Below are 55,446 nucleotides of genomic sequence, written 5' to 3'. Positions count from 1 at the left end.
CTCAGCTGCGTGCTCAGGGCTGGGAAGTGGAGCTGACCTGTGCGACGGCGCCGGTCCAGTTGGAGGGCCGTGTGCCCACCGGTGAGACGTTCTACTACCGCTGCCGTTGGCAGACATGTTCCCTGGACATGTGCGTCTCCGGCGACAGCCCTGACTGGGAGGGTGAGGTGGATGTCGACGGAGGCGAGTTCGCCGCTAGCTGGCTCGAACCCGACGAGGCAGTTCGAATCCTCCTGCAGCTGCACGCACAGTGGCGCTCTGAGACCAGCTAGCTCTCATTCGGTTCCCCGCTGCAGTCCCTGGCTGGTCGCGGACACGCTCGACCAACAGTCCGTGCGGGACAGGCTAGCCAGGCGCAGTGAAGGAGTCCCTCGCGCCTGCCGGTGACCTTCCACAGGGTCGCGGCAACGGTCTACAGTTCTGGCGACACGCGGTTTAGGAGCCCATCGTCACTTGTCCAGATCAGTCCAGGCTTGCCCGTTCGTGCTGTAGCAGAGCCGCTGACGACTCCCGATTGCCCAGGCCAGTCCGGAGCCGTCCAGCTGCCTATTGCACGCAGGTTGCACGCAGGCCCAACGCTCGCCAGCCGACTTAGTGGTGGAATCCTTGCCCTCGTGACGCACTACTTCCGTCGCCGATGGGAAGAGCCGCGCGGTGACGAACACGACGACTGGGGGCACTCGGACTGGTACTTCGAAGTTGGCGATGACGGCTGGGTGAGCCGCCAGGTCGAGTCCTACGATCGTGGACCGATTCTTCGGTACGACCTCGAGCACCAGGAGGATGAGTACGGCGGCCTGTCCGTAGTGCCCTTGGACATAGACGAGTTCGAGCCGTTCGAGATACCACGCGAGGCATTCGAAGCCGTCTGGCGGAAGATGGGTGTCGGTTGACTGTCAGGCGTGGTCGTCCAGCCAGCGACTGATGGAGGGTGCCTGCTGCATGCGTCGAACGGCGTCGGTCTTCTGGGCGAGGGTGAGGGTCTCAGGCTGTTGGGCGAATGTGGTTGGTAGGACGTCCAAGAGGCTGAGGACATGCATGTCATCGTTCATGGTGAGGAGCGCCTCACAACGCCACTGCGGGGAGACGTCGGGTCGGTGCTTAAGGATGTGTACCAAGGCCGGCGACAGGTAGTGGATTGCGTCGGGAGCCAGGTGCCGACGCAATTGTTCGGGCGGCAAGCATTGGCTGAACCCGAGGTCTACGGCCTTGCCCTCCAATTCGAGCAGGCATGCGCTGTTTACGCCAAGGACTGTGCGCGGCAGATCCATGACTGTTGATCAACTCCCTCCGGTCGGTTCGGCTACACCACGACCATCAGATCCGTAGAGGCAGGCAACCCGAACGCGACCTGCTCGTCCGCGCTCCGGCGGTCTTCGACCAGGTGCTCACCGTCGTCCGGCGTTGCAGGTCGTTGGGGTCACGCTGGGGTCAGGCCTGTCCGCAGCGCACCGGGCCCACGAGCGGGTGGGCTTCGGTCCTATGCTCGCCCGCATGCTGGTCGAACCGGTCACGCTTGATTGGGGTCCGGAAACATGGGATGCGTGGGACCCTCCGACGATCGCGAAGCTGCTCGAGGGGTTGTCGGCGCGATGGTTCGTCGTGGGCGGCTGGGCTCTCGATCTGTTCCGGGGCCGGCAGACCCGCGACCACGAGGACCTGGAGATCGCGACACCGATGTGGGACTTCGACCTCATCCGCGAGCGGCTGTCGGCCTACGAATTCTTCGTAGCCGGTCAGGAGGGCTTCTGGCCGGTCGAGGGTGCCGGTGGTGCGTTCTTCCAGTACCAGCAGACCATGGTCCGCGATCCATCGACCGGCAAGTGGCGCGTCGACGTGATGCGGATCCCCGATGACAGAACGCACTGGTACTGCTCGAAGGACCGCAACATTCGCCTGCCCTACGCCGAGGCCATCGCCCGCACCCCCCGACGGCATCCCGTACCTACGTCCGGAGCTGGTGCTGCTGTACAAGGGCCTGGAGACTCGACCAAAGGACGAGGCGGACTTCGAGGCGACGGTGCCCTTCCTTACTGACGACGGTCGGAGCTGGCTGGCACAGGCCTTCACCGACGCCCGCGGCGACAGCCATCCATGGATCACCGCTCTCGCCTGACCTGGCCCCCTCGCCGTCCCCACAAACAGCCCCAGCTTGGAAGATGTCGAAACGGCCTGGCTCTGACCGCCATCTCGCGGAGATCGGTGGCCTTGAGCGGCCTGCAGTACCCCTGCTTCGCCCGCCGTAATGGCACGTGGATGGCACGTCGGCGGCCGGACGACACACGGGTTAGGAATGGGTTTGCTCAGTAGCTGGCGAGCGGGTTCTGACCTGCGGGAACGTGGTGCTTGTCGGATGGTTGTCGCGCTTCATCCCACGCATATCCCACGTACTCAGCTTGGGAGCTGTCGCGGGTCCCACTCGACTGACCAGACCCAGCGGGGCCCGTTGCCCGCGAGTGTCCCTGTACGGTCGAGGCGGGTAGCAGCAGTTAGCACGCCGATTTCCTGGTTCGTAGGCCCGCGCGCGTGGCCGCGTATCGTGCTTGGCAGCTCAGGCAATGCCCCTTGACGACGGCCCTTCTAGAGTGTGCATGGCTACGGTGAACGTCGACGATCTGTAAGAATGCGGCATGGTCGTGCATGCGGTGATCTTTGACATCGGTGGCGTTCTGGAACGCACCGAAGAAGTGCACGTCTTTCTCGACCCGTGGCGGGAACGGCTGGGCATGACCGACGACGCGTTCACCGCGGCCCTTACCGCGGCCGACCCTGACAACGGCATGGGTACCGGTGGCATGAGCCTCGACCAGTGGCGCAACAGGTGCACCGAAGAGCTGGGACTCTCGTCTGAGCAGGCCGATGCGTTCGTGGCTGACATGTGGGACTGGTACTGCGGCGAGCTGGACGAGGAGTTGCTGGCATACGCCGCGAGCCTTCGGCCGCGATACCAGACCGCGATCATCAGCAACTCAGGCAGCGGTGCTCGCGAAGTGGAAGAGGCCCGTTACGGGTTCTCGACGTACTTTGACCCGATCATCTACTCGCACGAGGTCGGCCTGCTCAAGCCTGATCCGCGAATCTACGCCCTGGCCTGTGACCGGCTCGGCCTTGTGCCAGAGGAGATGGTGTTCCTCGACGACTCACAGGTCTGCGTCGATGGGGCACGGGCGTTCGGGATGCACGGCGTACTCCACGAGTCCACTGCGACGTCCATCCGGGCGATCGACGCCCTGCTTGCGGGTTGAGGCGAACCTGTCTCCGGTTCGACGAGCACTAGCTCGGAAGATGTGCGCGCACGGTGTGCAGCCGCGCGGGCGATGCCGACGATATGACCGCTGTTGAGCCCTGATCGCCGAGAAGTGGCCGCGACGTGGCACGCATGTCGCATGCCCGCTGACCTCCTTCGGTGAACGATCCCGAACGGGTAGCGGATTAGACGCCCGATGCGGCACCGCACTCGGCCGACGGTCCGGGGAAGGCAACCACTCTCCCCGTCGTCCTCGCAACTAGCCAGATTGAAGGCCGGAGCGGAGGCGGTCAATGGTCGGCGAAGCCGATCACGACGTGACGCCGGAGGCGCCATTGAGGGCTGGAGCGGAGGCCGGAGACTGGTATGCGAGGAAGACGGGCCGGTCACCTCACAGCGATGTCCAGCCAGCGGCTACGAGATGCTCCCGTCTGTCCGCCCGGCGAGCCCGAGGACGGCGCCCGGCGCCGCCCGCAAGGGCGGTAGCCGGGTGGTGCGCCGCGTCAGCGGCGCCTTGACCCTTCAAGAGCCCGAATCAGCAGGGCGGGATTCGTCCGTCTGTCCCGGCGGTACCGGATGCACCTACGGGTGACAGGGGGATGCCGTCACTGTCACACCTGTCACTCTGTCACTCGAACGGCTGTGACCTGCGGAAATGCGAGTGACAGGGGAGTGACAGGCCTCAGGTTCATGTCCTTCCCACACTCTCTCTGAGTCACTGCGTCACTCTGAGCCGCCGTGGAGATGGCTGAAACATTTGGTTGTTGGCGTACGAAGGTGGGCGGAGGCAAGCAAGCGCCCCCAATGTTTCAGCCGGGTTGTCTCAGCCGCCGTCGCGCGAGAGATTGCGTCTGACAAGTCGTCCGCGAGCGGCCCAACGAGCTGCCAAACGCGTGCAGGAGCGTGGACTGTGGTGGACGATGACGGACGCCCGCCGGGCGTTGTGAGCGCCCCGCCCGCAGGCTCGCCGCCGACTCGTAGTGCGTGGGTCGTGGGAGCGAAAGTGGGAGCCGCTTGGGAGCGGCAGGCGTCGTCATGTGTGGTTAGGAGTGGTCCAGCCATGTGCCTGACCAGCAGCGATGGTTGCGAGCTGGTCGATGACCGGAGCGCGAGCTTTGTTCGCATCGAGGGGGTCAGGGGTTCAAATCCCCTCAGCTCCACTTTTGTGGCCTGGAAGCGGCAAGCCGCTCGTCTGCGAAAGTTGCAGGTGAGCGGCTGTTTTGCTGTTCGCCGGATGTCCGGATGGATACGGCAGCGACCGGACTTGAACGCCTACCTGTTTCCCCATGCGTTCCGACGGCGAGCCGGATGTCGTGGCTCTGCTATTTCCGGCTCTACAAGGGTCATGGCGCCGCTGACGGGGCGCACCGCCCGGCTACCGCCCTTGCGGGCGGCCGTCCTCGGGTCTCCGGGCGGCACCTGAAGGAGCCGAATCTTCTCGATAGGCTCAGCCGATGCCCGAGCTGCCAGGCGAGCTGGTCTCGCTGCGCACCCTTGAGGTGGCCGATGTCCCGCGGCTCCGCGAACTTCGCCCACGCGGCTGGTCGCCCGGTGACGACTGGCCCCTCGAAGGGTCAGCGGCGACTCGCTACACGATCTTGCTCGACAGATCCATCGTCGGCTTCATCCAGTCCAATGAGGACTCAGATCCGGAGTACCGGCACGCCAGCATCGACATCTTCGTCGGTTCGCCCTATCACGGTCAGGGCATTGGTACCGATGCCGTTCGCACGCTTGCCGTCCATCTCGTCCGTGACCTGGGACATCATCGAGTTGTCATCGACCCACGCGCGGACAATGCAGCAGCCATCCGGTGCTACCGCAAGGTCGGCTTCAAGCCGGTCGGCGTGATGCGTCGCTATGAACGCAACCTCGAAACGGGCGAGTGGAACGATGCGCTCCTCATGGACTTGCTCGCCGAAGAACTCGACACCTCTCGAGCCGCTCGGCGGGATTGAACGCTGAGCTGAACCCTTGGCGCGGTCGACCTTATGGTCGAGCCCTGACCTCAACCCTTACTGGGGCCTTGCCAAAATCCCGCCGGGAAAGCCGGTCAATGGCCGGACGTGCACAGGAAGAGCGGGTGACCGCCCTGCGGGCACGCCGAAGGAGACATCCTCGACTGCGGTGAGTTCGCGCCAAAGGTCTTGGCGGCGGCACGGAAGCTCACAACCGCCGTCTTCATGAGCGGTCAGTGCGCCGGTTGTTGACGTTGATGTTGTACGCGCAGAGGAACAGCATGACGACGGACCCGGCAATCACGACCCACCGCGTGGCGCCGCCGACAATAGCGGCGACGGGCATCAGCAGCAGGGCGATTCCGAGCAGGATGAGCGCGGTCCTCTTGTTGGAGAGTGACTGGGGCATGAGAGGGAGCTCCGACGGGCGTGCAACTGGCGTTATGTAAGCAGCTCAATCTGGCTGGCCCACGCTTTCCGGGTCGCGGCCGGCGTCCACCACCCCGGGATGGTGGGGTGGCGGTGGCTCAGGTTGGAGCTTGGCCGTAGCTTTGCAAGATGGGTTCAGCCTGGACTCATCGTGATCAGCTAAGTGCTGGTGGGGTGATCGGGCTGCGGATCCTCGGGGTCGCACTCGCGTACTACCTCGCGGCCGTGGTCGGGCTGCTGCTGAGCGCACCATTCGGTGATCCTGTCCGCTCGCTGTGGATTCCGGCGGGTGTCGCGTTGGTGTGCCTTTTGACACTTGGTCTCCGCACCTGGACATGGCCCGGAATCGCTATTGGTTCCCTGGCGGCCACTCTGCCTCTTCTGCCGCCAGCTGCTGCCCTGCTGATCACTTTGGGGAACACACTCGCGCCGGTCTGCGCCTACGTCCTGCTCCGATCGGTTGATTTCAGGAAGGAACTCGATCGACTCCGAGACACACTCGCCCTCGTTCTTATCGCCGCATTCGGTGCGATGACGATCAGCGCGACACTCGGCGCGGTTGCGATAACGTTCCTGACCGTGGGGGAACCAGCCGGCTTCCTGGCCGTCTGGGCCGTCTGGTGGTCCAGCGACGTATTGGGCGTGTTGGTCGTAACTCCCTTCCTGCTCGTCCTGCTTCGAGTTCGGGGGGCGTTCGGCGCTGGCTGGGTGAGGTGGCTGGAGATGGCGCTTCTCCTTCTCGTGACGTTCACCGTCAGCATGGCTGCGACGAGAAGCTTCGGCCTGCTCTTCCTGGCGTTTCCCCTCGTGATCTGGGCAGCATGGCGCTTCCAGTTGCCGGGCGTCGCGCCATGCAACCTCATCGTTTCCGGCATAGCGATCGACGCAGCCGGACATGGATACGGCCTCTTCGCCGGACGTCCGCTGCTGGCCAACATCATGATCCTGCAGGTGTTCGACGGGACTGTCGTCCTGTCCGGCCTCTTCCTCGCTGTTGTCATCACCGCGTGGCGGAAGTCCCGCGCGGAGATCGAACAGGCGGTGGCCACGCTGACCGACGCCCTTGCCCGTCTGCAGGACAGCATGCTCCCCGGACAGAAGTACCTGTCGATGATGCGGGACATTCCCCACGAACCTGAGGTGAGAAAGCAGAACCCGGACGACGACTAGCCTCCGCCTTGCGCCGCCTGGCGGTGGTCACTGTTGTCGGCGAGCCACGTCCGAGGCCGGTGTCGCGACGGTGGTCCGGTCGATGGGGGCGCGGTGCTCTCAACCGCTAGTTTCTGGATCGTGTTCGGCGGGTCGTGGCTCGAAAGGTTGGGATGGTATCGGAGCAGTGCCGCTCACCTGAGCAATGAGCTCTGCTGCGACGTCGCGGAGAGGGAGTTTAGTGCTTTGGGAACGCTTTCGCAGCACATTGAACGCCTCGTCGGCATCGCAGCTTCGCTTGGCCATCAAAATTCCCAGAGCCTGATCGATAAAGGTCCGTGACGTCAGTGTCTGCTCTAGTTGTGCCGTCACATCAGCCTCCCCGGTGCGACGCATCGCTAGTCCGAGCGCTGTGGAGGCTTGGACTACATACATTTCCGCAAGTCGGCGTTCAATGCCGTCGAAGGCGTGTGGACGGTCGTACCCGTACATGTTCAGGGCGCCGACCGTCTGGCCGTCCACGTTCTTCAACGGGAAGCTCAATGAGCATCTGACGCCTAGTCGGAGAGCCTGCTCGCGGTACCGTGTCCAGCGATCGTCGACCTGCAGGTCGGGCACATCGACGACGTTTCCGGTCCGCAATGTCTGCAGGCACGGCCCTTGGTCTACCGCGAACTGCTTCTCGTCCAGCAAGGGTGCGCGTTGATCGCTTGCGGCGACGGTGCCGGGCCGCCCGTCGTAATGTGTCGTGATACCGCACGAGGCTGGCGGTTGGACGACATTTGCGGCGAGCCATGCCACCTTATTGAGATAAGTCTCGAGGTGGGGTCCTGTCACCAAGAGCGTTTGCACAGAGCCGAGCAACGTCGACGAACTCTCGTCGCGTTGGTCTCTATGATCCTTCCACTCGATTACCATCTGATCCACCCATTTACCTATTACCCATATGAGGAGTTTGCCTGGAACGCCGCTAACGGATGAGCCTCGCCAGTCAAAACATTACGCCCGCGTTCATAGTGAGCCAATGCCGCGTTCGAGGCGACCAGCGCGGGCCGGATACGTCGGCTGTTCGGACATGCTCGAAGTACTCCTGGGTGGTATCGGCTACGAGCTGGCGAGGGTGTCGCGACTCTTCTACCGCGGACCGTTACCTCTCAGGCCGTCGACCACTTCGCGCACCACGTCTGCGTGCCCGGTGTGCATCAGGTTCTGCTCCAGACGTCGAGGAGCATGCGTCGGCGGCTCACAATGTAGGGCTCGCCCTCCCACCCCCCGCGGTGGATGCCCACGTCGAGCCCGCCGTCCGTGCCCATCTCCCGTCCACGCGGACACGGTGCGCCCGACGACGCCGCACCAGAGCGCATACACGCGTCAGGTGGAAGCCGTATCCAGGCCATCGCACAGGTGGTCGCCGGCCGCACGGTAAGCGGGCACTGGCTGGCGTCCGCGACGGTCGAGCTGTTCGAGCAGTACGGATTCCAGCGTGTACGCCAGGTCGGCAAGCACGCGTGGATCGTGAGCCGCGTACTCGACCCCGCGTGAAGCGACACTCGACGTGCCATCGCGCTCCGGTTGACCCCCGTACGCTGCGTCGCGTGAGCTACCCGGCCGCGCTGCCCGCTTGCCCACGCCGTGCGCAGACGGCGCCGCGCGGAGTGGCCCGAGGAAGCTATGCCGGACGTTCTGCTCGAAACGCGAGCAGCAGCGGCAGTGTGCGTTCCGGTGACTCGACAACCTTGTTGATACGCAGCCCGGCTGTGAGAACAGGATTGAGCAGGTCGGGAAGTGGGAGGTGCCGGACGCCGACCCGGCTGCGGATACCGTCGCCTACTCCCGGTCCGGTGAAGCGGAGCTGCGTGTCGCGATAGCCCTCGTGCAGGACGCGTGTGCCGTCATCGCGTAGCTCGGAGAATGGGCCGATGAAACACGGATGGACGCCTGCGTAGACGAAAGTGCCTCCAGGTCGGAGGACGCGCTGGACCTCCCGTACGGCGGAGGCCCAGTCGTCGAAGTCCGTATGCGTGGCCAGGCTCACGACAGCGTCCAGGCTCTCCGATACCACGGGTAGGTGGGCTGCGTCCGCGCACGCGACAGCGCCAAGCCGACGTGAGGCACGCGAGATCCGAAGCTCTTCGCGGGACAGGTCGATGCCGACGGTGTGCCAACCGAGATTCTGGATTCCGGGGGCCCGCGCACCTGTTCCACACCCGAGGTCCAGGCATCGGCCGGTTCCTGGCCCAAGCAGGTCCCAGAACATGGTCTGGTCGGGTGTCGGTCCACCGCCCGACATGACAGTGTCGAACCACTCGGCTACGGCATCGTATCGGGCCACCGGTGCCATGGAATCGCTCCCATCGCAGCATCACACACAGGCTGGAGACCAGTCTGGCATGCGTTCTCGCGCAGTGCCCGATCGTCACCGCAGGACTCGCTGCACAGCGGTCCTAGCGGCGCGCAACCCTCAGCGAATGCGAGAGGGCCGGGCATCGTTGCCCGGCCCTCTGCGTCGATACCTGCCTCGACTACCCAGCGCTGGTCGCGCTCGTTTGGATCTTCACCGTGTAGTCAGCGCCTTCGCAGGAATCCGGAGAGGTGTTGGAGATCGACACCGCGTCCTCGATGACGAAGTTCTTGGCCTCACCAGCCTCGAACCGCTCGTCGACGTACGCATGGCTCGACGTGGTACCAGCCGCGACCACGAGGTGGGTCTCACAGCCAGGCACGGAGGACGTCACGATGGCCGGAGTGTTGGCCTTCGCAACTCCACGAACGGCCACCGGGTTGAGGTTCTTGATTCGGAACTTGAGGTCCGCGTTCTGGGTCGGCAGCAGGCCGTCCGTGGTCACCGAGACGTTGGTCACCTCCAGGTCGGTCATCTCGCCGCCCGGAACGTCGAAGCTGAAGTTGCCGTTCGCAATCCCGCTGCCGAAGCGACTGAACCCGCGAGCAGGGCGGCAGCCATACCGCTAATCGCGGCACCCTTGATGATGTTGCGTCGAATCTGCATACGGATTCCCCGTACCTTTCCTCTCTGGAGACCTGCCCTACGTGGGCAGCGTGGGACGGGCAGGGTTCGAACCTGCCAGATTTCGCCATTCGCCCCGACCTGCTGAGTCACTCGTCGCGAGAACAAGCGGGTGCAGGCGGCGATCTTCACTGTTCTCGGTACGCAGCTGATCCGCGCCGGCCACCCAGTCGGGTCGAGTCCCCGACCAGCCCGCGACAGCCGCACACCAACGAGGCGCAGCTGTTCCCCCTGAGCGACGACCTGCGCGGCGGCAGGACCGGCAACCCGGTCCTGCCGCCCCCTCCGTACATGCACCACTGAAACGGCCCCAGTGGCGCATCCCCCTGCCGCGGACCCCCTTACGTGCCCACGCAATCCCCCCACCGCCGCCCCGCGCCGGGCGGTGTTGCGTGCGCGGCATCAGTATTGCGCAAGCGCAATGAATGTGCAAGCCCATCCCTCGAGCGACTCACCTGGCTTCCACGAGGCCGTGGCCGCAAGGTTGCGCGGACCGGGGGTATTGCGCATACGCTACGGAGTATGAGCTGGTGGAACTACGTACAGCGGATCACCCGGCGGTCGAGTCAGCATGAGATCGCCCGGCGGCTCGGGATATCGCCGTCGAGCGTCAACCGGTGGAAGACGTCCGACCCGAAGCCGGAGAGCGTCCGCGCGTTGGCGGTGGAGTACGGACGACCGGTGCCCGAGGCGTTCGTCGCGGCGGGGTACATGGAACCGGGTGACGTGGAAGGTCTGGAGAACGTCGAGGCGGCCGCGGGTCAGACCGGCCCGCTGTCGGTCAAGGAGGCCGCGGAAAAGATCTGGGCGCTCGAGGCGCTGCCCGAGGAGACCAGGCGACTGCTCATCCTGGAGCTGCTGGAGCGGGCGGGTCGCGATGATGCGGCCCAGGCCGGTTGAGCGCGCGTCGCCCGGAGGTTGGCCGTACCCGCACGGAGGTTGTGGCGCACCGCTCGGCTTGTGACGCACCGTGCACCGGACTGTGCAGCGCGATGACGAGGTGATAAAACGTCCGTTGTGTCCTTGGGGGTTTATATCGGCGTGGCGATCGCGGCGCTGGGGATCGTCGGTGCCTGGGTTGTCGCGCGCACGGTGAGCCGGCGTGCTCACCGGCAGATGCGCGCTGAGGTGACGGCGCTGCGGACCGAGCTGAGTGGAGCGCTGGCGCGGATCTCCTCCAGAGAAGAAGCCGCCGCCATCATGGCCCGCGTCGATGCGGCCATGGCTGACGAGCCGGAACCCAGACGCCGGGCGGGGCTGCTGCTCATCAAGGGCGGACTCATGGTCGGCGCCGCGGCCGGAGCGGCGGCAACCGCGCTCGCCCGCCGCGTACGTGAACACCCCGTACTGGCGGGAGTGGCCCTGGCGGCCGCGGCGGGTGCCGTGAGTTTCGCCGCGATGGGGCCACCCACCGGTGATCCCGAGGCGCGGGAGCAGGCGCCGGGACGACAGGCCTCGCTGCCGACCAGGGCACCTACCGCGCAGCCGACGCCGACGCCGACCAAGGCTCGCACCGCGGAAACCGAGGATCCTGAGTCAGCTGGCGAGCCGGCCTCGCCCAGGCCCGAGGCGTCGACCGGCGATGACCGACAGACACCCGCGACGCCTGATCCGGCCGCGACCGGTGGTGACGTGCCGCCAACATCGGAACCGCGTAATCCCCCGGCAGATCCGGAGCCGCCCACAGATCCGGGCCCCGAGCCGCCCACAGACCCGGAACCACCGACCGACCCGGAACCACCGACCGACCCCGAGCCGCCGACTGACCCGGAACCACCCACGGACCCGGAACCACCCACGGACCCGACGCAGTCGTGCACCATCCAGCTCGGCCGGCTCCTGTGCGTGACGCTTCCCCTGTGAGTGGAGCGGCGGCTTCCACCTCAGACACCGGCGCCGGCTAGTTCACGACCCGTCGCTGCCCTCGGTTCAGTCCCAGGGTTCAGTCGTCCGTCGATCGCGTCGATGTCGTCCGCGCTGGCCCGACCGGGCGAAGATCGGGAAGGTTGACCACGATCGCTTCCTGCGTACTCCGAGCGATGACCACTACTGCCTCGACCTCCGGATCGGGGTTTTCCTCGCGATGGGGTACGAAGGGCGGAACGAAGACGTAGTCGCCCGCCTGGGTACGGATGCGGACTTCATGCGCATCGTCGCCGTCGCCTTCGAGGAAGACGAACTCGGGGGTTCCACTGACCACGTAGATCGCGGTCTCGGAGTCGCCGTGATGGTGGTTGGCAGAGGCCAGGCGCGGCGCGACGTGGGTCTGGCCCATCCAGAGCTTCTGCGAGCCCACCGACGCTCCGCTGATCGCGGCCAGCCTGTGCATGCCGGCGGACTGCGCGGTCTCCGGTGAGAGCACCGCCGGCGTGACGTGGTGCAGCCGGTGGAACGGATCATCCTGCACGGCGGAGTCCTGGTTCGGTCTGCCCTGTGAGTGGCTGGACATGGCCCTCCTCGCTCGTTCCGCAGTTCCGGGCCGTGGGGCCCGTATCCCGAATGCCAGGGCGTCCATCTTCCAGGGTCCGGCAGCAGCGATGCGAATCGCCCGCGATGACGCGCCTGCCGCCCGCCATGACGCTGCCGCCCGCCACGGCGCGCCAGTCCCTTGCGGTCAGGACCTTGGTCCCTATGCAGGGTGTTTGGTCGTCGAGAAACATGAGGGGTAGGCCTGTGGAGCAAGCGGGAAAGCCTGATAAGGGCTGAGTAACCAGAGGATCGAGAGATCCAGACGGTGAACCCGACCACCAAATCCGGGTAGTACCGGAGATGGAAAACTTGTTCTGCAGGTCCTTAATCGTGCCCGAACTTCACTCATCGGCTGAGCTGACGCGAGTCAGCCGTGGCTCGAGCCGGATGCGGCGTGTAGGTCTGCCGGTACGCGAGTGGCGTCGTACCGACAGTCCTGCGGAAGTGTTGACGCAGCGTGATGGCGCTGCTGAATCCGCACCACGAGGCGACCTCCTCCACTGACAGGTCGGTGGTCTCGAGTAGTTCCCTGGCTCGTTGCAGCCGTCGACCGATCAGCCATTGCAGGGGCGTCGTGCCGGTTTGTGCGCGGAACCGGCGGTTGAGCGTCCGTACGCTGGTCCCCGCCCGGCGGGCGACCGCCTCTAGGGTCAGGTCAGTGGCGAGGTTGTCCTCCAGCCATCGCATCATCGGCTCCAGGCTGCGGCCAGTCTCCGGGCGTACGTAGTCGACGACCTGCGCCTGACCGCCATCTCGCTGGAGTGGCATCACCGTGTGGCGAGCGGTCTCGGCAGCCACAGCCGAGCCGTGGTCGCGCCGGACGAGGTGCAGGCAGAGATCGAGTCCGGCCGCCCCGCCCGCGGTGGTGAGGATGTCCCCGTCGTCGACGAACAGCACCGCGTCGTCGATGCGTACGTCCGGATAGAGCGAGGACAACGTGGCTGCGTGCGTCCAGTGGGTCGCGGCCCTCCGGCCGTCCAGGAGTCCTGTCGCGGCCAGCACGAAGACACCGTTGCAGATCGCGACCAGCCGCACGCCTCGCCCGTGCGCGTCGCGAAGCAGCCGGATCACCTCCTCCGGAGGAGGCTCGGTGTACCGAGACAGTCCGGGAATCCAGATCGTGTCAGCGGCGGCAGCGTCGGCCCAGGAGTACGGAGGGAGGATCCGGAACGCGACGTCCCCATACGGCACGGTCGTGGTGACCATGGGCCCACACACCCGCACGTTGTACAGCGGCCGAGCGGGCGGACCGTGGTGACCCAGCGGGTATGCCTGCGCGAAGATCATGCAGGGGATGGAGATGTCGATGCCACCTGATCGCTCCAGCGCCAGGATCGCCACGGTGTGCATGTCCAGAACCTATCGATACCCGGCAGTCCGGCCCATGGTCTGCCGGGTCCGCCGCTATGAGCATGGCGGACATGCTCATCACTTTCGGCGCTGGCCCGCTCTCGATGCTGGTGTTCGTTCTCGTCGCTGCGGTATCACTTGCCGTCTTCGTCCTTGCCGGCTGGTTCACCGACAGACTTCTCGGTGGGTACGCCCAACACTGGGCACGGCAACTCCAGCAACGAGCGGAGCGCTAGGGGTGCGTGAACCATCAGACACCCCCTAGGACACGCAGAACCACTCGAACGTCCGGACGCGCGACTGGTGCTTCTCGGGTTCAGCCGAGTTCCACCACCACGGCATCGCGGGCGGGCAACTGGACGTCGATCGAATGTTGGTCAACCAGGACGGCGCTCTCGCCGCCACCCCACAGGACCTCCAGTTCGCCGACGGCCTTCGCGGTGGCGGCGAGAGTGGCGGTGACCCGCACCGGTTCCCGGGTCGGGTTGAGCAACCAGAGATACCTACCGCCGGCACCGTCGTGGACCCGTGCGGTCACCCGCGAATCACTGACCCTGACCCGCTGCCGCTGCCCCGCCCAGTCCAGCAGCCGAGCGAAATAGCTTCGCGTTCCCTGCGCATGATGGCGGTGGTAACCCACGCTCGGGAACGTTCCCACCAGCCGCGTCCGCCCTTCGCCGACAGCGTGGTCGACGGCCGCGACCTTCCCATCGGCGTACCACCCGACCGGCGTGCCCGTCGTCGGTTCGTACGCCTGCAGGAAGACACCGCCGTGCACCGTCGAGCCGTCCACGCGGAGCGAGAGGTCGTCGAGCAGGTCGGGCGTGAACTCGACATAGGACTCGCGCGCTCCGAACAGCGCGTCGAGCCCCTGGTGCGGTTGAGCCGTACCGACTTTGCCGTGGTCGGAGAAGTACGCCGGACACCCCTCGGCGACAAGGGTCCCGCCGGCCTCGACCCAGGCGCGCAGCTTGTCCGCGGTCGCTTTCGTCAACATCACGGGGAACGGAAGGTAGAGCAAGGTCGGGTTGACAGTGCCCGGTGCGGCAGCGCCGTCCCCGGCCTCGAGATCGTCGATGTGTACGAAGGTCGCGTGGATGTTGTTCGCGAAGAATCCCTGATAGGCGCCCTGCATCGCCCGCGCATAGTGATCCGTACTTCCCTGCTGGGCATAGGTGAAGAGCTGCGTCTCCGGCACGTAGAGAATCCCGACATCGGCCGGCGCCGGCCCGGACTCCCACAGCTGTCGCTGCGCAGGCGCAGTCGCCCACTCAGCGAGGGAGGACACCATCGCCGACCGGTCTGTGCGTGAGCCGTCCATGCCGTACGCACCGAACGCACCGAACAGTGGCCCGTCCAGCAACGGCCGCCACCGCAGATAGAAGAGCCCCGACGCCCCGCCGGCGAAGCTCGCGAGATTCCAGTAGCGGATGTCCTCGACCGAGGCGATCCGGCCTTCGTCGCGTGGCTTTCCGATCACCTGGCGCTGCATCCACAGCGGTCCCGCATAGGCTTCGGCGTGCCAGAACGGTTTGCCGCGGCACGCCGACCGGACAAGATCCATCGCGTGCAGCTGCTTCCACGGTTCGTCACCGTGTCGGCTCGACCCCCAGGTGAGGCCGTACGACTCGACCTCGGCCGCCGCACGCCAGTCGTCGGTGCCGCGCGGCGCGGCATGGGTCAAGCTCCCCGCGACTCCGTGCGCGGTGAGCGCGCAGTCACCATCGATCGAGCGAACCAGTTCCGCCCGCCAGCGCATCAGGCGGTAGGCGTTGTCCTGGCGGAAGGTGAGCCAGTCGAGCACGTCGGCGTAGGGCTCGATGGTGCGCGGTGGGTCGATGTCGTCCCAGGTGGCGTAGCTGTGCCGGCCCCAGGCTTCGCCGAGGCTACGCAGATCCCCGTAGCGTTCGCGCAGCCAAGAGCGGAACTTCTCGGCTGTGGCCGGGCAGTAGCAGACGTCCTCGCCGTAACCGCATTCGTTCCAGATGTCGTAGCCGCCGAGGCCGGGGTGGCCGCGGTACCGGGTCACCAGCGCGGTCAGGAAGGCTCCGGCATGGTCCCGCGCGTCCTCGTTGTCGAGGCAGAGGCCGGGGAAGCCGCCGATCGCACAGCTCGGGCTGATGGTCGAACGCACCGGTGTGCCGTCGCGGCGTTCGAATCGCGCGTGCGCCAGCGAACGGAACGCCCACTCCGGTGCCGACGTCATCATCTCCGCGACGATGGTCCTGATGCCGTTGTCGGCCGCGAGGTCGAGTTGGCGGTCGTAGTCGGCCCAGTCGAACTCTCCGGGCGCGATCTCGACGGCCGACCACAGGAACCAGTGCCGGAAGGCGTTGTGGCCGTCCTCGGCCGCTGTCTGGTAGTCCCGTGTCCAGTCCTCGCGAGGTGGGTTCGACTTGCGGAAATACACCGCACCATAAGGAAATGCAGGCAGGTTGCCGGCTGGCACTACGACCGCCCCTCCATCGTGACGTCGGGTCGTCCGGGCCGAGGAGCGCTGGACGGACGACGGACCGAACGTCTCAACCAACTCGAAAGTTTCGCTATTCGGAATTACTACTCTGCTGTACGAGAAGATAACGAGCGGCCTTCCAGCGCCGCAAGGCGTTGGGCGGAACAGGCCGAGCGAACCTGGACACGGTGACCGGTTGGATAGGCTGCTCGCCATGTCTCGGCCCGAGCGTGCCGACGCCGCGCGCAACCGCCAGCGGGTACTCGACGCGGCAGCCGAACTCTTCGCCGCTAGGGGAGCCCGCAACGTCACCATGGGAGATGTCGCGTCCGCGGCAGGTGTGGGTCGCGGCACCCTCTACCGCCGCTATCCCGACATCGCCTCGATCGCACGCGCCCTCCTCGACGAACACGAACGCAGTCTGCAGGAGCAGCTGCTCCGCGGTGATCCACCACTCGGCCCGGGGGCGCCGCCGGCCGAGCGGCTCGCCGCCTTCTATGCCGCGATGGTCGAGCTGCTCGAGAGCCACATCCATCTCGCGCTCGGTGCAGAGGTCGGGGAGGCGCGGTTCGCGACAGGTGCCTACGGCTTCTGGCGGGTTCATGTGCGGACCCTGCTCAAGGACGCGCAGGTACCCGATCCCGCCCCGCTCGTCGACAGTCTGCTTGCCCCGCTCGCTCCCGACGTCTACTCCTACCAACGTCATGAACGCCGGATTTCGGCGAGGCGGATCCGTACTGGTCTCGAACGTCTTGCCCACCAGATGCTCGGCGCGGACCGAGCCTAAGGGCGCGCCCAAGCCATCCTTGGGCGCGCCCCAGCCGCAGGCCTGACGCTGGTCAGTGCGCGGCAGCAGCCTCGCGCCGCCGTCCTTTCGCGCCGCGCCCGGCCGATCTCGCCATGACGGCCATGGCGAGTGTGAGCGCCCCGAACACCAGCAGCCAGATCCCCAGAATCGCCGTGAGAACGCCCAGCGAGGTTCCGCCGATCGCAAGGGTGATGATGCCCACGACGACGGCCAGGCACCCTGCGAGCATCGGAAGGCCCATGGACCGAGGCCCACGGTCCGGACCGAAGAGCGTCGCCAGCACGGCGAGTGCTCCAGCGGCGAACCAGAACACCCCGAACAACGTGGCCAGGGTGGCGACCGAAGCCCCGCCATCGCGCAACGCGAGAACGCCGACGATGAGCGCGAAGGTCCCGAGGAATCCCATCACGACCGGTCCGGCACGGTCCGATTCCCCGGCTGCCGCCCGTGCGAAGCAGAAGACGCCGTACACCAGGACCTGGATCGCGAAGAGGACAGCCGCGGCGGTGAGGGAGATGCCCGGCCATGCCAGCGCGATGATGCCCACGATCAGACTGACGCACCCGAGTGCGAAGAGCGGCATCCACGAGCGCATCTTCGCGAGAGCGCCGGCCTTCCCTTCTCCGCGCTCGCCCGCCGGCCGTTCGGTCCTCCGCTCGGTGCGCTCGGCCGGCCGTTCGGTCGTCCGGCCATACGAACGCTCCGACGTCTCCTCCGAAGGCTTTGCCTGGGCTGGTACTCCCGGAGCCTGGGCAGTTTCGGTCTCCCGTGTCCCAGGTGCTTGATCCCTTCTGGGATCATGCGGATCCGTTGTCATTGCTCTCGCCCCTTCGCCCCCTTTGTGCGGAGTCGAAATCGGCGGTGAGGGGTCTGGCTGAGTTTCCTGTCCGGTGGTCAGCGAGATCTCCCGCCAGCACCATCCACAAAGGGGATCTCTCGGGTCGCCACGCCCTTGTGGAAGTCGAGCGTCTGCGACGCAATTGTCCTTGCTGCGTTGGACTTCTGGTGTTGTCGGTGACGACGAACGGGCGGGCGCCGACGTCAACGGAGAATCTCACGTGAAGTCTTCGCCGGAAACCTGCGCCTCCGTCATTCCAAGCGCCACGTTACGCAGCAGTTCGGCAAGTTTCGAGTGCCGTCTGGCAGAAATTCGTGGTCTGATGACCCGAGCGACACCGACATAAGGCCTCATGCGGAATTCCTCCCCCGTGAGGCGAATTGCCACGGGGGAGGAACTCCTCGACTCAGGGGCGCAGGCCCTTGCTCTCGAGCCAGGCGTACGGGTCGATCGCGGTGTTCAGACCGCCCCCGTTGGGCCGGACCTCGAGGTGCAGGTGCGGACCAGTCGCGTTGCCGGTGGCGCCGACGTAACCGATCACGGTCCCGGCGCCGACCTCGCCCGAGGTCCGTGCCAGGCGGGACATGTGCGCGTACAGGGTGACGGTGCCGTCGGCGTGCCGGACCTTGATCCGGTTGCCGTAGGCGCCGTCCCATCCCGCGCTGACGATCCGACCTGCTCCGACGGCGCGGATCGGCGAACCACTGCTGGCGCCGAAGTCGAGCCCGTGGTGCGATGACGACCAGTTGCTCCCGCTCTGCCCGAACCGCGCGGTCAGGCGGTACGACGTGAGTGGCAGGACCCAACCCTTGGCTGCCGGCTTTGCGGCCTGCTGGTCCGACGACCGGTCAGAGGACCGCGACGACCGTTGGGCGCCCGCGTCACGCGCCGAGCTCTTCTTGCTGGGAGCGCGATCGTTCGCCGGGCTGGCCTTGCCCACGAGACGCAGCCGGGCGTCGGGGAGGATCAGGTCCGGGTTCGATCCGATCACACCACGGTTGATCTTCCACAGCGCACTCCAGCCGCCCGGCACCCGGTTCGCCCGGGCGATGCCGGAGAGGGTGTCGCCCGGCCGGACCACATAAGTGCCCGCTGCCGGCTTGCGCGCCGGTGCCGACTTCGGCGCCGACCGAGCGGCGCGGGCGGACCTGGCGGCGCGCGCGCTCGCGCTGTCCCGGGCTCGCTGCTGTTTGGTGGTCTTGGTGCTGGAGGGACTCCCCGCGCTCCCTGCCTTGTCGCCCTCGTCGAGGCCGAGCTTGCGGGAGCAGGCGGGCCAGGCGTTCCAGCCCTGGACGTCGAGAACCTTCTCGGCGATGGCAATCTGTTCGGCCCTGGTCGCGAGGTCTGCGCGGGACGCATATTTCGTGCCGCCGAACTCACGCCAGGTGGGACCGGCGAACTGCAGGCCGCCGTAATAGCCGTTGCCGGTGTTGATGCTCCAGTCGCCGCTACTCTCGCACTGCGCGAGGCGATTCCAGGTGTCGGCCGTGGCGGCGTGCGCAGGTGCCGCGAAACCGACCATGGGTACCGCCGCGGCGACGCCGGTGAGTGCGGCTGTCCTGGTGACTTTCTTCGCCACTTTTCGGCGCCGGGTGGTGCCGCGGTGTTTTGCCTTATAGGGCATGCAGGATCCGTTCCCTCTCGTCGCCCGCGGAGTTAGCTGTCGGGTTCGGGCGAGAGGAATGCCCGGCCTGCCTGTGACGGCGGCTTAACCCCAGAACCCCACCAGCGATGGGGTTCCACTCACGTTGGGTCCTCCGTCTCCGCCCAAACCGAGATGGGGACACGACACCACTGGGCGGAGCTCGGCGAAGCGGGTCGTCACGCGCCCGGATAGGCACGATCGATGGTGAGATAGTCCTAACAGAGGATCTTTGTTCCTATCCAGTGACCTCGTCACCATCAGCTACGATCGCGCGTCGTAGTACGCCAGAATTCCGGCCCGCGCGTGTCCGGCATCCCGTGGCGATGATGGCGACGCACGTTAGGCGCATTGCCGCGTACGTTCTGCGAGAAAGACCTTCTTGACCTCAGGCCCGTTGGGGATTGAACGAATCCCTCATAGCAAGAAATAGCCCGATTTGTGGCTCCCTACCGACGGCTGACTTCGCGGATTCCGCCGCCTACTATGATCGATAGCGGTGGAACCTGCCATGTGATGCAGATCACATTTGGGCCCGAGGTGGGAGTGGGGCGCGCTCGCCAACTTGCCGCTCGTCCTGGCGACCGCAGCCCACCGGGGTCTCTTCAAGGTGGCACCCGCATCGCCAATCGTTGTCATTTCGTGTTCTTCGGAAGATTTTCCCTCTTACCGGACATGTCACCCGTTTGAAGACCCCTCTGGAAGTCCTTCCGGTCGCGGCGCTCGAAGGATTTGCGGTTTCGGCCAAATCTCTGGTCAACGAGAGGGCAATGGGATTGCTCGCCTGACGTCCAGGCCGCTGGACGCCAGTCGGCGAGGAAGATAATTTCCTCTCGTCCAGTTGGTCGTGCAACCGGTTCACATCCAGGGGGATCTGCCGGCGGGAACGGTGCGGGACCAGCGTGCGTCGCCAGCGGGGCCCGCTTACGGGGGGCGGGCCCCTGCACGGGAGAGCAAAAGGGGGGTTGGCCGTGGCCACGTTCGACGTGTCGGCCGAGTACATGCCGGACGCCAGCGCCTGGGTGATCCGTGTCGACGGTGTGGGAGCGGCGGCCGCGAAGTCATGGGACGAGGTGACCTCCGTCGCCGCCCGCCTGATCGCTGAAGCATCCGGGGGGGATGCTTCAGCGGTCGACATGCGGGTCGACTGGTTGCTCCCGGATGAGGTGGCCGACGCCCTGGACGCCGCGGACACGCACGCCCGCGAGGAGCAGGAAGCGCATCACGCGCGCATGCTGTCGCTGCGTCGGGCCGCCAGGCTCCTGCGTGGCGTCGGTATGCCGGGACGCGACGCCGCTCGCATCCTGGGGATCTCCAAGTCCCGGGTGTTCCAGCTCACGGCCGAAGACGCCGAAGTGGCTGAAGTGGCCGAAGTGGCCGAAGCCGTCGACACGGCGAAGGGCGCCTGACTTCCGGCGTCGCCGGGGTCCTGATCGCAGCGGCACCTGTCGCAGCGGCACGTGTCGCAGCGGCGCCCATGCCGTGGTCGAACCGGGTGATGGATCGCGTCGTGCGTACCGTCAGGTGCTGTTCCGGCGGAACTCGCTGACGGAGATCCCGCCGACGCCCCAGTTGTCCGTGTCCACCTCGTCGATCACGACGAAGGTCCGCGCCGGATCCTTGTCGAGGACCCGCACGAGCAGGTCGGTCACGCCCTTGATCAACTCGGCCTTCTGCTCGGCGGTGGCGCCGTCGCGGGTGATCCGGACATTGACGTACGGCATGGGGCCTCCTCGAATCGGACCTTCGGTCGGGTTCTCGCCGATGACGCAACCAACCGGGCAGCCGGGACATTCCTGGTCGCGGGACCGGCGTAGGACTGGCAGCATGGTGGACGGGACACCCACGCGGCGGGTTGCGGAGCAGTCGTAGCCTGCAAGTGGTCGAGGACCATGCTGAGGGCGACGGTCACACTCGATCACCTGGGGGCCACCCCAGCCGCCGACGACGCAAGGGGGTGGACATGCGCTTCCTCCATGACCGGGTTCCTGAGCAGGATCTCACGTACTCGGATGTGTTCCTCGTACCCAACCGCTCGGCGGTCGCGTCCCGGCTCGACGTCGACCTGGCGACCGCCGACGGCAGCGGCACGACCCTCCCCATCATCGCCGCGAACATGACCGCCGTTTCCGGCCGCCGGATGGCCGAGACCGTGGCCCGCTGCGGCGGGTTGGCCATCATCCCCCAGGACATCCCGGTCGACGTGGTCGCCGACGTCGTGTCCTGGACCAAGCGACGGCACACCGTCTACGACACGCCCATCACGATGGTCCGCACAGGAACGGTGGGCGAGGCGATCAACCTGCTCCCCAAGCGCGGACACGGCGCGGTCATCGTCGTCGAGGACGGCCGGGCGATCGGTGTCGTGACCGAGGCCGACTGCGAAGGAGTCGACCGGTTCACCCAGCTCGGCGGCATCATGTCGACCGAACTGCTCACCCTGCCCGCCGGCATCGACGCCGAGGACGCGTTCAACCAGCTGCACGATGGCCGGCACCGGCTCGCGCCGGTCGTCGACGCGGACGGACGGATCGTCGGCATCCTCACCCGCCTCCGGGCACTTCGCGCGAGCCTGTACGAACCCGCCACGGATGCGGGCGGCAAGCTCCGGATCGGTGCCGCGCTCGGCATCAACGGCGACGTCGAGACCAAGGCCAAGGCGCTCCTCGACGCCGGTGTGGACGTCCTGGTCGTCGACACCGCGCACGGACATCAGGAACGCACTCTCGACGTCCTCCGGCTCCTTCGCGCCCTCCAGCCGTCCGTGCCGATCGTGGCGGGCAACGTCGCCACCGCCGAAGGTGTCAGCGACCTGGTGGCCGCGGGCGCCGACATCGTGAAGGTCGGCGTCGGCCCCGGCGCCATGTGCACCACCCGGATGAAGACGGCGGTGGGCCGGCCGCAGTTCTCCGCGGTGTACGAATGCGCCACGCGGGCACGTGCGCTCGGCAAGCATGTGTGGGCCGACGGCGGCGTACGCCATCCACGCGACGTGGCGCTCGCACTCGCCGCAGGGGCGGCCAACGTGATGATCGGTTCGTGGTTCGCCGGTACGTACGAGTCGCCGGGCGACGCGCAACGCGACCACGAGGGCCGGCTCTACAAGGAGAGCTTCGGGATGGCGTCGGCCCGCGCGGTGCGGTTCCGTACCGCCGAGGACACGCCGTTCGAACGCGCCCGCAAGGGGTTGTTCGGCGAGGGCATCTCCAGTGCGCGGATGTATCTGGACCCGGAGCATCCGAGCGTGGAGGACCTCCTCGACGCCATCGTGGCCGGGGTCCGCAGCTCATGCACCTACGTCGGGGCGACGAACCTCGAGGAGTTCCACGAACGCGCGGTTGTTGGTGTCCAGAGTGCGGCCGGCTACACCGAGGGGATGCCGCTCGACTCCAGCTGGTGACAGCGACTGGCGACGTCGACTGGCGACGTCGCCGCGCCTGCGCCGAGCGGCGACGCGCCCCGTGTACGCCCGAGTGGAGACGAGGCGAGCGGCGACGCGTTCTCCCGCGATGGCCAATGTCCCGACCGCCTCGGGACCAACGGCCCGTCCGGCACACCCCGTGGTGATGGTGAGGTATTCGGACAGGGAAGCCCTTTGGTGGAAGCGGTTCGGGGAAACGGGGGGCGCAAGGTGACTCGAACCGCGGGCGCCGAAGGGCTCCCCTCTTTCTTTGCGCATGCACCCCGAGAATTGCTTTGGCGGTCGACGGTTACGAGCCGATCAGGATCCTGAGGACGTCGCGGATCGAGACCATCCCGACGCAGTTCTCGCCGGATCGGATCGGCATGTGCCGGACCTCGGCGTCGCGCATCAGCCTCGCCACATCGAACGTGGAGTCGGTGGGATTCGCCCACACCGTGTCGAGGCCCACCACGTCCGCCGCCCAGACCTCGTCGGGGTCGCCACCGGCGGCGAGTGCGCGTACGACGTCGCGTTCGGAAATGAGGCCGAGCGGTCTGTCGTCCTCGTCGCTCGTCACGATCAGCGCCCCGATCTGGGCGGCGGTCAGGGTCTCGGCGGCGACCCGCAGCGAGTCGTGGCCGTCGATCGTGGCGACCGGGCTGCTCATGATGCGTTCGACCGGGTCATGCGGGCCGGCGGGCCGGGTCCTCGCCGCCGGTGCCGCCTGCTGCCGTGGGACTCCGCCCCTGGCGGGTAGCACGCGGGTGTCCGGACCCGGAGACAGCACGGACTCGTGACCGTCGTCCCAGGCCACGCGGTAGTGCTCGGCGTCCGGTCCGCCGAGGACCTCCTGGACAGTTCCCTCCCGTGGCGGCAGGCCGAGGCTCTCGGTCCGAACCACGATGCGATCACCGACAGACGCGTGCATGTCAGGCCTTCTTCCGCACGAATCGTCGCGAGGCATCCTGCCCCACGATGACGGTCGCCCGCGCGGGTGCGGAACTGGTCCGGCCTGCGGACGGCTGTCAGTCCAGGACGAACGTGACGAGCAGATTGACCTGGTATTCGGTGATCTGCCCGTCTTGGACCTTCACCTGTTGTTCCTTTACCCAGGCGCCGGTGACGTTGCGGAGGGTCAGCGTCGCCCGCGAGATCCCTACCCGGATCGCGTCGTCGAAGCTCTGTGCGGACCGGGCCGAGATCTCGGTGATCCGCGCGACGTCACCCATGAGTGAGCCTCCCGTTTCCCACTCGACGACCGCTCCGGCGATGACGACCGTTTCTGGGTATCAGAATGCGTTCTGGCTCCAGTCGCTTTCTGATGTACGAGGTATTCCCCCGTGTGTGCCGAGTCTTTCCCAGGTGTGACCATTTTTCTCGCGGATGCGAAAGTGGTCATCTCTCACTTTCGTCGCCGCATTCTCCGCACCCCAGGGTCGAAGGTCCCGTTGCACGACCTGCCAAGGACGCGTCAGCAGGCGGCGGACTCTTCTTCGTACGACGCGGCCGCGTGCAGCTTGCGCAGGAGCCCAAGCTCCGCCGCGTTCTTCATCAGCTCGGTGTTGACCCAGGCCACGACATGGCCGAACGGCTTTGTGCCGCGGAGGAACCAGCCACTGCGCGCGTGGGAGTCCAGCTCCGCTTCGTCGAGTGCGTCCACCGCCGCGCTCCAGCGTTCCTTGCAGTCCAGGATCCAGTGCACTGCCGCGTCGGCGCTTCCGGGCCATTCGAAGTCGGTACGCAAGAGGCGGCCGTGCGTACCGAAACAGCTGTCATAGGTTTGTGTCCACCAGAAACCGATGTGCCACAGCAGCCAGGCGATCGAGGGCGCCGGTGCCGGTTGTGGTGCGGGAACCTCCCAGTCCGCGCACCATCGACCACCACCCTGACGACGTACGGTCCAACAGTGGACGGTGGGTTCCCACAGGCATTCCTCGTCGTTGAGATCGCCCAGATGTAACTCGAGCAACGACCACGCGACGTCGAGCTGCCAACGCAACAAGGTGATCCGACTGCCACCCGACATGTGCCCGCCTCCCTCGTCGCAACCTGATGTGCGGCCCATTTTCTTGGCCAGCACGGGCGGGAGGATCATGTCATCAATTCGCGGCCGTACCCATCGAATTATCGGGCGCCACCAAACGCGGCGGCGACGGGCATCCGGCTAAACCCAGGAGCGGAACCACATCCGGTTCAGCCATTCGTCGTACGGAATGACCTGATCGGTGAGGATCGGGTAGAGATAGGCGAAGTTCAGCAGTACGAGAAGGGTGAATCCACCGACGGCGGCCGCGCCCCACATCCGGCGGGTCGGCGAAGCGTCGGCGGGCCCGAGGATCTTGCCCAGGACGAGCACCACCCCGATGACGAGCCAGGGCAGGATCACGATCGCGTAGAAGTAGAAGATCGGCCGGTCGGTGTAGGCGAACCACGGCAGCCAGGTCGCCGCGACTCCCACCAGCGGGACGCCGAAGCGCCAGTCGCGGGCCGCGACCCACCACATGCCGCAGGCGGCCAGTGCGAGGACGGCTCCCCACCACAGCACGGGAGTGCCGATGCCGAGGATCTCCTGGACGCAGCGGCTGGTGGGGCACCCCTGGTCGGGTCCGATCTTGTCTACCCAGTCGAAGGACACCGGCCGGGCGATGACCAGCCAGCCGAACGGATCAGAGGCGTACTGGTGCTTCTCGGTGAGGTGGGTGTGGAAGTACATGATCTCGGCGTGGTAGTGCCACAACGACCGCAGCGCGTCGGGCACCAGCACCGCCAGGCCGCTCGCCGGCCGGTCCTGCGCCCACGTCCGGTCGTAGCCGTCGGGCGAGGCGAACCAGCCGGCCCATGAGAGGAGGTACACGGCGATGGCCGTGCCGACGACCGTGGTGAACGCCAGTACCGCGTCGCGTGCGATCCGCCCCGCGTGGGCGAGGCCGATGCTGACTCCGATCGCCCGCCGGGCGCCGATGTCCCACGCCCAGGTGAGCAGGCCGAACGCCGCCAGCGCGAACGCTGCGTTCCACTTCGTCGCGGCCGCGACGCCGAAGCACACGCCGGCGACGAGCCGCCACGGTCGCCACCAGAGGTCAGGGCCCCAGGCACCGGTGGCGACGCGGCCGATGGGTTCCACGGCGTCGACGAACCGGCGCCGGGCCCAGTCGCGGTCGATCAGCAGGGCACCGAACGCCAGCAGCAGCCACACCATCGCCGGCATGTCGAGCAGAGCGATCCGGCTCTCGACCAGGTGCAGGCCGTCGAGGGCGAACAGGAAGCCGGCCAGGCAGCCGAGCAGCGTCGAGCGGGTGAGTCGGCGTACGACGCGGGCCATCACCAAAATCGACAGGGTGGCGAACAGCGCGATCGCGACCCGCCAGCCGAACGGGTCCATCCCGACCGCCCACTCGCCCAGGGCGATCAGCCACTTGCCCGCCGGTGGATGGACGACGAATGCCGGACCGTCGAGGACGTCGAGGTCGCCGGCGAGGATGCGTTCGTTCGCCTTGTCGACGAACTGGTGCTCCACGCCGTAGCGCAGCAGGCTGAACGCGTCCTTGGGGTAGTAGGTCTCGTCGAAGACGAACTTCGCCGGCCGGCCGAGGTCGATCAGCCGCAGGACCGCCGCGAACACCGTGATCAGCAGCGGGCCGACCCACCCCCAGATACCGTCGTCGGGCATCGGCGGGCAGAGGCGCTCGCGCAGGGACGGGAGGGGCCGGCCCTCACTGTCGCGACCGACCACCACGGCGGTCGACTGCGCGAAGCTGGCCTGGCCGGATGCCGGCTCTGGGCCGCCGGCACGGTCGGACGTCGTGGTCATCCCGGTCATCGTACGGATAGCGTCCGGCCTGTCGCCGGCAACACCAGGCAGAACCTGGGTGCGAGGATGGATCGGTGACACCGCGTACGCAGCCCCCCGCCCGCGATGATCGCCACGGCGGGGTGCTCGTCCTGGCCGCCACGCCGATCGGGTCTCTCGCCGACGCGCCACCCCGGCTCGGGACCGAGCTCGCAGGCGCCGATGTGGTGGCCGCGGAGGACACCCGCCGCCTGAGCCGGTTGCTGACCGGGCTCGGTGTCGAGGTGGCCGGGCGGATCGTGTCGTACTTCGAAGGCAACGAGGCCAGGCGTACGACCGAACTCCTGGACGCGCTCGCCGCCGGCCAGCGGGTCGTGCTGGTGACCGACGCGGGCATGCCGTCGGTTTCCGACCCAGGGTTCCGGCTGGTCGCCGCCGCGGTCGATGCCGGCGTGCACGTCACCGTCGTCCCCGGCCCGTCCGCGGTGCTGGCCGCCCTCGCCGTCTCCGGACTGCCGGTCGACCGGTTCTGCTTCGAGGGGTTCCTGCCGCGGAAGGCATCCGAGCGTGGGAGGCGGCTGGCCGACCTCGCCACCGAACGCCGGACCATGGTCTTCTTCGAGGCGCCCCACCGGCTGGGCGTCACCCTCGAGGCGATGGCGACCGCCTTCGGCCCCGACCGCCGGGCCGCGGTGTGCCGTGAGCTCACCAAGATCCACGAGGAGGTACGCCGGGAACCGCTGGCCGCGCTGGCGGAGTGGGTCGAGGACAAGGGCGTACGCGGCGAGATCACGGTCGTGGTGGAGGGAGCTCCGGAAACCGTACGAGCCGCCGTCGACGTGGCCGAGCTCCGGCGTCAGGTCGACTCCCTGGTCGACGCCGGCGCCTCCCGCAAGGACGCGATCACCGAGGTCGCGCAGGTCACCGGCACACCACGCCGGACCGTCTACGCCGCCGCCGTCGCCTCGCCACCCACGCGGTGAAGGTCATCGGCTGATCGTCTGGCCGGCCTTACTAGGATCACGGACATGGACGATGCCGCACAGCACCGCCCGGACACCGGGGGCAACAAGGCGTTCTACGTCACGACGCCCATCTACTACGTCAACGACGCACCCCACATCGGGCATGCCTACACGACCATTGCCGCCGATGTCCTGGCCCGCTGGCACCGCCAGCGCGGCGAGGCCGTGTGGTTCCTGACCGGCACGGACGAACACGGCCAGAAGGTCATGCGGAGCGCGGAGGCGCACGGCGTCGGCCCCCGCACGTGGGCGGACCGCCTGGTCGAGACGGCCTGGAAGCCGGTGCTCGAGACCATCGACGCGAGCAACGACGACTTCATCCGTACGACCGAAACCCGGCACACCGAACGGGTTCGGGAGTTTTGGCAGCATCTGTACGACGCCGGCCAGGTCTACCCGGGCACCTACGAGGGCCCCTACTGCGTGAGCTGCGAGGAGTTCAAGATCCCCGCGGAGCTGGTCGACGGTGTGGGCGGCGAGAAGCTCTGCCCGGTGCACGGCCGTCCGGTCGAGATGCTCTCGGAGACCAACTACTTCTTCCGGCTCTCGGCCTACACCGACAAGCTGTTGGCCTACTACAACGAGCACCCGGAGTTCGTGCAGCCGTCGAGCGCGCGCAACGAGGTCGTGGCGTTCGTCAAGCAGGGCCTGCAGGACCTGTCGATCACCCGGTCGACGTTCGACTGGGGCATTCCGGTGCCGTGGGACGACGACCACGTGTTGTACGTCTGGATCGACGCGCTGCTCAACTACGTCACCGCCGCCGGCTACCGCACCGACCCGCTCCTGTTCAAGCGGGTGTGGCCCGCCGACGTTCACCTGGTGGGCAAGGACATTCTTCGCTTCCACGCGGTGATCTGGCCGGCGATGCTGATGGCGGCGGGCCTGCCCCTGCCGCAGACGGTCTTCGCCCACGGTTGGCTGCTGGTCGGCGGCGAGAAGATGAGCAAGACGAAGCTGACCGGCATCGCGCCGAGCCAGATCGTCGACACGTTCGGGTCGGACGCGTTCCGCTACTACCTGCTGCGGGCGATCCAGTTCGGCGCGGACGGCTCTTTCTCGTGGGAGCACCTGCGCGCGGTCTACACCTCCGAGCTGGCCAACGGGTTGGGCAACCTCGCGTCCCGGGTGGCGGCCATGGTCGGGCAGTACTTCGGCGGCACGCTGCCGCGCGCCTCTGACCACGGTCCCGCCGAGCAGGTGCTCGCCGACAAGCTCGCAGAGACGGTACGCACCGCCGACGACGCGGTGAGCGCCCTGCGGTTCCAGGACGCACTCGCCGCGATCGACGGGTTCGTGTCGGCGGTCAACGGTTACCTCACCGAACAACAGCCGTGGAAGGTCGCGAAGGACGACTCGCCCGGCGCACACTCCCGGCTGGGCACGATCCTCTACACCGCGGCCGAGTCGCTGCGGGCGATCGCCGTGCTGCTCAACCCGGTGATGCCGAAGGCCGCGGCGGCCCTGTGGGCGCAGCTGGGGGCGGCCGGTTCCCTCGGTGAACTCGACGTCCAGCCGCTCACCAACGCGGGCCGGTGGGGGATCCTTCCGGCGGGGTCCGTGGTGACCAAGGGACGCCCGTTGTTCCCGCGGATCGAGGAGGAACCGGAGTCCCTGTGACCAGCCCTTCCGGTGGCCACGAGAGTGCAGCCGGAGTCCCTGTGAGCCCCGCCGGCAGCACCGGTGGCCGGTCCGATCCACCGCCCATTCCGGCGCCTCTGGTGTCGCCGGTCGTCGACTCGCACTGCCACCTCGACGTCGTACGCCGGACGGCGGACGGCCGGCCGGACGCACCCATCGACGAACCGGAGGTCGAGGCTGCGCTCGCGCGCGCGGCCTCGGCCGGAGTGCCCCGGATCGTCCAGATCGGCTGCGACCTGCCCGGCGCGCAGTGGGCCGTGGAGGTGGCCGACCGGTTCACGGCCCTGGTTGCGGGAGTGGCGCTGCACCCTAACGAAGTCCCGGCGCTGGCGGAGGCGGGTGAGCTCGACGCCGCGCTCGCCGAGATCGACCGGCTGGCTGGGGCGAGTGCGCGGGTGCGGGCGGTCGGCGAGACGGGCCTCGACCACTTTCGTACGCCCGAGTCGGGGTGGAAGGTCCAGGAGGACGCGTTCCGCACGCACATCGGGTTGGCGAAGGCGCACGACAAGGCGCTCGTCATCCACGACCGGGACGCCCACGACGACGTGCTGCGGGTGCTCGCCGAGGAGGGTTCGCCGGACCGGGTGGTGATGCACTGCTTCTCCGGTGACGTCGCGATGGCGCGCGAGTGCGTGCGCAGGGACTACTTCCTGTCGTTCGCCGGCACGGTGACGTTCCGGAACGCCTCGTCGTTGCGGGAGGCGTTGGCTGTCGTTCCGGAGGAGCGGCTCCTCGTCGAGACCGACGCGCCGTACCTCACGCCCCATCCGTACCGCGGGCGTACCAACGCGAGCTACCTCCTCCCGCTCACGGTCCGGTGTATGGCGGAGATCCGCGGCGTGGACGAGCGGACCCTCTGCACGTCCATCAACGCCGCGACCGAGGCGGCCTTCGGGGCCTGGTAGGCACCTGGTAGCCACCTTGGTGGTCCCTGCACGGGACGGACCGGCCGGCCCGCGGGTTGGTCGGTGCCGTCGTCGTCCTTCTTGACCTTGAGCGCACTCCAGCTCCTACCGTCCAGCCCATGGACTACAGATATCTCGGCCGTACTGGGTTGAAAGTCAGTGAGTTGTGCCTCGGGACGATGTCCTTCGGCGCGCGGACCGACGAGGAGACCGCCCATCGGATGCTGGACCGGTTCGTCGAGGCGGGTGGGACGTTCATCGACACCGCCGACGTCTACAGCGCCGGTGTCTCGGAGGAGATCCTGGGACGTTGGCTGGAACGGCAGTCGCGCGATGACCTGGTGATCGCGACGAAGGCGTACGGCGACATGGGTCCCGGCCCCAATGATGGCGGCGGTGGGCGTAAGCATCTGCTCAGCGCTGTCGAGGCGAGCCTGCGTCGGCTTCGCACGGACTACATCGACCTCTACCAGACCCACGTCTTCGACGACGCCACGCCGCTCGAGGAAACGCTGTCCACGCTCGACGGTCTCGTACGCAGCGGCAAGGTCCGCTTCCTCGGTGCCAGCAACTACGCCGGCTGGCAGCTGCAGAAGGCCATCGACCTGGCCCGCCAGCACGGCTGGGAGCCGTTCTCCTGCCTCCAGCCGCTCTACAACCTGCTGGACCGCGAGGCGGAATGGGATCTGGTCCCGGTCAGCCGCAACGAGGGTGTCGGGATCATCCCGTGGAGCCCGCTGCGGGGTGGTTGGCTGACCGGCCGGTACCAGCGTGACATGGAAGCCCCGCCGGCTGGCAGCCGGGTGGATGCGGATCCTGACGCGGGCGGCTGGCCCGAAGCCTGGCAGACCTACGCCAACGCGCGTACGTGGGACGTGATCGACGCGCTTGTCGAGATCGGCGAGAAGACCGGCCGGACCCCGGCCCAGGTGGCACTGCGCTGGGTTATGCAGCGCCCCGGCGTGACCGCGCCGATCATCGGAGCGCGGACACCGGAACAACTCGAGGACAACCTGGCCACCGCCGACAGCCCACTCTCCGACGACCACATGGAACAACTCACCACCATCAGCGACCGCCCCATGCCGTACCCGTTCGGACTGCTGACCCGCTTCAGGCGGCGCTGACGCCCGTCGGATCGGGTTCTCCTGGTCGCCCGGGTCCGTGTCGATCGCGCTCGCACAGCGAACGAGGCGGGCCGGCAGTCGGGTAGAGAGGTGGCATGGAGGTCCTGACGGTCGGCCACGGCACCGCGTCGGCCGACGAGTTGGCGGCGCTCCTGCGGGCCGCCGGCGTGCGGCTTCTCGTCGACGTCCGGACGGCCCCCGGTAGCCGCCGGAACCCGCAGGTCGCCCGGTCTGCCCTGGAGGAGTGGCTGCCCGAGCACGGGATCGACTACCGGTGGGAGCGCCGGCTCGGTGGCTGGCGCAAGGCTCCCGCCGACTCGCCCGACGTGGCGCTCCGGCAGCCTGCCTTCGCGGGGTATGCGGCGCACATGCGCTCGGCCGAGTTCGCCGAGGCGGTCGACACGCTGCTGGTCGACGCCACGGGCCGGCGTACGACCGTGATGTGTGCGGAGAGCGTGTGGTGGCGCTGCCACCGGCGGATGCTCGCGGACTATCTCGTGCTCGTTCGGGATGTGACAGTGCGTCACCTGTTCCACGACGGTCGCTTGGAGGTGCACCGCCCCACCGACGTCGTACGGGTGGGGCCGGACGGGCTGCCCGTCTACGACGCCGGCCAGCAGACCCTCTGACTGTCCTGGCCAGCGAGGCTCGCGGTACCCGGGACAGGCGTCGACCCCTTGCCCGGGGCCACGCTCCTAGGGGGTGTCTGATGGATCGCGATCGGCTCGCGGCGTCCCGCATCCCGCCTGGCTGCGTTCTCGTCGATCGGCGCACAAGACCAGTGCGCCTTCCTCCTCGGCCTTGCCAGCCGGGCGCGGATACGCCGCTCACTGATCGATCGTGATCCATCAGACACCCCCTAGCTGGCCAGGTGTATGTCCCTCCAGCCAGGTGAGGCTGCCCTCCCAGCCAGGTGCGTGCCCTGCCCGACCAGGGACGCTGGCATGGTCAGCGTGGTCATCTGCGCAAGCCCCGAGGTGTCACGCGCGCCAGGTCCGTACCAATGGCCGGATGCGGGCCTCCTGCCCCTTCGGGCCGTATTGGCTACGGTGCGTAGTGTATTGGGGAGAGAATTTACACACTGGGTTGATGAGTGCGGGATCCTCCCGTATCGTCGCCAAGCGTTGGCCGGGGTCGGGAAGCCTCGGGCGGCGTACCAGGGGGGTTTCGCAAGGCGCTCCGACGACGCTGAAGAGCACGTCAGCTGTCGTGTCCTCTCAAGGGGAGGGGAGAGGGCGCCGACACTGCCGCTTGCTGGCGCCACTCGTGCCCGTGCCCGGAAAGCGCAAGCATCGGAGCACCGTGCATAAGAAGGGTTTGATCGGTGCCGTTGGCATCGCAGTCGTAGGGGCACTTGGTCTCAGCGGCGCCGCCTACGCCACACTTGACAAGGCCGTCACTGTCTCGGTCGACGGCAAGGATCGCACCGTCCACACGTTCGGCTCCTCAGTGGCCGACGTTCTTCAAGCAGCGGAGATCCCGGTCAGCGATCGCGATCTCGTGGCGCCGGGTCCGTCCACCAAGATCACGGACGGTAGCCGGATCGCGGTCCGTTACTCCCGCCCGTTGACACTCATGGTCGACGGCAGGAAGCAGACCCACTGGGTGACCGCGTTGAGCGTCGGGGAAGCGTTCAACGATCTCGGCGTCCGCTTCGCCGGAGCGAAGATGTCGGCCAGCCGTTCGGTCGGGATCGGCCGGAAGGGTCTCGGCGTCGACGTGCGTACGGTCAAACGCATCGTCGTCAAGCACGACGGCACCCGGACCGGGATCTCGGCACCCGTCCTCACCGTCGAGGAGGCGCTGGCCGCCGCCAAGGTCAAGATCGACGCCGACGACAGGATCAGACCCGCCCTGTCCACCATGGTCGACGACGGCGTCACGATCTCGATCAACCGGATCGACACCCGTACGCGCCAGATCACGGTCGCGATTCCGTACAAGACGGTCCGCAAGGAGGACTCGTCGATGTACGACGACCAGAGCAAGGTCGAACGCTCGGGCGAGCGAGGCACGAAGGCGCAGGTCGTTCGGATCGTCTACGTCGACGGCAAGAAGGCCAGCACCAAGGTCCTCTCCCAGCGGGTGGTGTCCAAGCCGGTCGACAAGGTGGTCGTCGTCGGCACCAAGGAGCGTCCCTCGGGCGGAGGCTCGGTCGGCGGCTCGGTCGACAGCCTCAACTGGGCGGCCCTCGCCGACTGCGAGTCCAGTGGCAACCCGGACGCGGTCAACCCGGCGGGTTACTACGGGCTGTACCAGTTCTCGCTGTCGACCTGGGAGTCGGTCGGCGGGTCCGGGAACCCGGTCGACAACTCCTCGGCGGAGCAGACCTACCGCGCGAAGCTCCTCTACCAGCGGTCGGGCGCCGGTCAGTGGCCCGTCTGCGGGAGCCGGCTCTTCAGCTGAGAGGCGGGACCGAAACCATCAGCTGAAGGCGAGTACGCGCAGGCGCCCGGGTGGGAGACCGATAGCGTTCCCACCGTGAGCGAGGCGTCTGGCGCGACCTCCGCCGGCCCGAGGCTCCTCGGGCCGGCGGAGGTGCGTGCGCTGGCCGGTGAGCTGGGGATTCGCCCCACCAAGCAGCGCGGCCAGAACTTCGTCACCGACCCCAACACGGTCCGGCGCGTCGTACGGGCCGCCGGCGTGGGTTCGCGTGATGTCGTCCTCGAGATCGGCCCCGGGCTCGGCTCGCTGACGCTGGCGTTGCTCGACGCGGTCACGCAGGTCGTGGCGGTGGAGATCGACGAGGCGCTGGCGGCGGCATTGCCGCGGACGGTCGCGCGGTTCGCGCCGGGGCAGGCCGACCGGCTCTCCGTCGTCCACGCCGACGCGCTCCAGCTGACCCGGCTGCCCGAGCGGGCAGGTGCCCTGACCGGTCCGGGGGATCCGACGGCGCTGGTCGCCAACCTGCCGTACAACATCGCCGTACCCGTGCTCCTCGAGGTTCTCGCTCACCTCCCGTCGATCCAGCACGGCCTCGTCATGGTCCAGTTGGAGGTCGCCGAGCGGCTCGCCGCCGCGCCAGGGTCGAAGATCTACGGCATCCCGAGCGTGAAGACCGCGTGGTACGCACAGGTCCGCAAGGTCGGCCTGGTGGGGCGTACCGTCTTCTGGCCGCAGCCCAACGTCGACTCCGGTCTGGTGGCGTTCACCCGGCGCCCACCGCCTTCGACCAGCGCGTCGCGGGACGAGGTCTTCGCGGTGGTCGACGCCGCGTTCGGGCAGCGGCGCAAGACCCTCCGCTCGGCGCTGGCCGGGCTGGCCGGTTCGCCACGGCTGGCCGAGGAGGCGCTGCGGAGCGCCGGAGTAGACCCGGCCGCCCGAGGCGAACGACTCGACGTGGCGGCGTTCGCCCGGATCGCCGAGGGACTTCGGGCGACGAGGATCGAGCACAACCAGTCTGACGATGCACGGACGAGTGAGAGGAAGCCCAGCCGGTGAGTGCGGTGAGTGCGGAACGTGCCGTGGTCGTGCGTACGCCGGCGAAGGTGAATCTGGCGCTCATGGTCGGGCCGCCCCGCTCCGACGGGTTCCACGAGCTGGCATCGGTCTACCAGGCGGTGAGCCTGTACGACGAGGTGGCGGCTGCCCCTCTCCCGGGCGGCGGGATCACGGTCACGGTCCGCGGCGCCGACGAGTCGCCGGAGACCGTGGCCGGTATCCCGCTCGACGCCGACAACCTGGCTGTCAGGGCGGCTGCCCTGCTGGCCACCCGGACCAGGATCGACGCGGGCGTGGCGCTCGAGATCCGGAAGGGGATCCCGGTCGCCGGCGGCATGGCCGGCGGGAGCAGCGACGCGGCCGCGACACTCGTGGCCTGCGATGCGTTGTGGGGAACGAAACTCGACCGGTCGCACCTCCTCGAGCTCGCAGCGGAGTTGGGCAGCGACGTGCCGTTCTGCCTGGTCGGAGGTACGGCGGTGGGTGCCGGTCACGGCGAGATCGTGACGCCGGCCCTCGCACGCGGCAGCTACCACTGGGTCTTCGCGCTCGACGGGAACGGCCTGTCGACTCCCGCCGTCTACGCCGAGCTCGACCGGCTGCGGGGGGACCTCGCCGTCCTTCCGCCGCGCGTCCCCGGGCCGTTGATGTCGGCACTGCGTACCGGCGACACCAGGGGCGTCGGCCAGGCGTTGGCCAACGATCTGCAACCGGCGGCGTTGCGCCTGCGGAGTCGGCTGGGGCAGGTGCTGGCGGCCGGTGAGGAACTCGGCACGCTCGGCGCCATCGTGTCAGGGTCGGGCCCGACCTGCGCGTTCCTCGCCCGCAGCGAGGAGCATGCCACGGATCTGGCGGCCCGGCTCGCGGGGTCGGGCGTGTGCACGACCGTACGCAGGGCTTCCGGCCCCGTCCCAGGCGCCCGGATCGTCGACGCCTGACCCGCCCGCACGGGGAACGTATACGTGATCATCCCAACCATGCGCGGTGAATTCGCCCCGCATCGTGGGGAACTGCGGCGCAAGGTGAGGTCATTCAGGGAACGCCTGGGGACTGACCGCGCGTGGGTTGGGCGAAATCGGTTGCGCCTCGTCGCCGCGTTCGGGCAAGGTTGCCCGGACGGCATCGCGGTCCGCGATGCTCGCAGCAGCGTCGGCGTCACGCCGGCAGGATCGATCCCGTGGTGATCGGGTTCGAGGGACCGAGGAGGTGCGTCATGGCCAAGTCCGTCGCCTGGGCTGGGTATCGCACCCGCCCTCACGTGCATCTCCTCCCGCGCTGACGCCGGGCACTCCCCTCGCGTCGCGGCGCGCCTGGAGGGATGCGTTCCCTCGAAGGAGCTTTCTGTGCGCAAGCGCAATCTCGATCTTGATTCTTCCGAGCGTCCCGACGATCACCTGAACGACCCCCAGAACGACCTGAACCTGACACGCGGCGGTCCGCACGACGCAGTCGTGTACGACCTCACCGACGGCGACACCGAGCACAGCGTCACCGAGCACAGCGTCACCGAGCACAGCGTCACCGAGGACAGCGCCACTGAGGACAGTCCCGCCGAGGACGGTGCCGGCCTGGCGAGTGCCCTCTGGGATGACGCCGACGACTTCGACGAGTTCGACCCGTACGACGACGATGCGCCCAGGGCGACGCGGATGCGCCGTCGACGGGACGAGAGTGGTCCCGCTCCAAGGGCGCGGGGGCGGATGACCGAGGAGGCCCGCGCCAGACTCGCCACGGAACGTGAGGCGGCCACGATCGCCGACGGGCCGCCCTCCGGATACCGGTGGACCACCTGGGACGACCTCGGAGCTCCCCGCGGCCCCGAGCCGTACCCGGACTGGCTCGTCACCGATCTCGCGGCTGTCGACACCGAGTTCGGCGTCCTCAAGACCGGCAAGGAGGCGGACGTCTTCCTGATCGAACGGGCCACGCTGCGCCAGCAGCACGGAGGAGATGGGCCCGACACCGATCGCGCGTGTCTGCTCGCCTCCAAGCGCTACCGCAGCGCCGACCACCGGTTGTTCCACCGGGACTCCGGCTACCTCGAGGGACGCCGCGCCCGCAAGTCACGTGAGGCCCGGGCGCTCTCCAACCGGACGAACTTCGGCCGCAACCTGATCGCACAGCAGTGGGCGGTCACCGAGTTCGCCGCGCTGGGCGAGCTGTGGTCCGCGGGCGCTCCGGTGCCCTACCCGGTCCAGCACATCGGGACCGAGCTGTTGATGGAGTTCGTGGGTACGAACGACGGTGCCGCCGCGCCCCGGCTGGCGCAGCTGCGACCCGAACCGGCGGAGCTCGCCTCCCTCTGGGACCAACTGCTCGACGCGCTGATGGTCCTGGCGCGGCTGGGTTACACGCATGGTGACCTGTCGGCGTACAACCTGCTCGTCCACGAGGACACCCTGGTCCTCATCGACCTGCCGCAGCTGGTGGATGTCGTGACCAACCCGCAGGGTGTCCGATTCCTCGAACGCGACGCGCAGACGATCTGCGCCTGGTTCGTGTCGCGCGGGCTCGCGCCAGACGTCGCGGACCCGGGCCAGGTGGTCGCGATGGTGCTCGCCGAGGCCGGCGTGACGTGACGGTGGGCGCCTCGGTTTTCTGATCATGTGCGCGGACCTTGGGGTTCTCCCTACGGGAGCGCGCGCATGATCCCCACATGATCATGAACCGAGGTGAGCGGGGCACCGGAGTGGTGCCGGCTTGTCGGTGGTACGAGTCAAGATGAAGCCGATGAGTCAGGATGAGCACGTGAGTGACGAGCAGTCTGGGCAGCCTGAGCAGGCCGGGCGAGCCGAGGAGGCGGGCCAGGCTGAGCAGCACATCGAGGAGTCGTTCAACGGAGTTGACTGGTACGGCCGTGAGCTCGACGGTCATCGCTACGTCCGGTGCGTGTTCTACGACGTCGACCTCACCGAGTCCCGGAGCAGGGGCGCGATCTTCGACCGGTGCGAGTTCGGCAACTGCAAGTTCAACGCCTCCGCGCACACGGATTCGGCGTTCGTCGGCTGCGAGTTTCGTCGAACGACCTTCTTCTCGGCCACGCTCGACGGCTGCAAGCTCACGGGGAGCAGCTTCGTCGACTGCGTCCTGCGGCCGATCACGGTGACGGGTGGCCTCTGGTCGAGTGTGCTGCTGCGGGGCGCAGACCTGACCGGCGTCGACCTCACCGGCGTACGTCTCGGCGACTCGGACCTGTCCGAGGCCGATCTCACCGGCGCCAAGTTGCGCGACTGCGACCTCAGCTACACGACGTTTCGTGGGGCGGTCCTGAAGGAAGCCGATCTGCGCGGTGCCACCCTGCGGGCGGTCGACCTGAGTTCGGCGAAGCTCGACGGCACGCACGTCGACCTGGCGGGCGCGGTCGCCCTGGCCGAGTCACACGGTGCGCGGGTCGACACCACACCCTGACCCCGTTTGCCGGGTGTTACGACCAGTCGAAGCCGGGTGCGTGATCGGTGGCTGTCCGCGGCGGCTCGTCACACATGATCACCTGCGTACAACCGTCGTGGCCGTGGATCGCCGTGACGTCGGCGAGTGACTCGTACACGTTGACCGACGGACGGGCGCCGCACCACGCGAGGCTGACCTTCCCGTTGGGGTAGATGGTCCCCCAGGCGACGACACCGGTTCCGGAGACGCCGCTCGCGTCGCGATGCCGGTAAAGCTGGAAGCGGCACGGCATAACTGTCGTGACGACGGGCATTGACCCTCCATCTGACGTGAAGGCGGCCCAACGATGTTGGGTCCTACGGGCCGCCGCGCAGGGAATGGGCCGGGGTCTACGACGGCCCGTAGGGACTCCCAGAGTGACAGGATCACCACGGATGGTCAAGTAACTCTTCCAATGTAAATTTTCCTGATCTGTCCTGGGAGTTCCGAATGACAATTTCCAAACTGATCGATGCGAAAGGACTTGCGACATCTATGGGCAAGGGGTCACACTTGGGCGCAGTTACTCACCGGGGAGGTTTGCATGCCCAGAGTGACCGGACCGACGATCGCTCGCTGGCGGCTTGGCAAGGAGCTCAAGCAGCTCCGGGAGTCCGCCGGGTGTTCCTACCTGGACGCCGCACACCGGCTGGACTGCTCCGAGTCCAAGATCCGCAAGATCGAAGCGTCCGAGGTCGGGGTCGTCCGGGCTGAGCTCGACTCTCTCCTCGAGCTGTACAAGCTCGAGGACGACGACCTCAGATACCTCCTGCACGAGCTGCAGAGGTTGGGCAAGCAGCGCGGTTGGTGGGCCCCGTTGGGTTCGATGCCCAAGCAGTACGCGTTCTTCCTGTCGCTGGAGTCGGACGCCAAGCGGATTCGCACCTTCGAGCCGATGGTCGTTCCCGGCCTGCTGCAGACCGAGGAGTATTCCAATGCCCTCGACGCGATGTGCACATTCGAGTCGCCGGAGGAGCTCGAGCGGTCCGTGCAGATCCGGATGGCCCGCCAGGAGGCGTTCTGGAGGGGGCGCACCGACCCGAGCCGACTCTGGGTGATCGTCGACGAGGCCGCCCTGCGTCGGCCGGCCGGACGGAAGGTTGGCGTCATGCGCGGCCAGCTGATGCGGCTGCTCGAGCTGAGCGACCAGTGCATCTTCCAGATCGTGCCGTTCGAGGTGGGCAGCTATCCCGGCACGATCGGCCCGTTCACGATCTGCGAGTTCGACGAGAACGTTCACTCTCCCGTGGTCTACACCGACGGGCAGGCCGGCATCGCCTACCTGGAGAAGGAGGAGGACGTCGAGCGCGCGGGGCGGGCGTTCAACCACATGGCGGCGATGGCTCTCAGCCCGGCGCAGTCCGGGAAGAAGATCTTGGCCATCCTCTCGGAGATGGCCAAATTACAAGGAGGCGAAAATGAAGGATGACCTGACCAAAGCGAGATGGCGGAAGGCGTCCGCGTCCATCGGCATGTCCAACTGTGTCGAAGTGGCCGACCTGGGCGCCCGGATCGCCGTTCGCGACTCGAAGGACCGGCGTGGCCCGGCGCTGGTTTTCAGCGCTGGCTCGTGGTCCAACTTCGTCGGCAGCGCCAAGAAGGGCGAGTTCAACCTGCGCTGAGCGCCGCCGTCCTGCTCGGTGCGTACTCTGTGCCGGCAAAATATCGCTACATATGATGAAAGAACGGAAACCCCCGGCTTGTCCGGGGGTTTCCGCATAGCCGCATAAGTACCGAAAAGTGCGTACGGAGGATGCCCGAATTCGCCCGAATGTCCGGGCCGCGGAATTTCGCATGCTGGTTGAGACGGCCGACGCGCACGAGGACGTCACGGCGCAATCGCGCGCGGACCTCATCGGGCGTCGTGGACCGGTGCGCGGTCCGCGCGGGCGTACAGTTCGGCGAACTCCGGTGAGCCGTCGTCGGTACGAACGTCGAAGGTCACGCCACGGTCCTGCACGGGGTAGTTGCCGGCGAGGCAGTCCTTCCACAGATCCGGCATGTGGGCGTAGTGCACGAGCCGGCCGCTTGGCCAGCCGACGGACAGGATGTGCCGCCGCTCGGGTCGCGAGTATGGCGGGTCCATCCGGTACCGCTCCAGCGCGCCCTCGTCGACGGTCACGCCGAGACCCGGCCCGGTCGGTGCCTGGACGAAGCCGTTCCGGATGAGGAGCGGGTCGACGATGAGATCGTCGGCGTAGTTGTTCATCGCCGTGACCGCCGGCCAACGGGCGTGGGAAAGGACGGCGCCGAGGTGGGCGCACAACGCCGTGGTGAGGCCGGTCCCGACCATCTGCAGCCAGAACGGCTTGCCGAACTCGGCGTTCAGCGTGTTCTGCCGGAGCATCGCGGCGATGCCCCGCTCCACGACGAAGCCATCACACGTCTCCTGCCGGAGCATCGCTTGGTACGGCTGGGCGTGCAGGTGGACCGCGACCGGGCGTGCGACCTTGGCGCGGATCTGCCGGTAACCCTCCAGGTCGGCGTGCGGGATCGGCGTCTCGTAGATCGCGACCCGCTCGTCGCGGTCGAGTTCGCGCAGCACCGGGACGGCCTCGCCGGCGTGCAGGAGCATGCCGTTCCAGTCGATGTCGAGCCGGTAGTGCGATGGCGTCGCCGAGCCGATCGCCGCGACCTGTTCGTACACGTCGAACCATGGGCGGGCCTTGAACTTGTGGTAGGCGTAACCGGCGGCCACCGCGTCGGCCGCTTCCGCCGCGAGTGCGGCGGGCGCCATCTTCGTGTTCCACCAGGCGATCGGGCACCAGTCGCGGACCCGCGGACCGAGCAGCGCCGAGACAGGAACTCCGAGCGCTTTGCCGACCACGTCGTACATCGCCATCTGCAGGCCGGGTCCCAGCGAGTCGTCAGCGAGGAAGTCGGCCGGGTTGCCGCCGCGGACGCGGGCGACCGCCTCCTCGGGCACCTTGCCCCAGCTGTAGTGGAGCAGGGTCTCGCCGAAGCCGGTGATTCCCGCGTCGGTGCTGAGCTTGATGACCTCGACGACGGACCAGTTCCAGACGTTGGGTAGCAGCGCGTTCCACTCCTGGCAGCGGTCGGTGAACGGTACGTCGACGACGATGCGTTCGACCTCGGTGATCTTCAGGCGGGCGACCATGCGTTCCATCCTGACGTGGATCGAGGGTCCTTGCCGAGGGAGTGATGGCAGCCGTCGGGGCCAGGTTCGGACCAGCCGGCGACCAGCGCCTTCGTGGCGGTACCTGGACCCCGGGATAGCCTCGAACGTCGCCCGTACGACAGGAGTACGACAGGAAGGTCGCATGGCAATCAACCCGGTCAATCTCGTCAACCTCGAACGCGTCGAGAAGGCGTACGGCGTCGAGCGGCTCCTCGATGGCGTGAGCCTCGGCGTGGCAGCGGGCGAGCGGATCGGCATCGTCGGGCGGAACGGTGCCGGCAAGACCACGTTGCTGGCATTGCTCGCCCAGGAGGAGGTACCGGACGCCGGTCGGGTCACGCTGAACCGCGGCCTGCGGGTGGGCAGGCTCGGCCAGCGCGACGACCTGGATCCTGGCGCGACGGTGGCGTCGGTCGTTCTGGGCGGGCGGGCCGAGCACGAGTGGATGGGCGACCGGAAGGCCCGCGAGGTGCTGGCGGGTCTGCTCGCCGACGTTCCGACCGACCGGGTGGTCGGCGGGCTGTCGGGCGGGGAGCGCAGGCGGGTCGCGTTGGCGGCGCTTCTCGTCGACGAGCACGACCTGCTGCTGCTCGACGAGCCGACCAACCACCTCGACCTCGAGGTCACGGACTGGCTGGCCCGGCATCTCGTGGCGCGGGGTGAAGCTGTGGTCGCGGTGACGCACGACCGGTGGTTCCTCGACGCGGTGTGTACGACGACGTGGGAGCTGGACGGCGGCTCGGTGGCCGCCTACGACGGAGGTTATGCGGCGTACGTCCTGGCCCGGGCCGAACGGGAACGGATGGCCGACGCGACCGAGACGAAGCGGCAGAACCTGCTGCGCAAGGAGCTCGCCTGGCTCCGCCGGGGCGCGCCAGCCCGGACGTCGAAGCCGAAGTTCCGCCTCGACGCGGCGTCCGCGCTGATCGCGGACGAGCCGGATCCGCGCGATTCGCTCGCGCTGGCGAAGTTCGCGTCGGCGCGGCTCGGCAAGCAGGTCATCGACCTGACAGACGTCGACGTCGTGCGCGGGTCGCGGGAGTTGTTGCGGCGGGTGACCTGGCAGCTCGGCCCCGGCGACCGGATCGGGATCGTGGGTGTCAACGGTGCCGGCAAGACGACGCTGCTGCGACTGCTGGCCGGCGAGGACGAGCCGGCGGCAGGAAAGCTGGCGTGGGGGCGTACGGTCCAGCTCGGTCATCTCGCGCAGGAGCTGGGCGGGCTCGACGACGACTCGACCGTGGTCGACGCGGCCGAAGGCGTTCGGCGGGTCGTGAAACTCCGCCCGGGCAACGTGCGACCGGGCGCGATCGGGCGCCGGCCGGTGCCCACGTCCGGGCCGGAGGTCACGGCGATGTCGCTGCTGGAAAGGTTCGGGTTCCGGGGTGACCTGCTGCGCGCCCGGGTGGGTGACCTGTCCGGTGGTGAGCGGCGGCGGTTGGAGCTGCTGTGCCTGCTGCTCGACGAACCGAACGTCCTGCTGCTCGACGAACCGACGAATGACCTCGACATCGACACGCTGCGGGTGGTGGAGGACTTCCTCGACGGGTTTGCTGGGTCGGTCGTGGTGGTGACGCACGACCGATACTTCCTCGAACGTGTCTGCGACACGGTCTGGGCGCTGCTCGGCGACGGGAGCCTCGGCATGCTGCCGGGTGGGGTGGAGGAGTACCTCGCGCGGCGGCGGGACCTGGACGAAGGGCGGCCGGGTCGTACGCCGGTTTCAGCGCATGCTGGTGAGTCTGGTCGGGCTGGTGAGTCCGGCGGTGGTTCGGGCGTACGAACGATCGACGCCTCCGAGCTTCGGGCAGCCAAGAAGGAACTCGCCCGACTCGAGCGTCAGCTCACCCGCCTGAGTGTGCGCGAAGAGGAGTTGCACGCCGCACTTGCCGCCCACGCAAGTGACTACGAACGACTGATGAAGCTCGACGAGGAGCTCCGCACTGTGCGTACAGAGAAGGACAGCGTCGAGACCCGCTGGCTGGAGCTCGCTGAAGCCGTCGACTGACCTCCCCGTGATCATGATCGTGATCATGAAAACTCTTGGGCGGTATGGCCTCTCTTAGCCTCATGGTCCGGTTTGCCTTCACACTCGCCCTCTTGAAGGACGCCACGGGACCCCGCCTGACACCTGAGTTCGTTGAACGGCTGAGAGGGCTCGGGGGTTATGGCCTCCGGCGCGGCGATCCTGGACGCGACCTTCACGGGCGCGCCTTCGCCGCCGCCTTCGCCGCCGCCTTCGCCGCCATGGGTTCCGCCGCCGCAGGCTTCGCCGCGATGGGTGCCGCCGCAGGCTTCGCCGCCGCCTTCGCCGCCGCCTTCGCCGCCATGGGTTCCGCCGCCGCAGGCTTCGCCGCGATGGGTGCCGCCGCAGGCTTCGCCGCGATGGGTGCCGCCGCAGGCTTCGCCGCGATGGGTTCCGCCGCCGGCCTCGGACTCCCACTCCTACAGTGGCGCGCCGGCCTTCCTGCCCAGCTACCAGCAATCACCGTCCGGCTACAGCGCTGGGCATGACTGGTCCCATGATCGTGAAGCGAGACCGGACCATGAAAGTAAACGGGGCCATACCGCCCTGGACTCTTCATGATCACGATCATGATCACGGGGAGGCGGCGTGCGCGCCGGATGGGGGCCCACGCGTCGGAGGGGGCCCTGCGCGACGGGATGCGGGAGGGGGCGTGCGCCACAGGCAAGAGTGGGGTCAGCGGGGTTCCCAGGCGCCGGGCGAGTTGGCGAGCTTGCGGATCTGGGCGGGGAAGTGGCCGCTCACGACGGTGGCGAGTGTGGTCTCGTCGAGGACGCCGCGCACTGCTGCCCGGGTCGCGACCCACACGACCTGCAGGTGTTCGGCCGCCCCTTCGTAGGTCGCCTCCTCCGGCCGCATCCCGCGTACGCCGGCGAGCGGCCCGTCGACCGCCCGGATGATGTCCCCGACCGTGATCCGGTCCGCCTCTGCCGCCAGCCGGTAACCACCGACCGCGCCGCGATGGCTGCGTACCAGCCCCGCCCGGCGCAGGTCACCGAGGATCGCCTCCAGGAACTTGTGCGGCAGCCCTTGGCCGTCCGCCAGTGCCTGCGCGGTCACCATGTCACCGGCCTGGGCAAGCACCAGCATGGCGCGAACCGCGTAGTCTGCGCGAGCCGAAATCTGCACGCCGACATCATGGCGTACGACCGGTTGCTTAGGGGGGAGCGGCGTGCCTGCTAACGCCGTACCTGCCGGACCCGCCGGACCCGCGGTAGTCGCCGTGACGTGTCGTACGCACGTCGCATTCACGTCTGTTCGTCGAACGGCATCACGAGCCGGCGCAGCAGTGCGGTCAGCTGGGTGCGGTCGTCGTCTGGCAGTCCTGCCAGGAGGGCGCGCTCGTGGTCGAGCAGTCCCGCGAGCGCCGCGTCGACCCGCTTCTGGCCGACGTCGGTGAGCCGGACCCTTACCCCGCGACGGTCCGCGGGCTCGGGCCGTCGCTCGACCAGGCCTTTCGCGGCCAGCCGGTCGATCCGGTTCGTCATCGTGCCGCTGGTGACGAGGGTCTGGGTGAGCAGGCGACCGGGTGAGAGTTCGTAGGGCTGCCCCGCCCGACGCAGCGCGGTCAGGACGTCGAACTCCCACGTTTCGAGATCGTGTGCGGCGAAGACCAGCCGGCGGGCGCGGTCGAGGTGGCGGGCAAGTCGGGAGATCCGGGAGAGTACTTCGAAGGGGGAGACGTCGAGGTCGGGCAGCTCCCGACGCCAGGCAGTCACCAGCCGGTCGACCTCGTCCTGGTGGTCGTCTGCCGGCTGGTTCGTCTCCATCGCCACAGCCTAGCCCGACGTCGATTCGATCAAGACTCTTGACATCAAGAGACTTGCCCTGGAAAACTATCTCGACGTCAAGCTATCTACCTCGCGGTGCGACCCGAATTCTTCGGACACCGAGTTGGAGCGCGGGCCCCATGAACCAGACCAGGGAGTACGCATGACCCCCGGCAGCACCGCCGCCGACAGTCCTGTCACGGCCGACAGCCCTGCCGATGGCACCGCCGACAGCCCGGCCGCCGACAGCCCTGCCGCCGACAGTGCCGCCGCCGACACCACCGCCGACAGCGCCGCCGCCACCACCGCCGAAAGCGCCGACGACAGTGGCGTGGCGTGGGACCCCGGCCAGTACCTCAAGTACGCCGACGAGCGCAGCCGGCCGTTCGCCGACCTGCTCGCCCGCGTCGGCGCCCGCGATCCCCGGTACGTCGTCGACATGGGCTGCGGGCCGGGGCAACTCACCGCGGGACTGTGCGCCCGCTGGCCCGACGCCGACATCGAGGGCGTCGACTCGTCCGCACCGATGATCGAGCGCGCCCAGGCCCTCCGGGACCAGGGCGAGACCGCCGCAAGCACGCCTGCCGCGGGCGAGACCGGGCGCTTGTCGTTCCGCCTCGGCGACCTCCGCGACTGGCGGCCGGAGCGTCCCGTCGACGTCCTCATCACCAACGCCACCCTGCAGTGGGTGCCCGGCCATGTCGACCTGTTGCCCACCTGGGTCAGCTACCTCGCTCGGGACGGATGGCTCGCGCTCCAGGTGCCGGGCAACTTCGACAGTCCGAGCCACCGGACGCTGTTCGCGCTCGCCGCCGAGGAACCCTGGGCGCGCCACCTCACCGTTCCCGTTCGCCAGCGGCCGAGCGCCCCTGGACCGGACGTCTACCTGGACGTACTGGCCGCCGCGGGATGCCAGGTCGATGCCTGGGAGACGACCTACCTGCACGTCCTTCAGGGCGAGGACGCCGTCTTCGAATGGGTCAAGGGCACCGGCGCGCGGCCCGTTCTGCAGGCGCTGCCCGATGACGTACGACCGGACTTCGAGGCCGCCTACAAGGCCCGGCTCCGTGAGGCGTACCCACCGCGCGACGTCGGCACAATCCTCCCGTACCGACGGGTGTTCGCTGTCGCGCGGAGGGTTGGCCGATGAGTGCGCGTACGCCGGACCGCGTGCCCCCGCTCGACGACGTGCCCCCGCTCGACGACGTGCCCCCGCTCGACGACGTGCCCCCGCTCGACGACGTGCACCCGCTCGACGACGTGCCCCCGCGGGACGACGTGCCTTCGTCGGGCGGTACTCCGAGGACCGGCCTGGTCGTGCGTGAGGCGCGGCGGGCCGACCTGGCGACGATCGTGGCGCTCATCGCCGCCGATGCGATTCGCGAGGTCAGGGAGACCGTCCCCGCTGGCGCAGCCGGCGAGCCCAGCGAACCCGCCAGGCTCCGCCACGACGACGCGGACGACGGTCTGGAGCCGGGTTACGTGGCGGCGTTCGATGAGATCACCGCTGATCCGAACACGCTGCTCCTCGTCGGTGAAGTGCCGACCGGACGCGGTGCCGAGGTGGTCGCGACCTGCCAGCTCACGTTCCTGCGGCATCTCATGTACCACGGCGGGGTTGTCGCTCAGGTCGAGGCAGTCCGTACCGCCGCACATCTGCGCGGGCACGGGATCGGCACCGCGCTCATGGACTGGGTGGTCGCCGAGTCGCGGCGACGAGGTGCGGTACGCCTGCAGCTCACCAGCAACCGCGCCAGGGTCGACGCGCACCGGTTCTACGAACGACTGGGCTTCAAGGCCAGCCATGTCGGCATGAAGCTCTACCTCGCCGACGGAGGCGGAGCGGCCGGAGCGGCCGGATGAAGCTGCACCATGTCCAGGTGTCGTGCCCACCCGGCGGTGAGGAGGCCGCGCGAGCGTTCTATGGGGGAGCGCTCGGCCTGGTCGAGGTGGACAAACCGCCTGCGCTCGCTGCCCGAGGCGGGGCGTGGTTCCGCGCCCCCGACGCGTCTGCTGCGCCCGCCGCCCCCGACGCGTCTACCGCGTCTGCCGCCCCCGCCGCCCCCGCCGCCCCCGCCGCGTCTGCCGCCCCCGCCGCGCCCGACGGTGCGGGGAGTGCGGGTGGTGCGCTCGAATTGCACGTCGGCGTCGAGCAGGATTTCCGCCCGGCCAGGAAGGCGCATCCGGCTCTCCTCGTCGCCGACATCGACGCGGTGGCGGATCGGATCGAGGCCGCAGGCTTCCCCGTGGAGTGGGACCCGCACTATCCCGGCCACCGCCGGTTCTATACCGCTGATGGTCATGGCAACCGGGTAGAGATCCTCAGCCCGGATGGTCCAGGCTAAGGCTCATGTCAGACTCGGGATCCACCTCGCGCCCGCGCGTCCTGCTCACCGGAGCGACCGGCTACATCGCCGGCCAGCTGCTGCCGGAGTTCCGCGCGCGTTACGACCTGCGCCTCGTCGACGTCCGCCCCGGCGACGATGTCGAGGTCGCCGACCTGCTGAACGCTCCGGCTGGTGAGCTCGCGCCGCTCTTCGAGGGCGTCGACACCGTGGTCCACACCGCGTACCACCGGCCGAGCGGTGACGACCCGCAGTCGAAGTACGACGGCGAACGCCTCAACATCGACCTGATGCAACGCGTCTATCAGCTGTCGCTCGACCACGGTGTCCGCCGGGTGGTCGCGGCGAGCACCAACCAGGCCGCGAAATGGTACGAACAGCCCTACTACAAAGGTCTCCGCGACCGGGTGAGCCCCGAGGACTACCCACGGCCGGACAACTTCTACGGCTGGGCGAAGGCGGCCTACGAGTCCCTCGGCTTCCTCTACGCCTGCGGCGGCGCGGGTCGGGCGCTGGAGGTCGTCCAGATCAGGATCGTCGCACCCCGCGAGATCGAGGCGGAGAAGTTCCGCGACCTGCCGGCCCAACGCTACGTCCGCGACCTCGCCGGCTACATCTCCGAGCGTGACCTGCAGCAGCTGTTCTGCAGGTCGATCGAGGCCGGGGACATCGCCGACGAGCACGGCGTACCGTTCCACATCTTCTACGGCGTCTCCGACAACGCGCGCACGCTCTGGAGCATCACCAACGCACGCAAGGTGATCGGCTACGCACCACAGGACAATTCTGAGGAGCGGTACGCCGCCGACATCGCCAAGCTCCTGCACGGCAGGTGACACCGGACCGCGCCACCCGGTCCGCCGGCAAACCCGCCGTCCTCGCCGTGCGGGCCCGATAGCGTGCGGCTCGTGCGAAACGGCGTACGTGCCTGGCTGGACCCTCGGCGGCCCGACCACCCGGAGGTCGTGAGCGACCCCCGCGAACGGCGGGCGTTGGTGCTCGAGTTGGTCCTGGTCTTCAGCATGACGCTGGGGCTGGCCGGCCTGCGTAGCCTGCTGTCCCTCCTTGATGCCCTGCTGCGTCCTCAGCCACTCAGCAAGCAGGCGGTCGCCCTGAACGCCTCGCGGGCGGCGCAACAGCTGATCGACTTCGCGTTCCAGCTGGCGGGTGTCCTGCAACTGGTGGCGTGGGGCGGGCTGGCGATCTATCTGCTGTGGCGGACCGGTGTCCTGGCGCGGATGATCGGCCTGGATCGCACCCGGATCTGGCGTGACGTCGGCCTCGGGGTGGGCCTCGCCGCGCTGATCGGGATCCCGGGGTTGGGGCTCTACCTCGTGGCGCAGGCGTTCGACCTCAACCTGACCGTGCAACCGTCGACGCTCGGCGACCACTGGTGGCGGGTGCCGTCGCTGGTGTTGTCCGCGGCCGGAAACGCCTGGGCGGAGGAGGTCCTCGTCGTCGGGTATCTGCTGACCCGGCTGCGTCAGCTCGGATGGGGCGAGAACGCGGGGCTGGTCGTGTCGGCCCTACTGCGTGGTTCGTACCACCTCTATCAGGGGTTCGGCGGCTTCGTCGGCAACGTGATCATGGGCGTGATCTTCGGTCGGCTCTGGCAACGGACCAACCGGCTGTGGCCACTCGTGCTCGCGCACACCCTGCTGGACGTGGTGGCGTTCGTGGGATACGCCCTGCTCAAGGGGCGGGTCGGTTGGCTGCCGTGAGATTCGTACGGCGCATGTCTTCAGGGGATCACAGCAGTCCGGTGCGGTCCGCGTAACAGGCGCTGAACCTGTCGGTGTCGTTGGACAGCGGGATGCACGGCTGGGCCCGGTCCGCCCAGACGAAGCCCAGAATGATCGTCGCCAGCGCAAGGGTCAGTGCGGTGTACGTCGCCGCCTTGTTGGTCGCCCGGCCGCGGTAGACGCGGACGACGCCCGTCAGCGACAGGGCCAGCGCCAGCGCGGCGAGGAGGACGGCCTGCGGCCAGGCGACGAGCAGGCTCCCGGCGAAGGCGACGCTCGCGAGGACGAGCGCGATCCAGCCTGAGAGGTTCAGCGGCTTGCGAGCCGGAGGGGGCTGAATGCCGTCCGCGCCTGGGCTTGCTGCGAGGTCATCGGCGGGTTGATCGGCGCCGGTGGAGCCGGGCGAGCGTTCATCCTGCTGATCACTGCCGTGATCCTGGGTGGTCATGGCCCGATTGTCGCGCCCTACCGGTGCCCGTGACTACGGGGACCCCTGCCGACGTACGCCCCGACGACTCTCATGCGGCCGCGTGCGATGCGTACGGCGTGGTCAGGCGGTAAGGAGCAGCCAGATGTCAGGCGGTAGGTCGGGCTTGCCCGGGATCGGGCGGCGCTCGTCCTTCCAGGCCGACCCGGCCACCGCCGTCGCGACCCGCCGCCAGAACCGGGCGGCCGCGGGATTCGCCTCCTGGAACGGGATCTCCCAGAGTCCCCGGTGCCGGCTGAGCAACTCGGTCGCGGCGGCATGCCCGACGCGCTGTCTGCGCGCCGCGCGTACGACGAAGAACTCGCCCATCACCCGAGCCTCCCCCGACAGCCCGCGGACGAGGGCGAAACCTGCCAGCCCGGAGTCGGTGTGGATCAGGTAGCCGCACCGGTCGGGATCGTCGAAGTAGAGCGGCAGCCGCCCGCTGCTGTAGAGCCCTTCGTCGGTCGGCAGCTCACCACGGAACTCCGACAGGTCGTGGCTGTACAGCTGCCAGAGTCGTTCGACCACCGGTCGATCGTCGGCGAGTATCGGAGCGAGGGTCAAGGCGGGAGGCACCCGGTCATCCTGCCATCCGGCGCCGCGCCCTCCGCGCTGTCGACCCGCCGGCTGACCGCCGTCCGCTAGGTGACGCGCAGTTGCGGCGCGTCGCCAATGCGTGACGAAACTCGTCGCCGCGTGTGTCCGGGGCTTGGGTCCGGAGGTGCCGTCGTACGGTCATAAACCGGTGGAAGGCGCCGACCCTCCCCCGCGTAGGCTGTGGAGCGCTCTGTGGGGTGTCGTCTAAGGGCAAGACCTCAGATTTTGGATCTGATGATGGGGGTTCGAGTCCTCCCACCCCAGCTCGCTCTGACCTGCATCTATGCACCCCGATGCGCTTGGGTGAACGGCTGCCTGTCAATGGGAGTGTCAATGAGTACACTCCGGGCATGCCTCCGAAGACCGGCACCAAGCGTCGCCAGCGCGGCTTCATCCGTCGCCGCGGAGGCTCGTACCAGGTGCTGGTCTACGCCGGAACAGACCCTCTGACGGGCAAGGACAGCTACCTCACGGCGTCGACGAAAGACGAACGCGAGGCCGAGCGGATCCGAACGCGGTTCCTCGCCCAAAGTCGACCAGCAGCGCCAAGCCGCGACGAAGGCGAAGCTCGGCTACGTCCTCGACGAGTGGCTCAAGGTGCACGACGTCGAGGAGACGACGCGGGACAACTACCGCTGGTACGTCGAGCGTGTCATCCGCCCGGCGCTTGGTGATGTGCCGATCAAGAAGCTGACTGCCCGATCGCTGGAGGAGCTCTACGCGCAGCTGCGACACTGCCGCGACCGATGCGATGGGAAGCCGTCCGTCGAGCATCGAAGCGAGGAGCCTCACGAGTGCCGGGCTGTGAGGCACCGTTGGGGCACTGGGCGCCCTTCGGCGCGGGCCCGCGAGATCCACGACTGCGCGAAGGCTCGGTGCGTGACCGTCGAATGCAAGCAGCATGCCTGTAAGCCGATGGCAGAGAGTGGCACCATGATTACCATGGGTGTATGACTGACTCGATGGACCCGGGCCGGGCGTGATCGGCTTTACGTTCGGGCGGCCAATGGTGCTGACCGTGGGTACGTCGACCTGCAGACCGGCCAACCTCACCCGAAGAACGGTCTGGCCTGGACCGACGACATCGGCGTCGAGGTCGGCCGCTGGCTCCGCGCCAACGGGCACGCCCGGCATGCCGGGCTCTGGCCCACCGAAGTCCGTCTGCCCGTTCCTGGCGTACCGCGCGGTCGGGGCGACGAAGCCCCCGCACAGCGCACAAGGACGCCGACCGCTGAGGCGACGTCCGCCCACGCGAGGGGAGTGCGGAACGGCAGCGGCGGGGCGCCTCGGAACCGGTCGGAGGCAGTCGTCGCGTCTGGTCCGGACGGTGCGTGGATGGACCTGGCCAGGAACAGACCCGGCCAGGCGGCGCTGCAGGCTGCGCAGGCACGCAGCACGACCTGGACCCGCCTAGCTCGCCTGCTCGGCTTCCGGACCCGTGACGCCTCTTGGCGGGTCGGGGCTCGAGGCGAACGACTCGTTGGTCGCACGCTGTGGTGGGCACGCGCCCTGGGATGGCGGAGTCTGCATGCGATCCCGGTCGGGGACCAGGGCGCCGACATCGGCCACCTACTCATCGGGCCGGGCGGGATCCTCACCATCAACACCAAGCACCACCGCGGAGCGCACGTGAAGGCCGGACGGGAAGTCATCTTCGTCCGCGGCCAGCCCACTGCCTACGCAGCCAAGGCTCTCGGCGAAGCCCGCCGCGCCGCCAAACTGCTCAGCCGTGCCCACGGCCGACCAGTCGAGGTCTCCCCGCTTGTCGTCGTCGTCGGAGCGGTCCGCATCCGCGGACGCCTTACCCGAAGCGTCCTGGTCCTCGCCCGCTCCGGGCTCCTGTGGCACCTGCACTCGCGACGAGCAGCACGCGCTGTATGAGGTGGCACGGCGGGCGAGCACCTGGATGCCTTCCGGTCGCACGCAGCCCGCACGGTAGGCCGGGTACGAGACGTCAGTCGCGGCCGCTGCGGAATCCAGCTCTGAGGTAAGTCAAGGCGCCGCTGACGCGGCGCACCGCCCGGCTACCGCCCTTGCGGGCGGCCGTGGGCGGCCGTCCTCGGGCTCGCCGGGCGGGCAGACGGAGCATGTTGTAGGCGCTGGCTGAACATCGCTGTCAGCCGCCCGATGTCCTCGCATGCCAGTCTCCGGCCTCCACTCCGGCCCTCAACGGCTCTCTGGACGGTTACCCACCCCTGTGGGTGGTCTCAGTGAGCGCAGCGCCGTCCTCCTCTCCCTCGGACGGCCATGTTGCCGGGGGTGAAACCGGTTGAGGCGTACGGCGAGGTGGGCAAGGCTTGGCGCGGTCGGAGTCGGGGTCCGGAGGCGAGGTGAGTGGCGGGTGAACCTGCAGGCACCAGAGCCAGCCGTAGGCGAGCTGTCAGCCGACGGCGCCAAGGAGCTCCTGCGCGGGTGTGAAGAGCATTTCGTATGGGTATGCAATGGAATATGACCCTCAGTGAGGGCCAATTGCTGTGCCCGGGCTACGAACAGGGCGTCGAGAAGGTGGATCTGTGAAGTTGAAGCAATGGCCTTTGGTTTACCTTGCGCCGGTACCGTCCGCGACCGTGAACCTGCTGGAGATCTCCCGGACCGAGCGAGCGACCAGCCCCGTCTTCATCGTCGGCGAGGCGCGAAGCGGCACCACGATCCTCTATCGCATGCTGCAGAAGCATCCGGCGTTCCGCCCGCGATCGGAGAACCTGTGGGAAAGCAAGATCATGGTCCACCTTGACAGCCATGCGTCGTTCGGGCCCCGGGAACCCCCCACAATGTACGGCCACATGGCCCATGACGACGATCGCTACCAGGCGTTCCTCGCCTCGATCGCACCGCTGCGGCCGGTCCTCGCCGCGGGCGCGGCCGCCCTTCGGCGCGTACCCACCCGCCACCGGAGTCGGATCTGGACGGCCAGTGGACACCCGCTCGTCGTCCGTTCCTACTTCCACCACGCGCGAGCCGCGCGTGGCGCCCGCCGCGTGCTCGAGAAAACACCGGCTCACATCAAGTACGTCCATCGGCTCCTGCGGTGCTACCCGAACGCGCGGCTCATCTACATCCACCGGCACCCGGTCGACGTCTACACCTCCTACGTACGACGCGCGAACGTCGACCCCGCTGCCGCGCGTTGGGCGCGCATGTCACCCGAGGCGTTCGCCCAGCGATGGGCACGGAACTCCACGCTGGCGCTCGCCGCCGCCGAGAGCGTGTCGAGGTCGTTTCTGATGCACTCCTACGAGACGTTCACGGCAGATCCGCAGGCGGCCGGTCGACAGATCTGCGAATTCGTCGGCGAAGCATTCGACCCCGAAATCATCCGAGAACGCAATCCGAATCCCACCAGGCGCACAGCCGATCCGCACCTGTTCGGCGAGCTCACCACCAAGACCAAAAACTGGCACGACTACATCACGCCGCCTGAAGCGGCAGCCCTCCAGGCACAGCTGCGCCCAATCATGGAGCGGCTCTCCTACCAGGCTTACCCAAGCTGAACATCGCTCTGGCGGCTCGTGGGCGTACGCCGATGGTGTTCCTGTCGAGGTGGCCGTAGAGGGTGCGTCGTTCCTTACTGGACACCCCCTATTAAGCGACGGGGAGGAGCGTCCTGACGCGGGGACGACAGCGGGTCGGCCGATGGCACGAACGACGCCCGCTCGGCTCGGGGACCGTCGACGGCGCTTCCCCGGAACTCTTCACTATGGGGCGGCGTGATGGGGCGCGGTCGGCGTGATCTCGCCGAGCTGTGTGGGCGACCCCCACGCTCGCGTGATCGTTTGGGCGGCGGCGGTTAGGTCGAGTGCCGTATCGCGAGGATAGATGCGATCCGGTCGGCGTCGTACTTTTCATCGAGCCATTCGAAAAGCTCACGCAGGACCGCCGGATCCTTGATGTAATCATCGTAATGCACGTGGTAACCGCGATCTCCGCGAAGGCCAACCGCGGCCTTTAACCGGTCCTCGATCTTGGCGAGATCGCCTCGCGCATTAGGCTCCTTATGCCACCAGCTGCTCTTCGCGACGTCATCGAGGTTGCGCGTGTTGAGTACGAAGCGAGCCTTGGGAAACAGCGACTCGATGAAGTCGATGTACTCGAAAGGCTCCTGCATCCACCAACGGATCTCCTTGAAACCCGTGACCCGAGTCCCGGGCTCCGGCCGAAGCAGCGTGTCGACAACAAGCTGGCGCATACGGAGGGTGGCGAGATCATCCGGATAGTCGTCGATGCCGTACCACGGGTGCTGCGGTGGGAGGGGGTTGTCAGTCGTCCACTTGGCGCAGAACTTCGCGGCCGTGGAGTGATACTCGAACAACTTGTAGAGCACGCCACCGTTCTCGCCACGGATGCAGTATCCCGGTATGGCGTCGAGCAGCCCCATCAACAGCGTCGAACCCGAGCGGCCGTACGTGACAATAAAGAGATAGTCGAGGTCGGTGGCACTCTCGGCATCCATGGCCGGCAGACGACGAAGAGCCGACGCGAGCTGCCCGGCCCTGGCTTCTGCGGCTTCACGCTCGTCGGTGAGCAGTTCGACCGCTGCTAGCAGCTGCTCGTTTTGCGTGACCAGGTGGTCACAATGGTCGACTAGTCTCCGCACTCGGGGAATGGCCGTGAGCGTAGCCGTGACAAATGGTAGTGATTTGGACACGATGGGTCATCGTAGCAGAGGGGGGATGCCGCGGCACGCTCTACGGCCACCTCGGCAGGAACACCATCGGCGTACGCCCACGAGCCGCCCAGCGCCCCTAACTCGCCGACGGCCCCCTTGCGGCCGACGAGAACTTCGGGGCCAAGACCCACACCTACTCGTCGGTTCCTGACGGCTCCCTTGGTGAGGACTTCCTGGAGGAGATGGGTGACGCCTTCGTCGGGGTCCTTGTAGCGGGTCTGCCAACCGGCCATCGGCCGGCCGCCGAGCACGTCGGCAAGCATGTCGGCGAGTCTGCCGAGTTCGCTGCCCAGCTTGTGGGCGAAGAGGTTCTCCCCCAGGTCTTCGACGAGGACGCCGTCGTTGGCACGGTAGGAGTCAAGGATCCTGCGGACATAGCCGGTGTTGCGACGGCCGCAGGTAACGGCAGCGAATCACATAGCTCCGCCGCATGACGGTTGTTAGCCGTCACTCCTTATGAGGACGCGGGGGTAGGTCGGCGTCATCGGGGGTGAGTGTGTGCGTGGGCAGGGCTGTTGGCCTTGCCCTTCTTCGTGTGCGACGACAACGTGATGACGTCCGGTTT

At 67.9% G+C, this 55,446-nt stretch carries 58 protein-coding genes, 1 tRNA gene and 1 riboswitch (1 of these 60 only partly in view); of the genes, 37 read left to right on the top strand and 22 right to left on the bottom strand.

The genetic code is table 11. From position 1 onward, the window contains the following. Together ABNF93_RS31470 and ABNF93_RS31465 are read left to right on the top strand one after the other, a co-directional pair. On the top strand, positions 1–272 hold the 3' portion of the coding sequence (locus tag ABNF93_RS31470; RefSeq protein WP_349331889.1) for a hypothetical protein. 409 nt of this gene lie to the left of the window's left edge; the window shows 272 of its 681 coding nt (coding positions 410–681); its start codon lies off the left edge, out of view; the stop codon is at positions 270–272. A 342-nt stretch (positions 273–614) separates the two neighbouring features. Continuing rightward, complete coding sequence (locus ABNF93_RS31465; RefSeq protein WP_349331888.1) at positions 615–893, top strand: hypothetical protein; 279 nt, start codon at positions 615–617, stop codon at positions 891–893. A gap of 3 nt (positions 894–896) precedes the next feature. On the opposite strand, the gene ABNF93_RS31460 is transcribed toward ABNF93_RS31465, so the two are convergent. Further along, positions 897–1,271: a hypothetical protein gene (locus ABNF93_RS31460; protein ID WP_349331887.1), complete on the bottom strand. Its 375-nt coding sequence runs from the start codon at positions 1,269–1,271 to the stop codon at positions 897–899. A 223-nt stretch (positions 1,272–1,494) separates the two neighbouring features. Between ABNF93_RS31460 and ABNF93_RS31455 the strand changes: the two genes are divergently transcribed. The 3 genes from ABNF93_RS31455 (at position 1,495) to ABNF93_RS31445 (ending at position 5,205) form a co-directional block, all read left to right on the top strand. Beyond that, positions 1,495–2,037, top strand: a complete 543-nt coding sequence (locus tag ABNF93_RS31455; protein ID WP_349331886.1) for a nucleotidyltransferase domain-containing protein — start codon at positions 1,495–1,497, stop codon at positions 2,035–2,037. 593 nt (positions 2,038–2,630) lie between these two features. Next, positions 2,631–3,245, top strand: a complete 615-nt coding sequence (locus ABNF93_RS31450; protein WP_349331885.1) for an HAD family hydrolase — start codon at positions 2,631–2,633, stop codon at positions 3,243–3,245. Positions 3,246–4,701: 1,456 nt separating this feature from the next. Further along, positions 4,702–5,205, top strand: coding sequence for a GNAT family N-acetyltransferase (locus ABNF93_RS31445; RefSeq protein ID WP_349331884.1), 504 nt, complete (start codon positions 4,702–4,704; stop codon positions 5,203–5,205). A 223-nt stretch (positions 5,206–5,428) separates the two neighbouring features. Here the strand turns inward: ABNF93_RS31445 and ABNF93_RS31440 are convergent, their stop codons facing one another. Beyond that, complete coding sequence (locus ABNF93_RS31440) at positions 5,429–5,614, bottom strand: hypothetical protein (protein WP_349331883.1); 186 nt, start codon at positions 5,612–5,614, stop codon at positions 5,429–5,431. Positions 5,615–5,763: 149 nt separating this feature from the next. Between ABNF93_RS31440 and ABNF93_RS31435 the strand changes: the two genes are divergently transcribed. Next, positions 5,764–6,804, top strand: a complete 1,041-nt coding sequence (locus ABNF93_RS31435; RefSeq protein WP_349331882.1) for an MASE1 domain-containing protein — start codon at positions 5,764–5,766, stop codon at positions 6,802–6,804. 99 nt (positions 6,805–6,903) lie between these two features. Here the strand turns inward: ABNF93_RS31435 and ABNF93_RS31430 are convergent, their stop codons facing one another. Beyond that, entirely contained in the window at positions 6,904–7,701 is a 798-nt protein-coding gene (locus ABNF93_RS31430) for a GAF and ANTAR domain-containing protein (RefSeq protein WP_349331881.1), read from the bottom strand. Between the two features lie 387 nt (positions 7,702–8,088). Between ABNF93_RS31430 and ABNF93_RS31425 the strand changes: the two genes are divergently transcribed. After that, positions 8,089–8,325 (top strand): hypothetical protein, encoded by a 237-nt coding sequence (locus ABNF93_RS31425; protein ID WP_349331880.1) that lies wholly within the window; start codon positions 8,089–8,091, stop codon positions 8,323–8,325. Positions 8,326–8,452: 127 nt separating this feature from the next. Here the strand turns inward: ABNF93_RS31425 and ABNF93_RS31420 are convergent, their stop codons facing one another. Together ABNF93_RS31420 and ABNF93_RS31415 are read right to left on the bottom strand one after the other, a co-directional pair. Continuing rightward, positions 8,453–9,115: a class I SAM-dependent methyltransferase gene (locus ABNF93_RS31420; protein WP_349331879.1), complete on the bottom strand. Its 663-nt coding sequence runs from the start codon at positions 9,113–9,115 to the stop codon at positions 8,453–8,455. A gap of 190 nt (positions 9,116–9,305) precedes the next feature. Continuing rightward, positions 9,306–9,659, bottom strand: coding sequence for a hypothetical protein (locus ABNF93_RS31415; protein WP_349331878.1), 354 nt, complete (start codon positions 9,657–9,659; stop codon positions 9,306–9,308). Between the two features lie 671 nt (positions 9,660–10,330). Between ABNF93_RS31415 and ABNF93_RS31410 the strand changes: the two genes are divergently transcribed. Next, positions 10,331–10,708, top strand: a complete 378-nt coding sequence (locus tag ABNF93_RS31410) for a helix-turn-helix domain-containing protein (protein WP_349331877.1) — start codon at positions 10,331–10,333, stop codon at positions 10,706–10,708. Between the two features lie 117 nt (positions 10,709–10,825). Further along, positions 10,826–11,671: a hypothetical protein gene (locus tag ABNF93_RS31405; RefSeq protein ID WP_349331876.1), complete on the top strand. Its 846-nt coding sequence runs from the start codon at positions 10,826–10,828 to the stop codon at positions 11,669–11,671. Positions 11,672–11,750: 79 nt separating this feature from the next. On the opposite strand, the gene ABNF93_RS31400 is transcribed toward ABNF93_RS31405, so the two are convergent. Both ABNF93_RS31400 and ABNF93_RS31395 read right to left on the bottom strand, forming a co-directional pair. Next, entirely contained in the window at positions 11,751–12,257 is a 507-nt protein-coding gene (locus ABNF93_RS31400; RefSeq protein WP_349331875.1) for a cupin domain-containing protein, read from the bottom strand. A 365-nt stretch (positions 12,258–12,622) separates the two neighbouring features. Then, positions 12,623–13,627, bottom strand: a complete 1,005-nt coding sequence (locus ABNF93_RS31395; RefSeq protein ID WP_349331874.1) for a GlxA family transcriptional regulator — start codon at positions 13,625–13,627, stop codon at positions 12,623–12,625. Between the two features lie 71 nt (positions 13,628–13,698). Between ABNF93_RS31395 and ABNF93_RS31390 the strand changes: the two genes are divergently transcribed. After that, positions 13,699–13,863 carry a hypothetical protein gene (locus ABNF93_RS31390; RefSeq protein ID WP_349331873.1) on the top strand — a complete coding sequence of 55 codons (165 nt, stop codon included), beginning with the start codon at positions 13,699–13,701 and terminating at the stop codon, positions 13,861–13,863. Between the two features lie 80 nt (positions 13,864–13,943). Here ABNF93_RS31390 and ABNF93_RS31385 read toward each other — a convergent pair whose 3' ends face one another. After that, positions 13,944–16,076 carry a beta-galactosidase gene (locus ABNF93_RS31385; protein WP_349331872.1) on the bottom strand — a complete coding sequence of 711 codons (2,133 nt, stop codon included), beginning with the start codon at positions 16,074–16,076 and terminating at the stop codon, positions 13,944–13,946. A gap of 217 nt (positions 16,077–16,293) precedes the next feature. On the opposite strand from ABNF93_RS31385, the gene ABNF93_RS31380 reads away from it, so the two are divergent. Then, positions 16,294–16,866, top strand: a complete 573-nt coding sequence (locus tag ABNF93_RS31380; RefSeq protein ID WP_349331871.1) for a TetR/AcrR family transcriptional regulator — start codon at positions 16,294–16,296, stop codon at positions 16,864–16,866. A 52-nt stretch (positions 16,867–16,918) separates the two neighbouring features. Here the strand turns inward: ABNF93_RS31380 and ABNF93_RS31375 are convergent, their stop codons facing one another. Both ABNF93_RS31375 and ABNF93_RS31370 read right to left on the bottom strand, forming a co-directional pair. Then, positions 16,919–17,470, bottom strand: coding sequence for an HdeD family acid-resistance protein (locus ABNF93_RS31375; protein ID WP_349331870.1), 552 nt, complete (start codon positions 17,468–17,470; stop codon positions 16,919–16,921). Between the two features lie 661 nt (positions 17,471–18,131). Further along, positions 18,132–19,349, bottom strand: a complete 1,218-nt coding sequence (locus tag ABNF93_RS31370) for a transglycosylase family protein (protein ID WP_349331869.1) — start codon at positions 19,347–19,349, stop codon at positions 18,132–18,134. Positions 19,350–19,356: 7 nt separating this feature from the next. Further along, positions 19,357–19,519, bottom strand: a riboswitch (cyclic di-AMP (ydaO/yuaA leader). 819 nt (positions 19,520–20,338) lie between these two features. Here ABNF93_RS31370 and ABNF93_RS31365 point away from each other — a divergent pair. Beyond that, positions 20,339–20,776, top strand: a complete 438-nt coding sequence (locus ABNF93_RS31365; RefSeq protein WP_349331868.1) for a hypothetical protein — start codon at positions 20,339–20,341, stop codon at positions 20,774–20,776. 111 nt (positions 20,777–20,887) lie between these two features. Here the strand turns inward: ABNF93_RS31365 and ABNF93_RS31360 are convergent, their stop codons facing one another. Continuing rightward, positions 20,888–21,091 (bottom strand): tautomerase family protein, encoded by a 204-nt coding sequence (locus tag ABNF93_RS31360; protein ID WP_349331867.1) that lies wholly within the window; start codon positions 21,089–21,091, stop codon positions 20,888–20,890. 239 nt (positions 21,092–21,330) lie between these two features. Here ABNF93_RS31360 and ABNF93_RS31355 point away from each other — a divergent pair, with 239 nt between their 5' ends. After that, positions 21,331–22,767 (top strand): GuaB1 family IMP dehydrogenase-related protein, encoded by a 1,437-nt coding sequence (locus ABNF93_RS31355; RefSeq protein WP_349331866.1) that lies wholly within the window; start codon positions 21,331–21,333, stop codon positions 22,765–22,767. Positions 22,768–23,077: 310 nt separating this feature from the next. Here the strand turns inward: ABNF93_RS31355 and ABNF93_RS31350 are convergent, their stop codons facing one another. From ABNF93_RS31350 to ABNF93_RS31335, 4 genes are all read right to left on the bottom strand, one after another. Further along, on the bottom strand, positions 23,078–23,698 hold the full coding sequence (locus tag ABNF93_RS31350) for a CBS domain-containing protein (protein ID WP_349331865.1): 621 nt from the start codon (positions 23,696–23,698) through the stop codon (positions 23,078–23,080). A 97-nt stretch (positions 23,699–23,795) separates the two neighbouring features. Further along, positions 23,796–23,999, bottom strand: coding sequence for a dodecin family protein (locus ABNF93_RS31345; RefSeq protein WP_349331864.1), 204 nt, complete (start codon positions 23,997–23,999; stop codon positions 23,796–23,798). Between the two features lie 242 nt (positions 24,000–24,241). Further along, the gene (locus ABNF93_RS31340; RefSeq protein WP_349331863.1) at positions 24,242–24,796 is read right to left on the bottom strand and encodes a DinB family protein; all 555 of its coding nucleotides are present in this window, start codon (positions 24,794–24,796) and stop codon (positions 24,242–24,244) included. Between the two features lie 138 nt (positions 24,797–24,934). Continuing rightward, positions 24,935–26,581 (bottom strand): dolichyl-phosphate-mannose--protein mannosyltransferase, encoded by a 1,647-nt coding sequence (locus ABNF93_RS31335; RefSeq protein ID WP_349331862.1) that lies wholly within the window; start codon positions 26,579–26,581, stop codon positions 24,935–24,937. A gap of 74 nt (positions 26,582–26,655) precedes the next feature. On the opposite strand from ABNF93_RS31335, the gene rsmI reads away from it, so the two are divergent. From rsmI to ABNF93_RS31285, 10 genes are all read left to right on the top strand, one after another. Then, complete coding sequence (gene rsmI / locus ABNF93_RS31330) at positions 26,656–27,543, top strand: 16S rRNA (cytidine(1402)-2'-O)-methyltransferase (RefSeq protein ID WP_349331861.1); 888 nt, start codon at positions 26,656–26,658, stop codon at positions 27,541–27,543. A 45-nt stretch (positions 27,544–27,588) separates the two neighbouring features. Continuing rightward, complete coding sequence (metG, locus tag ABNF93_RS31325; protein WP_349331860.1) at positions 27,589–29,205, top strand: methionine--tRNA ligase; 1,617 nt, start codon at positions 27,589–27,591, stop codon at positions 29,203–29,205. A 41-nt stretch (positions 29,206–29,246) separates the two neighbouring features. Next, positions 29,247–30,131: a TatD family hydrolase gene (locus ABNF93_RS31320; protein WP_349331859.1), complete on the top strand. Its 885-nt coding sequence runs from the start codon at positions 29,247–29,249 to the stop codon at positions 30,129–30,131. Positions 30,132–30,250: 119 nt separating this feature from the next. After that, positions 30,251–31,258 (top strand): aldo/keto reductase, encoded by a 1,008-nt coding sequence (locus tag ABNF93_RS31315; protein ID WP_349331858.1) that lies wholly within the window; start codon positions 30,251–30,253, stop codon positions 31,256–31,258. A gap of 95 nt (positions 31,259–31,353) precedes the next feature. Continuing rightward, a complete protein-coding gene (locus ABNF93_RS31310) occupies positions 31,354–31,887 on the top strand; it encodes a DUF488 domain-containing protein (protein WP_349331857.1) in 534 nt (177 codons plus the stop codon). Between the two features lie 673 nt (positions 31,888–32,560). Further along, complete coding sequence (locus tag ABNF93_RS31305; protein WP_349331856.1) at positions 32,561–33,664, top strand: resuscitation-promoting factor; 1,104 nt, start codon at positions 32,561–32,563, stop codon at positions 33,662–33,664. Between the two features lie 75 nt (positions 33,665–33,739). Next, the gene (gene rsmA / locus ABNF93_RS31300) at positions 33,740–34,699 is read left to right on the top strand and encodes a 16S rRNA (adenine(1518)-N(6)/adenine(1519)-N(6))-dimethyltransferase RsmA (RefSeq protein ID WP_349331855.1); all 960 of its coding nucleotides are present in this window, start codon (positions 33,740–33,742) and stop codon (positions 34,697–34,699) included. After that, complete coding sequence (locus ABNF93_RS31295) at positions 34,696–35,637, top strand: 4-(cytidine 5'-diphospho)-2-C-methyl-D-erythritol kinase (protein ID WP_502877661.1); 942 nt, start codon at positions 34,696–34,698, stop codon at positions 35,635–35,637. The genes rsmA and ABNF93_RS31295 overlap by 4 nt, the downstream gene beginning before the upstream one ends. A gap of 405 nt (positions 35,638–36,042) precedes the next feature. After that, entirely contained in the window at positions 36,043–37,278 is a 1,236-nt protein-coding gene (locus ABNF93_RS31290) for a serine protein kinase RIO (protein WP_349331854.1), read from the top strand. Positions 37,279–37,447: 169 nt separating this feature from the next. Continuing rightward, positions 37,448–38,107 carry a pentapeptide repeat-containing protein gene (locus tag ABNF93_RS31285; RefSeq protein WP_349331853.1) on the top strand — a complete coding sequence of 220 codons (660 nt, stop codon included), beginning with the start codon at positions 37,448–37,450 and terminating at the stop codon, positions 38,105–38,107. Between the two features lie 16 nt (positions 38,108–38,123). Here ABNF93_RS31285 and ABNF93_RS31280 read toward each other — a convergent pair whose 3' ends face one another. After that, positions 38,124–38,402, bottom strand: a complete 279-nt coding sequence (locus ABNF93_RS31280; protein WP_349331852.1) for a hypothetical protein — start codon at positions 38,400–38,402, stop codon at positions 38,124–38,126. A 270-nt stretch (positions 38,403–38,672) separates the two neighbouring features. Between ABNF93_RS31280 and ABNF93_RS31275 the strand changes: the two genes are divergently transcribed. After that, the gene (locus ABNF93_RS31275; protein ID WP_349331851.1) at positions 38,673–39,557 is read left to right on the top strand and encodes a helix-turn-helix domain-containing protein; all 885 of its coding nucleotides are present in this window, start codon (positions 38,673–38,675) and stop codon (positions 39,555–39,557) included. Beyond that, entirely contained in the window at positions 39,547–39,750 is a 204-nt protein-coding gene (locus tag ABNF93_RS31270; RefSeq protein WP_349331850.1) for a DUF397 domain-containing protein, read from the top strand. Before ABNF93_RS31275 ends, ABNF93_RS31270 begins: the two co-directional genes overlap by 11 nt. 230 nt (positions 39,751–39,980) lie before the next feature. On the opposite strand, the gene ABNF93_RS31265 is transcribed toward ABNF93_RS31270, so the two are convergent. After that, complete coding sequence (locus ABNF93_RS31265; RefSeq protein WP_349331849.1) at positions 39,981–41,246, bottom strand: mandelate racemase/muconate lactonizing enzyme family protein; 1,266 nt, start codon at positions 41,244–41,246, stop codon at positions 39,981–39,983. A 163-nt stretch (positions 41,247–41,409) separates the two neighbouring features. On the opposite strand from ABNF93_RS31265, the gene ABNF93_RS31260 reads away from it, so the two are divergent. Continuing rightward, complete coding sequence (locus ABNF93_RS31260; protein WP_502877660.1) at positions 41,410–43,275, top strand: ABC-F family ATP-binding cassette domain-containing protein; 1,866 nt, start codon at positions 41,410–41,412, stop codon at positions 43,273–43,275. 92 nt (positions 43,276–43,367) lie between these two features. Continuing rightward, positions 43,368–43,781 carry a hypothetical protein gene (locus ABNF93_RS31255; protein WP_349331848.1) on the top strand — a complete coding sequence of 138 codons (414 nt, stop codon included), beginning with the start codon at positions 43,368–43,370 and terminating at the stop codon, positions 43,779–43,781. Positions 43,782–43,968: 187 nt separating this feature from the next. On the opposite strand, the gene ABNF93_RS31250 is transcribed toward ABNF93_RS31255, so the two are convergent. Together ABNF93_RS31250 and ABNF93_RS31245 are read right to left on the bottom strand one after the other, a co-directional pair. Then, positions 43,969–44,421 carry an RrF2 family transcriptional regulator gene (locus ABNF93_RS31250; RefSeq protein WP_349331847.1) on the bottom strand — a complete coding sequence of 151 codons (453 nt, stop codon included), beginning with the start codon at positions 44,419–44,421 and terminating at the stop codon, positions 43,969–43,971. Between the two features lie 119 nt (positions 44,422–44,540). Beyond that, positions 44,541–45,062: a MarR family winged helix-turn-helix transcriptional regulator gene (locus ABNF93_RS31245; protein WP_349331846.1), complete on the bottom strand. Its 522-nt coding sequence runs from the start codon at positions 45,060–45,062 to the stop codon at positions 44,541–44,543. Between the two features lie 163 nt (positions 45,063–45,225). Here ABNF93_RS31245 and ABNF93_RS31240 point away from each other — a divergent pair, with 163 nt between their 5' ends. The 5 genes from ABNF93_RS31240 (at position 45,226) to ABNF93_RS31220 (ending at position 49,128) form a co-directional block, all read left to right on the top strand. Next, positions 45,226–46,212 (top strand): trans-aconitate 2-methyltransferase, encoded by a 987-nt coding sequence (locus tag ABNF93_RS31240; protein ID WP_349331845.1) that lies wholly within the window; start codon positions 45,226–45,228, stop codon positions 46,210–46,212. Beyond that, positions 46,209–46,925, top strand: a complete 717-nt coding sequence (locus ABNF93_RS31235) for a GNAT family N-acetyltransferase (RefSeq protein WP_349331844.1) — start codon at positions 46,209–46,211, stop codon at positions 46,923–46,925. The genes ABNF93_RS31240 and ABNF93_RS31235 overlap by 4 nt, the downstream gene beginning before the upstream one ends. Continuing rightward, a complete protein-coding gene (locus tag ABNF93_RS31230; RefSeq protein WP_349331843.1) occupies positions 46,922–47,407 on the top strand; it encodes a VOC family protein in 486 nt (161 codons plus the stop codon). The genes ABNF93_RS31235 and ABNF93_RS31230 overlap by 4 nt, the downstream gene beginning before the upstream one ends. A gap of 5 nt (positions 47,408–47,412) precedes the next feature. Further along, the gene (locus tag ABNF93_RS31225) at positions 47,413–48,243 is read left to right on the top strand and encodes an NAD-dependent epimerase/dehydratase family protein (RefSeq protein ID WP_349331842.1); all 831 of its coding nucleotides are present in this window, start codon (positions 47,413–47,415) and stop codon (positions 48,241–48,243) included. 72 nt (positions 48,244–48,315) lie between these two features. Further along, a complete protein-coding gene (locus ABNF93_RS31220; protein ID WP_349331841.1) occupies positions 48,316–49,128 on the top strand; it encodes a CPBP family intramembrane glutamic endopeptidase in 813 nt (270 codons plus the stop codon). A gap of 28 nt (positions 49,129–49,156) precedes the next feature. Here ABNF93_RS31220 and ABNF93_RS31215 read toward each other — a convergent pair whose 3' ends face one another. Both ABNF93_RS31215 and ABNF93_RS31210 read right to left on the bottom strand, forming a co-directional pair. After that, positions 49,157–49,597 carry a hypothetical protein gene (locus ABNF93_RS31215; RefSeq protein WP_349331840.1) on the bottom strand — a complete coding sequence of 147 codons (441 nt, stop codon included), beginning with the start codon at positions 49,595–49,597 and terminating at the stop codon, positions 49,157–49,159. 102 nt (positions 49,598–49,699) lie between these two features. Next, entirely contained in the window at positions 49,700–50,194 is a 495-nt protein-coding gene (locus ABNF93_RS31210; RefSeq protein WP_349331839.1) for a GNAT family N-acetyltransferase, read from the bottom strand. 214 nt (positions 50,195–50,408) lie between these two features. Here ABNF93_RS31210 and ABNF93_RS31205 point away from each other — a divergent pair. The 4 genes from ABNF93_RS31205 (at position 50,409) to ABNF93_RS31195 (ending at position 53,706) form a co-directional block, all read left to right on the top strand. Beyond that, positions 50,409–50,479, top strand: a tRNA-Gln gene (locus ABNF93_RS31205). Between the two features lie 333 nt (positions 50,480–50,812). Continuing rightward, positions 50,813–51,169 (top strand): tyrosine-type recombinase/integrase, encoded by a 357-nt coding sequence (locus tag ABNF93_RS35115; RefSeq protein ID WP_502877659.1) that lies wholly within the window; start codon positions 50,813–50,815, stop codon positions 51,167–51,169. Positions 51,170–51,550: 381 nt separating this feature from the next. After that, positions 51,551–52,096: a nuclease-related domain-containing protein gene (locus tag ABNF93_RS31200; RefSeq protein WP_349331838.1), complete on the top strand. Its 546-nt coding sequence runs from the start codon at positions 51,551–51,553 to the stop codon at positions 52,094–52,096. Between the two features lie 686 nt (positions 52,097–52,782). Then, positions 52,783–53,706 carry a sulfotransferase family protein gene (locus tag ABNF93_RS31195; RefSeq protein ID WP_349331837.1) on the top strand — a complete coding sequence of 308 codons (924 nt, stop codon included), beginning with the start codon at positions 52,783–52,785 and terminating at the stop codon, positions 53,704–53,706. Positions 53,707–54,002: 296 nt separating this feature from the next. On the opposite strand, the gene ABNF93_RS31190 is transcribed toward ABNF93_RS31195, so the two are convergent. Continuing rightward, entirely contained in the window at positions 54,003–54,860 is an 858-nt protein-coding gene (locus ABNF93_RS31190; RefSeq protein ID WP_349331836.1) for a sulfotransferase, read from the bottom strand. Between the two features lie 203 nt (positions 54,861–55,063). Between ABNF93_RS31190 and ABNF93_RS31185 the strand changes: the two genes are divergently transcribed. Then, on the top strand, positions 55,064–55,315 hold the full coding sequence (locus ABNF93_RS31185) for a hypothetical protein (protein WP_349331835.1): 252 nt from the start codon (positions 55,064–55,066) through the stop codon (positions 55,313–55,315). Positions 55,316–55,446 lie beyond the last annotated feature (131 nt).

The sequence above is a fragment of the Actinopolymorpha sp. B9G3 genome (genome assembly GCF_040120725.1).
Taxonomy (GTDB): domain Bacteria; phylum Actinomycetota; class Actinomycetes; order Propionibacteriales; family Actinopolymorphaceae; genus Thermasporomyces.
This window is presented reverse-complemented; position numbering and strand designations above follow the sequence as displayed.

Coding starts and splice junctions, on each gene's coding strand:
- ABNF93_RS31460 (WP_349331887.1), bottom strand. CDS start 1,271: ATGGATCTGCCGCGCACAGTCCTTGGCGTAAACAGCGCATGCCTGCTC.
- ABNF93_RS31455 (WP_349331886.1), top strand. CDS start 1,495: ATGCTGGTCGAACCGGTCACGCTTGATTGGGGTCCGGAAACATGGGAT.
- ABNF93_RS31450 (WP_349331885.1), top strand. CDS start 2,631: ATGGTCGTGCATGCGGTGATCTTTGACATCGGTGGCGTTCTGGAACGC.
- ABNF93_RS31445 (WP_349331884.1), top strand. CDS start 4,702: ATGCCCGAGCTGCCAGGCGAGCTGGTCTCGCTGCGCACCCTTGAGGTG.
- ABNF93_RS31440 (WP_349331883.1), bottom strand. CDS start 5,614: ATGCCCCAGTCACTCTCCAACAAGAGGACCGCGCTCATCCTGCTCGGA.
- ABNF93_RS31435 (WP_349331882.1), top strand. CDS start 5,764: ATGGGTTCAGCCTGGACTCATCGTGATCAGCTAAGTGCTGGTGGGGTG.
- ABNF93_RS31430 (WP_349331881.1), bottom strand. CDS start 7,701: ATGGTAATCGAGTGGAAGGATCATAGAGACCAACGCGACGAGAGTTCG.
- ABNF93_RS31415 (WP_349331878.1), bottom strand. CDS start 9,659: ATGACCGACCTGGAGGTGACCAACGTCTCGGTGACCACGGACGGCCTG.
- ABNF93_RS31410 (WP_349331877.1), top strand. CDS start 10,331: ATGAGCTGGTGGAACTACGTACAGCGGATCACCCGGCGGTCGAGTCAG.
- ABNF93_RS31400 (WP_349331875.1), bottom strand. CDS start 12,257: ATGTCCAGCCACTCACAGGGCAGACCGAACCAGGACTCCGCCGTGCAG.
- ABNF93_RS31395 (WP_349331874.1), bottom strand. CDS start 13,627: ATGCACACCGTGGCGATCCTGGCGCTGGAGCGATCAGGTGGCATCGAC.
- ABNF93_RS31390 (WP_349331873.1), top strand. CDS start 13,699: ATGCTCATCACTTTCGGCGCTGGCCCGCTCTCGATGCTGGTGTTCGTT.
- ABNF93_RS31380 (WP_349331871.1), top strand. CDS start 16,294: ATGTCTCGGCCCGAGCGTGCCGACGCCGCGCGCAACCGCCAGCGGGTA.
- ABNF93_RS31375 (WP_349331870.1), bottom strand. CDS start 17,470: ATGCCGCTCTTCGCACTCGGGTGCGTCAGTCTGATCGTGGGCATCATC.
- ABNF93_RS31370 (WP_349331869.1), bottom strand. CDS start 19,349: ATGCCCTATAAGGCAAAACACCGCGGCACCACCCGGCGCCGAAAAGTG.
- ABNF93_RS31360 (WP_349331867.1), bottom strand. CDS start 21,091: ATGCCGTACGTCAATGTCCGGATCACCCGCGACGGCGCCACCGCCGAG.
- ABNF93_RS31355 (WP_349331866.1), top strand. CDS start 21,331: ATGCGCTTCCTCCATGACCGGGTTCCTGAGCAGGATCTCACGTACTCG.
- ABNF93_RS31350 (WP_349331865.1), bottom strand. CDS start 23,698: ATGCACGCGTCTGTCGGTGATCGCATCGTGGTTCGGACCGAGAGCCTC.
- ABNF93_RS31345 (WP_349331864.1), bottom strand. CDS start 23,999: ATGGGTGACGTCGCGCGGATCACCGAGATCTCGGCCCGGTCCGCACAG.
- ABNF93_RS31340 (WP_349331863.1), bottom strand. CDS start 24,796: ATGTCGGGTGGCAGTCGGATCACCTTGTTGCGTTGGCAGCTCGACGTC.
- ABNF93_RS31335 (WP_349331862.1), bottom strand. CDS start 26,581: ATGACCACGACGTCCGACCGTGCCGGCGGCCCAGAGCCGGCATCCGGC.
- metG (WP_349331860.1), top strand. CDS start 27,589: ATGGACGATGCCGCACAGCACCGCCCGGACACCGGGGGCAACAAGGCG.
- ABNF93_RS31315 (WP_349331858.1), top strand. CDS start 30,251: ATGGACTACAGATATCTCGGCCGTACTGGGTTGAAAGTCAGTGAGTTG.
- ABNF93_RS31310 (WP_349331857.1), top strand. CDS start 31,354: ATGGAGGTCCTGACGGTCGGCCACGGCACCGCGTCGGCCGACGAGTTG.
- ABNF93_RS31280 (WP_349331852.1), bottom strand. CDS start 38,402: ATGCCCGTCGTCACGACAGTTATGCCGTGCCGCTTCCAGCTTTACCGG.
- ABNF93_RS31275 (WP_349331851.1), top strand. CDS start 38,673: ATGCCCAGAGTGACCGGACCGACGATCGCTCGCTGGCGGCTTGGCAAG.
- ABNF93_RS31270 (WP_349331850.1), top strand. CDS start 39,547: ATGAAGGATGACCTGACCAAAGCGAGATGGCGGAAGGCGTCCGCGTCC.
- ABNF93_RS31265 (WP_349331849.1), bottom strand. CDS start 41,246: ATGGTCGCCCGCCTGAAGATCACCGAGGTCGAACGCATCGTCGTCGAC.
- ABNF93_RS31260 (WP_502877660.1), top strand. CDS start 41,410: ATGGCAATCAACCCGGTCAATCTCGTCAACCTCGAACGCGTCGAGAAG.
- ABNF93_RS31245 (WP_349331846.1), bottom strand. CDS start 45,062: ATGGAGACGAACCAGCCGGCAGACGACCACCAGGACGAGGTCGACCGG.
- ABNF93_RS31240 (WP_349331845.1), top strand. CDS start 45,226: ATGACCCCCGGCAGCACCGCCGCCGACAGTCCTGTCACGGCCGACAGC.
- ABNF93_RS31235 (WP_349331844.1), top strand. CDS start 46,209: ATGAGTGCGCGTACGCCGGACCGCGTGCCCCCGCTCGACGACGTGCCC.
- ABNF93_RS31230 (WP_349331843.1), top strand. CDS start 46,922: ATGAAGCTGCACCATGTCCAGGTGTCGTGCCCACCCGGCGGTGAGGAG.
- ABNF93_RS31225 (WP_349331842.1), top strand. CDS start 47,413: ATGTCAGACTCGGGATCCACCTCGCGCCCGCGCGTCCTGCTCACCGGA.
- ABNF93_RS31215 (WP_349331840.1), bottom strand. CDS start 49,597: ATGACCACCCAGGATCACGGCAGTGATCAGCAGGATGAACGCTCGCCC.
- ABNF93_RS31200 (WP_349331838.1), top strand. CDS start 51,551: ATGGACCTGGCCAGGAACAGACCCGGCCAGGCGGCGCTGCAGGCTGCG.
- ABNF93_RS31185 (WP_349331835.1), top strand. CDS start 55,064: ATGGGTGACGCCTTCGTCGGGGTCCTTGTAGCGGGTCTGCCAACCGGC.